Source organism: Stenotrophomonas rhizophila (genome assembly GCF_001704155.1).
Classification (GTDB): Bacteria; Pseudomonadota; Gammaproteobacteria; order Xanthomonadales; family Xanthomonadaceae; genus Stenotrophomonas; species Stenotrophomonas rhizophila_A.
The window spans coordinates 2,143,957-2,201,627 of sequence record NZ_CP016294.1 but is presented as its reverse complement, the minus strand read 5'-3'; the positions used below and the strand labels follow the sequence as shown (position 1 = coordinate 2,201,627).

Annotated in this window: 50 protein-coding genes (2 of these 50 only partly in view); 18 read left to right on the top strand and 32 right to left on the bottom strand. The window is 67.2% G+C overall.

The annotated features are described in order from the left end of the window. From BAY15_RS09925 to arcA, 4 genes are all read right to left on the bottom strand, one after another. On the bottom strand, positions 1-700 hold the beginning of the coding sequence (locus tag BAY15_RS09925; RefSeq protein ID WP_068851886.1) for an efflux transporter outer membrane subunit. The gene continues 719 nt to the left of window position 1, outside the view; the window shows 700 of its 1,419 coding nt (coding positions 1-700); it begins with the start codon at positions 698-700; the stop codon falls past the left edge of the window. Next, on the bottom strand, positions 693-3,842 hold the full coding sequence (locus tag BAY15_RS09920) for a multidrug efflux RND transporter permease subunit (RefSeq protein WP_068851883.1): 3,150 nt from the start codon (positions 3,840-3,842) through the stop codon (positions 693-695). The genes BAY15_RS09925 and BAY15_RS09920 overlap by 8 nt, the downstream gene beginning before the upstream one ends. Then, positions 3,839-4,999, bottom strand: a complete 1,161-nt coding sequence (locus tag BAY15_RS09915) for an efflux RND transporter periplasmic adaptor subunit (protein ID WP_083214121.1) — start codon at positions 4,997-4,999, stop codon at positions 3,839-3,841. Before BAY15_RS09915 ends, BAY15_RS09920 begins: the two co-directional genes overlap by 4 nt. Before the next feature lie 73 nt (positions 5,000-5,072). Continuing rightward, on the bottom strand, positions 5,073-6,323 hold the full coding sequence (gene arcA, locus BAY15_RS09910; RefSeq protein ID WP_068851877.1) for an arginine deiminase: 1,251 nt from the start codon (positions 6,321-6,323) through the stop codon (positions 5,073-5,075). A gap of 312 nt (positions 6,324-6,635) precedes the next feature. Between arcA and BAY15_RS09905 the strand changes: the two genes are divergently transcribed. From BAY15_RS09905 to BAY15_RS09895, 3 genes are read left to right on the top strand one after another with little or no spacing between them, the layout of a single operon-like run. After that, positions 6,636-7,097, top strand: coding sequence for a glycine zipper 2TM domain-containing protein (locus BAY15_RS09905; RefSeq protein WP_068851874.1), 462 nt, complete (start codon positions 6,636-6,638; stop codon positions 7,095-7,097). A 15-nt stretch (positions 7,098-7,112) separates the two neighbouring features. After that, positions 7,113-7,607, top strand: a complete 495-nt coding sequence (locus tag BAY15_RS09900) for a DUF6491 family protein (RefSeq protein WP_068851872.1) — start codon at positions 7,113-7,115, stop codon at positions 7,605-7,607. Between the two features lie 12 nt (positions 7,608-7,619). Next, on the top strand, positions 7,620-8,171 hold the full coding sequence (locus tag BAY15_RS09895) for a YqhA family protein (RefSeq protein ID WP_208856091.1): 552 nt from the start codon (positions 7,620-7,622) through the stop codon (positions 8,169-8,171). A gap of 7 nt (positions 8,172-8,178) precedes the next feature. Here BAY15_RS09895 and BAY15_RS09890 read toward each other — a convergent pair whose 3' ends face one another. The 8 genes from BAY15_RS09890 to fusA all read right to left on the bottom strand — a co-directional run bounded on the left by BAY15_RS09890 (position 8,179) and on the right by fusA (position 18,160). After that, the gene (locus BAY15_RS09890; protein ID WP_208856090.1) at positions 8,179-9,900 is read right to left on the bottom strand and encodes an alpha/beta hydrolase; all 1,722 of its coding nucleotides are present in this window, start codon (positions 9,898-9,900) and stop codon (positions 8,179-8,181) included. After that, positions 9,897-11,315 carry a basic amino acid/polyamine antiporter gene (locus tag BAY15_RS09885; RefSeq protein WP_068851866.1) on the bottom strand — a complete coding sequence of 473 codons (1,419 nt, stop codon included), beginning with the start codon at positions 11,313-11,315 and terminating at the stop codon, positions 9,897-9,899. Before BAY15_RS09885 ends, BAY15_RS09890 begins: the two co-directional genes overlap by 4 nt. Positions 11,316-11,328: 13 nt before the next feature. Then, positions 11,329-12,753, bottom strand: a complete 1,425-nt coding sequence (locus BAY15_RS09880) for a basic amino acid/polyamine antiporter (RefSeq protein ID WP_068851863.1) — start codon at positions 12,751-12,753, stop codon at positions 11,329-11,331. A 114-nt stretch (positions 12,754-12,867) separates the two neighbouring features. Continuing rightward, positions 12,868-13,536: an ATP-binding cassette domain-containing protein gene (locus tag BAY15_RS09875; protein ID WP_068851860.1), complete on the bottom strand. Its 669-nt coding sequence runs from the start codon at positions 13,534-13,536 to the stop codon at positions 12,868-12,870. Beyond that, the gene (modB, locus tag BAY15_RS09870) at positions 13,526-14,209 is read right to left on the bottom strand and encodes a molybdate ABC transporter permease subunit (RefSeq protein WP_068851857.1); all 684 of its coding nucleotides are present in this window, start codon (positions 14,207-14,209) and stop codon (positions 13,526-13,528) included. Before modB ends, BAY15_RS09875 begins: the two co-directional genes overlap by 11 nt. A gap of 3 nt (positions 14,210-14,212) precedes the next feature. Beyond that, entirely contained in the window at positions 14,213-14,953 is a 741-nt protein-coding gene (modA, locus tag BAY15_RS09865; RefSeq protein ID WP_068851854.1) for a molybdate ABC transporter substrate-binding protein, read from the bottom strand. A gap of 64 nt (positions 14,954-15,017) precedes the next feature. Next, positions 15,018-15,938 carry a M14 family metallopeptidase gene (locus BAY15_RS09860; protein WP_068851851.1) on the bottom strand — a complete coding sequence of 307 codons (921 nt, stop codon included), beginning with the start codon at positions 15,936-15,938 and terminating at the stop codon, positions 15,018-15,020. 185 nt (positions 15,939-16,123) lie between these two features. Next, positions 16,124-18,160 (bottom strand): elongation factor G, encoded by a 2,037-nt coding sequence (gene fusA / locus BAY15_RS09855; RefSeq protein WP_068851848.1) that lies wholly within the window; start codon positions 18,158-18,160, stop codon positions 16,124-16,126. A gap of 518 nt (positions 18,161-18,678) precedes the next feature. Between fusA and BAY15_RS09850 the strand changes: the two genes are divergently transcribed. Continuing rightward, positions 18,679-20,877, top strand: a complete 2,199-nt coding sequence (locus BAY15_RS09850) for a TonB-dependent siderophore receptor (protein WP_083214120.1) — start codon at positions 18,679-18,681, stop codon at positions 20,875-20,877. Between the two features lie 23 nt (positions 20,878-20,900). Here BAY15_RS09850 and BAY15_RS09845 read toward each other — a convergent pair whose 3' ends face one another. From BAY15_RS09845 to BAY15_RS09825, 5 genes are all read right to left on the bottom strand, one after another. Then, a complete protein-coding gene (locus BAY15_RS09845) occupies positions 20,901-21,677 on the bottom strand; it encodes a heme ABC transporter ATP-binding protein (protein ID WP_068851845.1) in 777 nt (258 codons plus the stop codon). Beyond that, positions 21,674-22,714: a FecCD family ABC transporter permease gene (locus BAY15_RS09840; RefSeq protein ID WP_068851842.1), complete on the bottom strand. Its 1,041-nt coding sequence runs from the start codon at positions 22,712-22,714 to the stop codon at positions 21,674-21,676. Before BAY15_RS09840 ends, BAY15_RS09845 begins: the two co-directional genes overlap by 4 nt. Before the next feature lie 13 nt (positions 22,715-22,727). Beyond that, on the bottom strand, positions 22,728-23,783 hold the full coding sequence (locus tag BAY15_RS09835) for a heme/hemin ABC transporter substrate-binding protein (RefSeq protein ID WP_068851840.1): 1,056 nt from the start codon (positions 23,781-23,783) through the stop codon (positions 22,728-22,730). Between the two features lie 52 nt (positions 23,784-23,835). Continuing rightward, positions 23,836-25,218 (bottom strand): YncE family protein, encoded by a 1,383-nt coding sequence (locus tag BAY15_RS09830; protein ID WP_068851837.1) that lies wholly within the window; start codon positions 25,216-25,218, stop codon positions 23,836-23,838. Positions 25,219-25,310: 92 nt separating this feature from the next. Next, positions 25,311-26,255: an alpha/beta hydrolase gene (locus BAY15_RS09825; protein ID WP_428999297.1), complete on the bottom strand. Its 945-nt coding sequence runs from the start codon at positions 26,253-26,255 to the stop codon at positions 25,311-25,313. Between the two features lie 195 nt (positions 26,256-26,450). Here BAY15_RS09825 and BAY15_RS19145 point away from each other — a divergent pair, with 195 nt between their 5' ends. Then, a complete protein-coding gene (locus BAY15_RS19145) occupies positions 26,451-26,771 on the top strand; it encodes a hypothetical protein (RefSeq protein WP_157771714.1) in 321 nt (106 codons plus the stop codon). 31 nt (positions 26,772-26,802) lie between these two features. Here the strand turns inward: BAY15_RS19145 and BAY15_RS09820 are convergent, their stop codons facing one another. From BAY15_RS09820 to BAY15_RS09795, 6 genes are all read right to left on the bottom strand, one after another. After that, on the bottom strand, positions 26,803-28,038 hold the full coding sequence (locus BAY15_RS09820) for a hypothetical protein (protein ID WP_068851834.1): 1,236 nt from the start codon (positions 28,036-28,038) through the stop codon (positions 26,803-26,805). Then, entirely contained in the window at positions 28,038-30,584 is a 2,547-nt protein-coding gene (locus BAY15_RS09815) for a TcfC E-set like domain-containing protein (RefSeq protein ID WP_068854651.1), read from the bottom strand. Before BAY15_RS09815 ends, BAY15_RS09820 begins: the two co-directional genes overlap by 1 nt. Before the next feature lie 88 nt (positions 30,585-30,672). Continuing rightward, positions 30,673-31,173, bottom strand: a complete 501-nt coding sequence (locus BAY15_RS09810; protein ID WP_068851830.1) for a CS1 type fimbrial major subunit — start codon at positions 31,171-31,173, stop codon at positions 30,673-30,675. Positions 31,174-31,242: 69 nt separating this feature from the next. Continuing rightward, complete coding sequence (locus BAY15_RS09805) at positions 31,243-32,004, bottom strand: CS1 fimbrial subunit B flags: Precursor (protein ID WP_208856089.1); 762 nt, start codon at positions 32,002-32,004, stop codon at positions 31,243-31,245. Positions 32,005-32,202: 198 nt separating this feature from the next. Further along, positions 32,203-33,651, bottom strand: coding sequence for an amidohydrolase family protein (locus BAY15_RS09800; protein ID WP_068851827.1), 1,449 nt, complete (start codon positions 33,649-33,651; stop codon positions 32,203-32,205). 100 nt (positions 33,652-33,751) lie between these two features. Further along, positions 33,752-34,357, bottom strand: a complete 606-nt coding sequence (locus BAY15_RS09795) for a glutathione S-transferase family protein (RefSeq protein WP_068851825.1) — start codon at positions 34,355-34,357, stop codon at positions 33,752-33,754. Between the two features lie 122 nt (positions 34,358-34,479). Here BAY15_RS09795 and BAY15_RS09790 point away from each other — a divergent pair, with 122 nt between their 5' ends. The 4 genes from BAY15_RS09790 to BAY15_RS09775 all read left to right on the top strand — a co-directional run bounded on the left by BAY15_RS09790 (position 34,480) and on the right by BAY15_RS09775 (position 39,521). Beyond that, positions 34,480-35,457, top strand: coding sequence for a helix-turn-helix transcriptional regulator (locus tag BAY15_RS09790; RefSeq protein WP_068854649.1), 978 nt, complete (start codon positions 34,480-34,482; stop codon positions 35,455-35,457). A 50-nt stretch (positions 35,458-35,507) separates the two neighbouring features. After that, complete coding sequence (locus BAY15_RS09785; protein WP_068851822.1) at positions 35,508-36,389, top strand: LysR substrate-binding domain-containing protein; 882 nt, start codon at positions 35,508-35,510, stop codon at positions 36,387-36,389. A gap of 130 nt (positions 36,390-36,519) precedes the next feature. Beyond that, positions 36,520-37,170, top strand: coding sequence for a response regulator transcription factor (locus BAY15_RS09780; RefSeq protein ID WP_167693294.1), 651 nt, complete (start codon positions 36,520-36,522; stop codon positions 37,168-37,170). Continuing rightward, complete coding sequence (locus BAY15_RS09775) at positions 37,167-39,521, top strand: ATP-binding protein (RefSeq protein ID WP_167693293.1); 2,355 nt, start codon at positions 37,167-37,169, stop codon at positions 39,519-39,521. The genes BAY15_RS09780 and BAY15_RS09775 overlap by 4 nt, the downstream gene beginning before the upstream one ends. Here the strand turns inward: BAY15_RS09775 and BAY15_RS09770 are convergent. The 6 genes from BAY15_RS09770 to BAY15_RS09745 form a co-directional block, all read right to left on the bottom strand. Further along, entirely contained in the window at positions 39,466-39,738 is a 273-nt protein-coding gene (locus tag BAY15_RS09770; RefSeq protein WP_068851817.1) for a hypothetical protein, read from the bottom strand. The two genes, BAY15_RS09775 and BAY15_RS09770, sit on opposite strands and share 56 nt — an antisense overlap. Positions 39,739-39,816: 78 nt before the next feature. Further along, complete coding sequence (gene crcB / locus BAY15_RS09765; RefSeq protein ID WP_068851814.1) at positions 39,817-40,221, bottom strand: fluoride efflux transporter CrcB; 405 nt, start codon at positions 40,219-40,221, stop codon at positions 39,817-39,819. Then, the gene (locus tag BAY15_RS09760) at positions 40,221-41,522 is read right to left on the bottom strand and encodes a replication-associated recombination protein A (RefSeq protein ID WP_237334239.1); all 1,302 of its coding nucleotides are present in this window, start codon (positions 41,520-41,522) and stop codon (positions 40,221-40,223) included. The genes crcB and BAY15_RS09760 overlap by 1 nt, the downstream gene beginning before the upstream one ends. Before the next feature lie 111 nt (positions 41,523-41,633). Next, the gene (gene lolA, locus BAY15_RS09755; RefSeq protein WP_068851808.1) at positions 41,634-42,272 is read right to left on the bottom strand and encodes an outer membrane lipoprotein chaperone LolA; all 639 of its coding nucleotides are present in this window, start codon (positions 42,270-42,272) and stop codon (positions 41,634-41,636) included. A 64-nt stretch (positions 42,273-42,336) separates the two neighbouring features. After that, the gene (locus tag BAY15_RS09750; RefSeq protein WP_068851805.1) at positions 42,337-44,301 is read right to left on the bottom strand and encodes a DUF3857 domain-containing protein; all 1,965 of its coding nucleotides are present in this window, start codon (positions 44,299-44,301) and stop codon (positions 42,337-42,339) included. 13 nt (positions 44,302-44,314) lie between these two features. Continuing rightward, complete coding sequence (locus BAY15_RS09745; RefSeq protein ID WP_068851802.1) at positions 44,315-46,681, bottom strand: DNA translocase FtsK; 2,367 nt, start codon at positions 46,679-46,681, stop codon at positions 44,315-44,317. A 197-nt stretch (positions 46,682-46,878) separates the two neighbouring features. On the opposite strand from BAY15_RS09745, the gene trxB reads away from it, so the two are divergent. Next, positions 46,879-47,850, top strand: coding sequence for a thioredoxin-disulfide reductase (gene trxB, locus BAY15_RS09740; RefSeq protein WP_068851800.1), 972 nt, complete (start codon positions 46,879-46,881; stop codon positions 47,848-47,850). Between the two features lie 161 nt (positions 47,851-48,011). Beyond that, positions 48,012-48,170: a DNA-binding protein gene (locus tag BAY15_RS09735; RefSeq protein WP_237334238.1), complete on the top strand. Its 159-nt coding sequence runs from the start codon at positions 48,012-48,014 to the stop codon at positions 48,168-48,170. 66 nt (positions 48,171-48,236) lie between these two features. Here the strand turns inward: BAY15_RS09735 and BAY15_RS18850 are convergent, their stop codons facing one another. Continuing rightward, positions 48,237-49,778 carry an N-acetylmuramoyl-L-alanine amidase gene (locus BAY15_RS18850; RefSeq protein ID WP_157771712.1) on the bottom strand — a complete coding sequence of 514 codons (1,542 nt, stop codon included), beginning with the start codon at positions 49,776-49,778 and terminating at the stop codon, positions 48,237-48,239. Between the two features lie 197 nt (positions 49,779-49,975). Here BAY15_RS18850 and BAY15_RS09725 point away from each other — a divergent pair, with 197 nt between their 5' ends. The 4 genes from BAY15_RS09725 (at position 49,976) to BAY15_RS09710 (ending at position 52,747) form a co-directional block, all read left to right on the top strand. After that, on the top strand, positions 49,976-51,106 hold the full coding sequence (locus tag BAY15_RS09725) for a GNAT family N-acetyltransferase (RefSeq protein ID WP_068851797.1): 1,131 nt from the start codon (positions 49,976-49,978) through the stop codon (positions 51,104-51,106). Continuing rightward, positions 51,103-51,837 carry a leucyl/phenylalanyl-tRNA--protein transferase gene (gene aat / locus BAY15_RS09720; RefSeq protein ID WP_068851794.1) on the top strand — a complete coding sequence of 245 codons (735 nt, stop codon included), beginning with the start codon at positions 51,103-51,105 and terminating at the stop codon, positions 51,835-51,837. Before BAY15_RS09725 ends, aat begins: the two co-directional genes overlap by 4 nt. A gap of 99 nt (positions 51,838-51,936) precedes the next feature. After that, positions 51,937-52,155 (top strand): translation initiation factor IF-1, encoded by a 219-nt coding sequence (infA, locus tag BAY15_RS09715; RefSeq protein WP_005409596.1) that lies wholly within the window; start codon positions 51,937-51,939, stop codon positions 52,153-52,155. A 217-nt stretch (positions 52,156-52,372) separates the two neighbouring features. After that, positions 52,373-52,747: a hypothetical protein gene (locus BAY15_RS09710; RefSeq protein WP_068851791.1), complete on the top strand. Its 375-nt coding sequence runs from the start codon at positions 52,373-52,375 to the stop codon at positions 52,745-52,747. A 77-nt stretch (positions 52,748-52,824) separates the two neighbouring features. Here the strand turns inward: BAY15_RS09710 and clpA are convergent, their stop codons facing one another. After that, positions 52,825-55,107: an ATP-dependent Clp protease ATP-binding subunit ClpA gene (clpA, locus tag BAY15_RS09705; protein WP_068851788.1), complete on the bottom strand. Its 2,283-nt coding sequence runs from the start codon at positions 55,105-55,107 to the stop codon at positions 52,825-52,827. A 433-nt stretch (positions 55,108-55,540) separates the two neighbouring features. After that, entirely contained in the window at positions 55,541-55,870 is a 330-nt protein-coding gene (clpS, locus tag BAY15_RS09700; RefSeq protein WP_068851786.1) for an ATP-dependent Clp protease adapter ClpS, read from the bottom strand. Positions 55,871-55,964: 94 nt separating this feature from the next. On the opposite strand from clpS, the gene BAY15_RS09695 reads away from it, so the two are divergent. The 3 genes in view from BAY15_RS09695 to mnmA are tightly spaced (at most 1 nt apart) and all read left to right on the top strand, a layout consistent with a single transcriptional unit that may run on beyond the window. Further along, entirely contained in the window at positions 55,965-56,429 is a 465-nt protein-coding gene (locus BAY15_RS09695) for a hypothetical protein (protein WP_068851783.1), read from the top strand. A gap of 1 nt (position 56,430) precedes the next feature. Further along, positions 56,431-56,892, top strand: a complete 462-nt coding sequence (locus tag BAY15_RS09690) for an NUDIX hydrolase (RefSeq protein ID WP_068851780.1) — start codon at positions 56,431-56,433, stop codon at positions 56,890-56,892. Then, positions 56,889-57,671, top strand: partial view of a tRNA 2-thiouridine(34) synthase MnmA gene (gene mnmA / locus BAY15_RS09685; RefSeq protein WP_068851779.1) — the 5' portion only. It continues 357 nt past the right edge of the window; 783 of the gene's 1,140 nt are visible here — the first part of the coding sequence; the start codon lies at positions 56,889-56,891; its stop codon lies off the right edge, out of view. The genes BAY15_RS09690 and mnmA overlap by 4 nt, the downstream gene beginning before the upstream one ends.

Below are 57,671 nucleotides of genomic sequence, written 5' to 3'. Positions count from 1 at the left end.
CCAGCTGCAGTTCGGTCTGGGTCACCAGCGCATAGGACTGGTTGAAATCGATGGAGGACGTGAGCCCGGCGTCCATGCGCAGCTGGGCCAGTTCCAGGGTTTCGTTACGGCTGGCCAGCGACCGCTCCGCCAGCACGATGCCTTCGTCGCTGGCGCGGACGGCGTAGTAGCTGGCCGCGACGTTGGCGACCAGCGACAGTTCCGCCGTGTTCCGGGCTTCCTCGGTGGCCAGGTACTGGCGGCGCGCCACTTCGTTGAGGTTGGCGACGCGGCCCCAGAAATCCAGCTCGAACGACGGGATGCCCACCTGCAGCCCATAGCTGTCCACGGTGACCCGGGGCGCGCCGTCGGCGGCGCTGAGCGGTGTGCGCAGGCGCTGGCCGGAGGCGCTGGCGTCCAACCCGGGCAGGCGCTGGCCGCGCTGGATGCGGAACTGGGCGCGCGCCTGTTCGATCCGCGCAGCCGCGCCGGCGAGGTCGCGGTTGTACACCAGCGCCTTGCCGATCAGGTCGCGCAGTACCGGGTCGTGGAAGAAGTCCTGCCAGGGAATGGCCGGTGCCGCGATACCGCCCATCGTTGACGCCGGGAACCGCGAAGGAACCGGCGCCTCCGGGCGCACGTAGTCCGGCGCGAAGTTGCAGCCGGCCAGCTGGCAGAGTGCCAGCGCCGCCCCCGCACGCCAGAACAGACCGCTACGCATCGGCGTCCTCTTTCGGTACGGGCGCGGCGGGATCGACCGTGCGCGGACGCGCACGCCGGCGCAGCAGGAAGTAGAACAGCGGGGTGAAGAAAATCCCGAACAGGGTGGCGCTGAGCATGCTGCCCAGCACACCGGTACCCACCGCCTGGCGGCTGGCCGCGCCGGCGCCGGTGGCGATCACCAGCGGCACCATGCCCACGATGAAGGTCAGGCTGGTCATCAGGATCGGGCGCAGGCGCTGCTGCGCGGCCTGCAGGATCGCATCGCGCACCGGCACGCCGCGCGCTTCCTCATCCAGCCCGAACTGCACGATCAGGATCGCGTTCTTGGCGGCCAGGCCGATGATGGTGACCAGGCCCACGGTGAAGTACACGTCGGCCGACATGCCGCGTGCGGCGGTGAACACCACCGCGCCGAGGATGCCCAGCGGCACCACCAGCAGCACGATCACCGGGGTCACCCAGCTTTCGTACAACGCGGCCAGCAGCAGGAACGCCACGATGAAGGCCAGGCCGAGCAGCATGCCCACCTGCCCCGACGCTTCGCGCTCCTCACGCGCCGTACCGGTCCATTCGTGGCGCATGCCGGGCGGCAGCACCTCGTCGGCGATGCGCTCCATCTCCACCAGCGCCGCGCCACTGGAGACGCCGGGCGCGCCCTGCCCCGACACCGTGGCCGAGAGGAACCCGTTGTAGCGCTCCACCTGCTGCTCGCCGACCGTCCAGCGCGTGGTCGCGAAGGCGGAGAACGGCACCGACTGGCCATTGCTGCCGATCACCCGCAGGTCGGACACATCCTCGGCGCGCATGCGCTGTTCGGCATCGCCCTGGATGAAGACCCGCAGCACGTTGCCCTGGCGCACGAAGTCGTTGACGTAGGCCGAGCCGAACATGATGCCCAGCGCCTGGTTGACCTGCGACAACTGCACGCCCAGCGCACGCGCCTGGGTGCGGTCGATGTCCACGAACAGCTGCGGGGCACGCGGCATGCCTTCCGGGCGTACGCCACTGAGCCGGTCGTTGGCCGCTGCCCGCGCCGCGATCCCCATGGCCGCCGCGCTCAGGCCGGTACCGCCGACACCGCTGCGATCCTCGATCTTCATGCTGAAGCCGGACGCATTGCCCAACGACTGGATGGCCGGTGGGTTGAGCGCGAACACCTGCGCCTGCGGGATGCGGGTGAACGCGGCGCTCATGCGCGCGGCCAGCGACATCGCGCTGCGCTCGCTGCCGCTGCGTTCGGCCCACGGGTGCAGGTCCACGAAGGACATGCCCACCGCCTGGCCCTGGCCGAAGAAGCTGAAGCCGATCACCGTGGCCACGTTGCGCACTTCCGGCTGCTGCCGCAGGATCGCCTCGGCCTGCTCGGCCGCGGCGCGGGTGCGCTCCATGGTCGCGCCGGGAGCGGCGTTGTACGCCACGAAAATGTAGCCCTGGTCTTCCGTGGGCAGGAAGCCGCCCGGCAGGCGCGCATACAGCAGGCCGGTGATCAGCGTGACCACCACGAACACGCCGATCCACAGCCACGGGCGCACCAGCATGCTGCCCACCCAGCCAGCGTAGCTGCGGCTGCTCTTGTCCAGCCCGGTGTTGATGGCGCTGAACAACCGCCGGCCGGGTCCGCCCTTCCCCACCTGTTCCTTGGCCGGGCGCAGCATCGCACCGCAGATGGCCGGGGCCAGGGTCAGGGACAGAATCGTGGAGACCACCAGCGATACGCTGAGCGTGACCGCGAACTGCCGGTAGATGCCACCGGCCGAACCGGGGAAGAAGCCCATCGGGATGAACACTGCGAGCAGCACCAGCGTAGTGGCGATGATCGCGCCGGACAGCTGCCCCATCGCCTTGGCGGTGGCCTCGCGCGGTGGCAGGTCCTCCTCGCGCATGATCCGTTCGACGCTTTCCACGATCACGATGGCGTCATCGTTGAGGATGCCGATCGCCACCACCATCGCAAACAGCGACAGCAGGTTGATCGAAACCCCGAACGCCAGCAGGCCAAGGCACGCCCCCAGCAGCGAGACCGGCACCACGATGGTGGGCAGGAACACCGCGCGCCAGCTCTGCAGGAACAACAGCACCACGATGGAGACCAGCACCAGCGACTGCAGCATGGTCACCGCCACGCCGTTGACCGATTCGGTGATGAAGGGCGTGGTGTCGAACGGGGTGGTCCACTGCATGCCGTCCGGGAAGCTGGTTTCCAGGTCCTGCATGCGCTGGCGCACGGCGGTGGCGGTGGACAGCGCGTTGGCGCCGGTGGCCAGCGAGACGGCCAGGCCGGCCGTTTCCTGGCCGTTCAAGCGCAGGTTGAAGGCGTAGTTGTCGTTGCCCAGCTCCACCCGCGCCACATCACCCAGCCGCACGGTGGCAGCGCCCGGGGTGGCGCGGATGATCACCTGGCGGAACTGTTCGGGGGTGCTGAAGCGCCCGCGCATGACGATCTGCGCGGTGGTTTCGGTGGACGGCGTGGTCGGCTGCAGGCCGAGGCCGCCGCCGGCCGTCTGCGCGTTCTGCTCACGCACCGCAGCCATCACCTCACCGGGCGAGATGCCGTAGCTGACCAGCTTCTCGCGGTCCAGCCAGATCCGCATCGCGTAACTGGAGCCGAACAGGGTGACATCGCCCACCCCGTGCACGCGGCGCAGTTCGTCGGCGATGTTGCTGTTGGCGTAGTCGCCCAGCTCCAGCGCCGAATAGCGGCCCTTGTCGGACTGCAGCGAGATCAGCATCAGGAAGCCGTTGCTGGCCTGAGTGACCCGCACGCCCATCTGCCGCACTTCATCGGGCAGCCGCGGCTCGACCCGGGCCAGGCGGTCCTGCACCTGCGACCGGGCGATATCCAGGTCGGTACCGCTGCGGAAGGTCACCCGGATCTGCGCCGTGCCGTTGGCGCGGCTGGTGGAGGTCATGAACAGGAAATCGTCCACGCCGCTGAGTTCGTTCTCGATCACCGAGGTCACGGTACGGTCCAGCGTCTGCGCGTCGGCACCGACGAAGGTGGCCGAGATGCTCAGCGAGGGTGGCGCCACGTCGGGGTACTGCTCTACCGGCAGGCTGACCAGGGCGATGCCACCGAACAGGATGGCGAACAGCGCGATCACCCACGCCAGCACCGGCCGGTAGACGAAATAGCCACTCATGGGGCTTTGGCCTTCGCCCTGGGGTCTGCGTCGGGCTGGATCGCCACGGGCTGGCCGGGCTGGATCTTGTGCCAGCCGTCGACAATCACCTTGTCGCCGGGGGTGAGGCCCGACTGCACCACCCAGCGCCCGCCGGCCTGCCCGGCCAGCGTCACCGCGCGACGCACGGCGACGTTCTCGTCATTGACCAGCATCACCGTGGCTTCGTCCTCGCCCACCTGGATGGCGCGCTCGGGCAGGCTGGTGCCGTTACGGATGCTGCCGATGGCCAGGATGCCGCGCACGAACTGGCCCGGCAGCAGCCGGCCATCGGGGTTGGCGAAGCGTGCGCGCAGCGTGCGGCTGCCGGTGGCCGGGTCGATCGCGGTTTCGCTGAAATCGACGACGCCTGCTTCGGGCAGCCGGACATTGCCGTCAAGCAGGATGGTCACCTGCACCCGGTGGTCGTCGCCCACGTCGATGCGGCCGTCGGCCACGCCGCGCTCGAGCTCGTTCATGGCGATGTTGGACGGATTGAAGATCACGAATGCCGGGTCGACCTGATCGATCCGGGTCAGCAGCGTGGCTGCGGCCGCACTTACCAGCGCGCCTTCGCTGACCTGGGCCCGACCGGTGCGCCCTTTGATCGGCGCGCGTACCGTGGCGTGGTCCAGCTGCAGCGTGGCGCGGTCCACCGCCGCCTGCGCTTCCATCAGCGCGGCATCGGCCTGGCGGAACGAGGCCTGCGCCGATTCGTATTCCTGCACGCTCACTGCCTTGCGCTGTACCAGGGTTGACAGCCGCGCACGCAGCGAAGACGTCTGCGCCTTGGCGGCGCGGGCCGAGGCCAGTGACGCACGCGCCTGCTGCAGGCGTGCCTGCAGGTCGCGCGGATCGATCTGGAACAGCGGCGCGTTGGCCTCGACCTCGGTGCCATCGACATACAGCTGGCGCTCGACGATGCCATCGGCGCGCGCACGCACTTCGGCCGAGCGGCTGGCTTCGACCCGCCCCGGCAGTTCCACCAGGTTCGGCACGGCCTGTGCCTTGACCACTTCCACGGCCACCAGCGTGGGCGGTCGCTCGCCGCCGTCAGGCCCACCACCCCGCCCACAGCCGGCGGCCAGCGCAACCGCCGCCAACAGCCATGCACGCGCCATCCATCCAGGGGATTGCATCCTTCCGGCCTCCGCGGTTCGCACGGCAGCGGCGCAGGGCCGGCCGCCGTGACGGGAAATGTCGGCGCAGCGTCTAGAAACTCACCGCGTCGCGGATCAACGGACAGGTCATGCAGTGGCCACCACCGCGGCCACGCCCCAGCTCGGCCCCGACGATGCTGATCACTTCGATGCCCTGCTTGCGCAGGTCGGTGTTGGTCTGGGTGCTGCGGTCGTAGGCCACCACCACGCCCGGCGCCATCGCCACCAGGTTGTTGCCGCTGTCCCATTGCGAGCGCTCGGCCGCGTAACGGTCGCCGCCGGATTCGACGATGCGCAGCTGCTTGAAGCCCAGCGCTTCGGCCACCACGTCGTTGAAGTGCTTCTTCTCGAACACGATCTCGAAGCCCGGCGCCTTGTCGCTGGGATGCAGCGAGACGGTGTGGATCTGGTCGACGATGCCCGGGAACACGGTCACCACGTCGCGGTCGGCGAAGGTGAACACCGTATCCAGGTGCATGGCCGAGCGCAGCTTGGGCATCACCGCCACGATGACCCGCTTGGCCGCGCCGTTCTTGAACAGCGACTGGGCCAGCTGGGTGATGGCGGTGCGCGAGGTGCGCTCGCTCATGCCGATCAGCACGATGCCGTTGCCCGGAATCAGCACATCGCCGCCCTCCAGCGTGGCATTGCCGTGGTCCACGGTGGGGTCACCGAACCAGATCGGGAACTTGGCCTTGGTGAAATCCGGATGGAACTTGTAGATCGCGGTGGTCAGGATGGTCTCTTCATGCCGCGCAGGCCAGTACAGCGGATTGAGGGTCACGCCCTGGTAGATCCAGCAGGTGGTGTCCCGGGTGTACAACGTGTTGGGCAGCGGCGGCAGCAGGTAGCCGACGATGTCCGGCTGGGCGCGCGCGGCCTGCAGCGTGGGGCCGGCGAAGTCGTCCGGCAGGTCGAACACGCTCAGGCCGCCGATCAGGGTTTCGGCCAGCTGCCGCGCCGGCAGCGATTGCAGGTAGGCGCGCACTTCGGCCATGAATTCCACGCCCACTTCGTTGGCGTTGATCTGGTGGTCCAGGATCCAGTTGCGGGCCTCGTCAAGCTCCAGCGTCTCGGTCAGCAGATCGTGCATCTCCACCACGTCCACGCCACGGGCGCGCATCTTGGACATGAAATCGAAATGATCGCGCTTGGCGTTGTCTACCCAGATCACGTCATCGAACAGCAGGTCGTCCTTGTTGCGGGGCGTGAGCCTGCTGTGCGCCATGCCAGGGGCACAGACCATCACCTTCTTGAGGACGCCAACTTCGGAATGAACGCCATAGACAGTTGCACTGGACATTGCGGGCCTCTCCATTTCGCGAAAACAAACAGGGAAAGCGAAGCCTCCGCCTGTCATCGCGGCGGCCACGGGATGTGCTCTCGTTGCGTGCAGAACTAGTCCCGAAAAGGTAAAACCCACGTGAGCGTCGGAATCTGGATAGTGAGCAGAAAGGCCTGTAAATGCTGGATGTGTTGCACTGGTTGGCGCGGCGATTTCTTTCACATCGCCGTTACCGGTCGCGTAGTTAATCGCTGCTCCATGGAGCACATTCCAGGGCCAGGACGGCTGGCCACTTCGCAGTCCCGCGCATTCATTTGATGGAGACACACGATGAAACTTTCCCAGGCAGGCGCCGCGACGGCGCTGTTGGCATCGGCCCTGTTCATGACCGCCTGCGCCACCCACACCACGCCCAGCACGTTCAACCGCTCCGAGGTCGGGCGTGCCCAGGACGTGCAGATGGGAACGGTCCAGTCCATCCGGGCGGTGCAGATCCAGAATGACTCACGTGGCGTGGCCACCATCGTCGGCGCCGGCATCGGCGGCGTGGCTGGCAGCTCCATCGGTGGTGGCAGCCGTGCCAACACCATCGGCGCCATTGCAGGTGCGGCAGCAGGCGGGGCCGCAGGCAACGCGCTTGCCCGCAGTGCACGCAACGGCGTGGAGATCACCGTTCAGCTGGAGAACGGCCGAACCGTCGCCGTGGTCCAGGATGGCAACCCCAACGACTACCGCGTGGGCGACCGCGTGCGGGTCTCCAGCGACGGCGCCACGACCCGCGTCACCCGCTGACACGAAGGAATCGTCATGCGCCACCTGCTGATGACACTGCTCGCCGTGGCCGCCCTCAGCGGGTGTGCCACTACGCCCACGATGACCACCCAGGAACGCTTCAATCTCTACGTGCAACATGCTGGGCCGCCAGTAGCGTCCTTCCAGCTGGCCCGCTTCGTCCGCCAGACGCAGTGGACGCCGCTGGGTGACCGGGCGCTCGCGGTGTGGACCAGCCCCAGCCGCGGGCACCTGCTGGAGCTGCGGGGCCGCTGTACCGGGTTGTCCATCGCCCACACGGTGCAGATCACCAATTCGTTCGGCACCGTCAACGCCCGCTGGGACAGCGTGATCCCGCGGACCGCGAGCGTGGCGATGCCGCAGTCCTGCCGCATCATCCGGATCCGCCCACTGGATGGCACCGCGATCCGCGATGCGCGCCGCGAGATGCGCAACACGATCTACGGTGACCGCCCGGCCGACCTCGTGGAGGACACCGGTCCGGACGTATCTGATCGGTTCGACGACTGAGGACGGAGTGCCATGCCGATGGAGCGCCTGCGCGGCCTGTTCCGCCGCAACGTATCGCGCAGTCTGTTCGATGCGCGATGGATCATGGCGCCGTTCTATTTCGGGCTGGTGGTGGCGCTGTTGCTGCTGCTGTTCGTGTTCCTGCGCCAGCTGGCCAATTACGTGCTGAACATCGCCAATATTGGTCCAGCTGACGCGGTATTGCTGGCGCTGTCGCTGATCGACATGTCGCTGGTGGCCAACCTGCTGCTGATCGTCACCCTGGCCGGCTACGAGAACTTCGTGACCCGGATCGATTCCGGCCAGGAACGCCGGCCGGCATGGATGGGCACGGTCGACTTCGGCGCAATGAAGACCAAGCTGATGGGATCGATCATCGCGATCTCGGCCATCGCCCTGCTGCGGATCTTCATGAAGCTGGAGGAAGGCCTGGTGGTCGAGCCGGAGGTGCTGCGCTGGATGTCGGTCATCCACGGCATGCTGCTGCTGTCGGCCCTCATCCTCGCGATCATCGAACGCCTGTCCCAACAGACCCGCATGCCGCACCCACCCGGCGAGCCCTGAGCGCTGCTCAGCCGCCGGCGGCACTGCGCCGCTGTTCGATCTGCTGGCGACGGCGCGGGTCCAGCAGGAACTGCAGCCGACGGATGTCGCCCGCGCTCCAGCCCGGCGTGCCCAGTACCGCCTGCCAGCCGGCAATGTAGTGCGAGGGCGCGAAGACGTGCCCGTAGCCCATTGGCGTACGGTCGGCCAGCAGCATGTCCAGCGCCAGCTGCAGCATGCTCACCAGCGGGTACCAGCGCACTGCCGGTGACACGTCCGGTGCGCGTGGCTCGGCCATCCAGTCCGGTTGCCGCCACGCGTCATACGGGGTGAAGAAGGTAATCGGGTCGCTGGCGTACTGCAGGTACACCACCCGCATCCGCCCCCAGGGTGCTTCCGCCGGGACCGGGCTGCCGCCCTGGTTCATGAAGCGCACCGCGCGGCTGTCACGGAACACCGGCAGCCATTCGGGCGAACCAGGGTTGCGCTGGTTGGTGGTCTGCCGCCAGGTGCGGGTGGCGAAGGGCGGGCCGCTCCACAACGCGCCGTCGATCGGCGTGTCGATCATGTCGAACAGGTTCACCGAGCGCTCGGAATTCATCGCGCCCAGGCTCAATCCGTGCACGAACAGCCGCGGCCGGGTTTCCACCGGCAAGGTACGCCAGTACGCGTAGATCTCGGCGAACAGAAGCCGCGACGTCTCCTCGCCGTACTCCGGCTCGACCGTCAGTGACAGCGGGCTGGAAAGATAGGAGTACTGCACCGCCACGCTGGCCACGTTTCCATGCAGCAGGTATTCCAGGCTGTCCGCCGCCGCCGGGTCGACCCAACCGGTGCCGGTGGGGGTGATCACCACCAGGTTGGCGCGCTCGAAACCGCCTTGGCGCTGCAGTTCGCGCAGCGCAAGCCGCGCGCGGGCGCGGGCATCTGCGGCCGCCGGCAACCCGGCATAGACCCGGATCGGCTGCAGCGCGGGTCTTCCGGTGAACGCGGCGATGTCCACCGCATCCGGGCCGGCAGTCACGTAATCGCGCCCTGCCCGGCCCATCTGTTCCCAGGCCACCAGCGAGCCCGGCCCACCGGTCGCACCCGGGCGTGTCGGCGCGATGGCATCGGGCGGAATCAACGCATCGGCCTTGCGGAACGAAGCGTCTGCCGCATGCAACGCACCGCGCAGCAGCACGCCATTGGCAATGTTGAAGAACAGCACCGCCGCCACCACGATGCCCAGCAGGCGCGCCACCGGTGCCGGCATCACCCGCCGCGACAACGCCCCCACCCGGCGCGCCACCCAGGCGAACGCGCGGCCCAGCACCAGCAGCACACCGAACACGGCCAGCGCGATCACCAGCAGCCGCAGCGAGAAACTTTCGTCCATCGGCGGCAGGCCCATCACCGCGCGTACCGAATCCTGCCAGGGGCGCACCCACCACACGGTAAGCGTACAGGCCAGCAGGCTCACCCACGGCAGCCAGCGCAGGACCTGCTGCAACCGTCCACGGCCCAGCTCGGGCAGCATCAGGCGCCGCCACAGGGCCGCCAGCGCCACGCCGATGAGGTAGCCCACGCCGAAGCAGACACCCGACAACAGGCCCTGCGCCACGTAACCGCGGGGCACCAGGCTGGGGGTGAGCGAGGCAATGAACAACAGCGCGCCCAGCACCTGCCCGGTACGGCACAGCGGGCCGCGATACGGCGCGGTCAGGCGCGCCAGCACGCTGCGGGACGGGCTGGCCGGTGGTCCGGTCACAGGCGCAGCCAGCCGCTGGCCAGGCCGACGATCGCCGCCACCGCCATCGCGCACAGCAGCAACAGCACCCCCATTTCCAGAGGCCGGAAAGCGATGCCGCGGTGGCGCTGCCAGGCCCAGAACAGCAGCGACCCGGGCACGTACAACAGGCTGGACAGCAGCAGGTAGCGGCTGCCGCCGGCCAGCAGCATCGACGCGGCGTAGACCGTGGCGATGCCGGCAATCCAGCGCATCCGTGCATGGGCAGGCGCATCCACGCCGCCCAGCGACAGCTTCAGCTGGTACGCGGCGACCAGCAGGTACGGCACCAATGTCATCGCGCTGGTCATCTTCAGCGCCAGGGTAAAGGCGTAGTCGGCGAACCAGCTGACCAGCAGGAAGGTCTGGATCACGCCGTTGGTGAGCCACAGCGCGGCGTCCGGAACCCCTGCACGGTTCTCATGGGCAAGCGCACGCGGCATCGCATCGTTGAGCGCGGCCGAGTGCAGCACTTCGGCGGCCAGCAGCGACCAGGACAGGTAGTTGCCCAGCACCGAGATCAACAACCCGATGCTGATGAACAGCGCGCCCCAGCGCCCGGCGATGGCTTCCATCACCCCCGCCATGGACGGGGTGCGCAGTGCGGCCAGGTCGGGGCGCAGCAGGATGCCATAGGACAGGATGGTCACCATCACCAGCAGGCAGAGCACGCCCAGGAAACCGGCCACGGTGGCAATGCCCACATCCTCGCGGCGGCGCGCATGGCGTGAGTACACGCTGGCGCCTTCGATGCCCACGAAAACGAACACGGTCAGCAGCAGCGTGCCCCGGGTCTGCTCCCACAGCGTGCCGGCGCCCGGCGGCTCGCCACCCCACAGGTTCAGCGCGAATACATCGGCACGGAAGCCCAGCACCAGGAACACGATGAACACCGCCAGCGGCACCAGCTTGGCCACGGTGGCGATGGTGTTGATCAGCGCCGCTTCCTTGATGCCGCGCAGGATCAGGAAGTGGAAGCCCCATAGCAGCAACGAGGCGGACAGGATCGCCACCACCGTGGTGCCGTCGCCGAACACCGGGAAGAACTGGCCCAGGGTGGCCTTGATCAGGATCAGGCAGGCCACGTCCGCCAGGCAGCAGCCCAGCCAGTAGCCCACCGCCGAAAGCAGGCCGGCGTAGTCGCCGAACCCTGCTTTTGCATACGCATAGATGCCGGTGTCCAGCTCCGGCTTCAGCCGCGACAGCGACTGGAACACGAAGGCCAGCATCAGCATGCCGGTGCCGGCGATCGCCCAGGCCAGCAGCGCGCCGTTCACCCCGGTGTTGGCGGCGAACGCAGCGGGCAATGCGAAGATGCCCGAACCGATCATCGAGCCAACCACCAACGCGGTCAGCTCCAGCAGCGACAGCTTGCGGCTACCCACGGCGGGGCTCATCGCGGCGTGGTCCTTAGATTTGGATGTAGCCCGTTGCGATCCAGTACACGCCGACGATGGCAGCGATCACCGCCACGGCCAGGATGATGAAATCCGATGCCTTGGTGAAGATCTTTTCGCCCTGCTCGCGCCGCGCCCAGAAGTACAGCAGGCTGCCCGGTGCATACAGTACCGCCGAGAGCACGATGAACTTGATGCCGCCGGCGTACAGCAGGAACGCGGTGTAGATCGTGGCCAGGATCGCCAGGGTCAGGTCACGCCCGCGTTCGTTGGGGCGCTCGTTGTAGGTCTCTCCGCGCCGGGTGATCTTCAACCCGTACGCGGCCACCAGCAGGAACGGAATCAGCGACATCGCGCTGGTCAGGTTGAGCATCAGCGAGAACGCATCGCGCGACCAGTAGGTGGTGATCACGATCAGCTGGATGATGATATTGGTCGCCCACAGTGCCGCCGACGGCACCCCGTTGGCGTTCTCACGGGCGAAGATGGCCGGCATGTCCTTGGTGCGCGCCGCCGCCGACAGCACTTCGGCGCAGATCAGCGACCACGCCAGGTAGGCCCCCAGCACCGATACCATCAGCCCGACGCTGACGAACACTGCACCCCAATGGCCCACCACCGCTTCCAGCACGGTGGCCATCGACGGCTGGCGCATGCCGGCGATGTCGGCCCGCTCCAGCACCGCAAACGGCAGCAGGGTCACCAGCACCATCAGCGTGGTGACCACCAGGAAACCGGTGATGGTGGCCGCACCCACGTCCTTGCGCTCCTTGGCGTAGCGCGAGTACACGCTGGCGCCTTCGATGCCGAGGAACACGAACACCGTGACCAGCATGGTCGCGCGCACCTGTTCGAAGATGCCGCCTTCCAGCCCGCCGCCGTAGAAATTGAACTGGAACACGTCCATCTTCATGGCAAAGGCCATGATCACCAGGAACACCACGATCGGGATGACCTTGGCAATGGTGACGATCTTGTTGATCGCCGCGGCCTGCTGCACACCGCGCAGGATCATGAAGTGGAACAACCAGATGCCGGCTGAGGCCACCAGGATCGCAACTACGGTATTGCCATCGCCGAAGATCGGGAAGAACGCGCCCAGGGTGGATTTGATCAGCACCCAATACGACACGTTGCCGATGCAGCTGCCGATCCAGTAGCCGAACGCGGAAAGGAACCCGGGGTAGTCGCCGAAGCCCTCCTTCGCATAAGCGAACACACCGGCATCCAGATCCGGCTTGCGCTCGGCCAGCAGCTGGAACACGCGGGCCAGGGTGTACATGCCCAGGCCGGCGATCAGCCACGCCACCACCGCACCCAGTGGGCCGGTGGCACCGGCGAAGGTTCGCGGGAGGGAGAAAATACCTGCGCCGATCATGCCGCCGACCACCATGGCGGTAAGTTGCGTGCGCGTCATCTTCACGACGTTCGAGGACATGGCTGGCGTCCACTGGCAGGCTGGAGCATTCAGGATGGAGAGCAAATCGTCAATTCGACGTGAGTGCTTTGCGACTATCCGGAAACCGTCATCCGAGCGTGTTTTGTGCGGTATTCAGCGGTGTTTTGCCTGTCCGTCGACCAGCTCCACCACCTGCTGCCCGAACATCGCCACGTCCACTGGATCGTGGCTGATCAGCAGCAGCGGAATGTCGGTGGCCTCCAGAACGCCCTGCAGTTCCCGGCGCAGGTGATCGCGCAACGCGTGGTCCAGTGCGGCAAACGGCTCGTCCAGCAGCAGCGCCTGCGGGCGTGTCACCAGCGCCCGTGCCAACGCCGTGCGCTGGCGCTGTCCGCCCGACAGCTGGGCCGGCATCATCTGCGCCAGGTGCTCGATGCGCAGTGCCGCCATCCAGCGTTCCACCTCGGGGTCGGCCTCGCGGCGCCGGGGATTGAACCAGCCGCGACGCAGGCCGAACGCGATGTTCTGGCGCACGGTCAGGTGCGGGAACAGGGCGTAGTCCTGGAACACGTAACCCAACCGGCGCTGCTGGGGTGGCAGGTGAATGCCCTGCGCGGCGTCGAACAGCGTCGCACCGCCCAGCCGCACATGGCCATCGTGCGGCCGCAGCAGGCCGGCGATGGCCTTCAGGGTCAGGCTCTTGCCCGCGCCGGAGGGGCCGAACAGCACCACCTGCCGCTGGCTGCACTGCAGCTGCACGTCCAGCGTGAACTGCTGGCCGGGAGCTTCCAGCGTGCGGCGGATATCCAGTTCAAGCCACATCGCGCATCTCCCGGCGGCGCCCGCCGACCAGCCGCGCCGCCGCCAGCAGGATGAGGATGCACACCACCGAGGTGAGGATCACCAGCCCGTTGGCGGTGTCGTCATGCCCGGCCTGCACGGCTTCGTAGATCGCGATGGACAGGGTCTGGGTGCGCCCGGGAATGCTGCCGGCCACCATCAAGGTGGCACCGAACTCACCCATCGACCGCGCGAATGCGAGCAGCAGCCCGGCCAGGATGCCGCGCCAGGCCAGCGGCAGGCTGACCCGCAGGAACAGTGCGAACTCGGAGACACCGAGCGTGCGCGCAGCCTGCTCCAGCTGCCCGTCCACGTCCTCGAACGCCGCGCGTGCCGGCTTGAACACCAGCGGCAGCGAGGCAACGGCAGCGGCGATGACCGCCGCCTGCCAGGTAAACACCAGGTTGATGCCGAAGCTGGACTGCAACCACGCGCCAAGGGGCCCGTTGCGCCCGATCACCACCAGCAGGTAATACCCCAGCACGGTCGGGGGCAGCACCATCGGCAGGGTCAGCAGCGTGTCCAGCAGCTCACGCCCGGGGAAACGGCGCCGCGCCAGCAGCGCGCCCAGCGCCACGCCCAGTACCAGGTTGATCGCGGTAGCCCAGCCGGCCACCTTCAGCGACAACCAGAGCGCGGACCAGTCCAGCGCCATCGATCAGGGCGCGCCGAAACCGTGGCGGCGCAGGATCGCCTGGCCCTGCGGTGAGACCACGAAGGCCACGAAACGGCGCGCTTCCGCCGCGCGGGCGCTGTCCTTGATCACCGCCACCGGGTAGTTGATGGGGGTCTTCAGCGGCACGTCGAAGGCACGCACCACCCGGCCGGGCATGGCCTGGTAATCGCTGGCGTAGACAAAGCCGGCATCCACCTCGCCGCGTGCCACGTAATCCAGGGACTGGCGCACGTTCTGGGTCGTGATGGTCTTGCCTGTCATCGCTTCCCACAACCCCGCGTCCTGCAGCGCGGCGCGGGCATAGCGGCCCACCGGCACGCTGTCCGGATTACCGATCGCCACCCGCTGCACGCCCTTCCCTGCCAGCGCGGCCAAGGACGCGGGGGCATCCCTGCGGCCCGGCGGCACCACCACCACCAGCTGGTTGGTGGCGAAGAACTGGCGGGAACCGGTTTCCAGAAGTCCGCCCTTCGCCGCCTGGGCCATCGTTTCGGTATCGGCAGTGGCCAGTACATCCACCGGCGCGCCGCGCGAAACCTGCTGCAGCAGCACACCCGACGCGGCGAAGTTCAGATCGACCTTCGTTCCGGGATGTGCCGCCTCGTACGCGCTGGCGATGTCACGGAAGCTTTCGGTCAGGCTGGACGCGGCCGACACGGTCAGTTCGGCGGCGGTGGCCGGCAACGCGGCCACCATCAGCAACAGGCACAGCAATCGTTTCATCGGTCAGGTCCCGGAGGGTTGCGCCGATGATAGCCACGGCGGGATGCCCGCCGCGCGAAGACCGTTACCCTGCCTGCAGGGCGAAGTCCAACCCCGCGCGCACGGCAGCCACCTGTGCGGCGTTGCACTCCGTCGGCGTGGTCCGCGGGCTGTCCGGGTACACCTCGGTGGTGGTGGCGAAGCGGGCACTGGTGAACCCCGCGCAGGCGCCGATCGAGCGCGATTCGCCCCACACCACGCCCGGCGACTGCAGCGGCAGCCCGACCAGGTTGCCCTGCGCGTCGGCGGGGGCGATGTGGGTAATGGGGGCCACGGCGGCGATCAGGGCACGCTGGAACGCCGGTTCCGGATTTTCGCTGTTGCCGATCACATAGAAGCCGTCGGGAATCGTTTCCGGGTGCCACGGCTTGCCATCGCGCGAGGCCAGCGCCGGGTCGAACTCATGCGCGTCGCTGTCGGTGGTCTCGTGCAGGTCCAGGTGCACCAGCAGGTCGTCGTTGCGGGCGGCGACCCAGTGCATGAGCGAGGCCGTTTCAACGATGCGGCCACCGTCACGGAAGCTGCGGTTGGGATCGATCGCATCGCGGTTCCAGCGCTGGATGCGTTCGTAGCCCCAGGGGCACACGCAGGGGGCGACGATCAGGTTGATGCGGCCGGCGTACTCCTGCGCGTGGTCGCGCAGGAACTGCAGTGCACCGTGCACGCCGCTGGTTTCGTAACCGTGCACACCGCCGGTGACCAGTGCGGTGGGGAGCGCCGGGTCCCAGTTGCGGGTCTTGGCCAGCAGCAGCGGGTAGGTGTCGGTGATGGCTTCAAGCTGGCCGTACTGGACGATCTCCAGTGCATCGGGCAGCGCATTCAAGGGGGCGACCACGTCGTCGGCGTAGTGGCGCTGCACGACCTGGCGCGCGCGCCATTCCGCGCGCTCGGTATCGCCCCAGGGTTGGCCGGGGGTACCGACGGGGTAGAAATGGGGGGTGGTCATTGGGCGCTCCTGAAACGGTTGCGCCTATTATCACGCATGGCTGTTTTACGTGCGCAGGGTCATGGCTTTGACACGCATGGCTCGTTTACGTGCGCAGGGTCATGGCTTTGACACGCATGGCGTGTCACTACGATCCTTGGTCGCCTGGTTGGGGCCGGCATTGCCGGCCCCTTTCCGTTTGACACTCAGGCGGCTTGTACTTCTTCGTAGCCGTTGAAGCGCAGGTCGCTGGATGCGCGGCCCTGGGTCAGCGAGCGCAGCGAGGTGGTGTAGCCGGACAACTGCGCCAGCGGCGCGTAGCCCACCACTTCCGCACGCCCACCCTGGTCCTCGATGGACGCGATGCGACCACTGCGGCGGTTGAGGTCGCCGACCACGTCACCTACATTCACCGACGGCACGTGGATGGCTACTTCCATCACCGGCTCCAGCAGGCGTGTTCCGGCCTGCAGCAGCGCGGCCTTCACCGCTTCGGCACCGGCTCGATGGAACGCCATGTCGGACGAATCCTTGGCATGGGTCTGCCCATCGACCAGCGCCACCTCGATGCCCACCACCGGATGGCCACGCGGACCTTCCGACAGCGCGCTCCGCACGCCCTTCTCCACCGCCGCTACGAAGCCGCGCGGGATCACGCCGCCTACGGTGCGGCCGACGAAATGCACCTCGCCGTCCTCGCTTGGGCTGACATCCAGCACCACCCGGGCGTACTGGCCCTGGCCGCCGGTCTGCTTGACCACCTTGCCTTCGATGCCACGCACCGCCTGCTTCAGCGTTTCCTGGTAGGCCACGCGTGGCGCGCCGGTGCGGACGTTGACGTTCCACTCGGTGCGCAGCCGTTCCACCATCACCTCCAGGTGCAGCTCGCCCATGCCCCAGACCAGGGTTTCGCCGCTGTCCGCTTCGGTTTCGACGCGGAACGACGGGTCTTCCTGGGCCAGGCTGGACAGGCCCTGCGCGATGCGGATCAGGTCGGCCGACTTTTCCGCAGTCAACCGCCACGCCAGCACCGCGTGCTGCGCCTGGATGGTGTCCAGCAGCAGCGGGCGCGAAGGTGCACTGAGCGTTTCACCGCTCACCGCATCCTTCCAGCCCAGCACCGCGACGATGTCACCGGCCACCGCCTGCTTGATGTCGTGGGTCTGGTCGGCCTGCACCCGCACCAGCCGGCTGACCCGGCGTCCCTGCGCATGCTGCGAACTGGCCAACGCATCGCCCACCTTCAGCGTGCCCGAATACACCCGTACGAAGCTCAATGCCCCATGGTGCTGGTGCGTGATCTTGAACAGCAGCGCCGCCAGCGGCCCATTCGGATCCGGCGGCAGGCTGACCTCGCCCGCCTCCTCCGTGGCCACCACGGCCGGCCGGTCTTCCGGCGCGGGCAGGTAGTCCACGATGGCATCGAGCAGGGTTTCAATGCCCTTGCTCTTGAACGCCGCACCCGCCAGCACCGGCACGCCGGCACCTGCCAGCGTGGCCCGGCGCAGCGCAGCGCGCAGCGCGGCGGGTTCCACCGCACTTCCGTCCAGCCAGGCTTCGGCCAGCAGTTCGTCGTGGTCGGCCACCGCTTCCACCAGTTCCGCACGCCGCGGCTCCCACTCGCTGTGCTCAGCGGTGGTCCACGCGGTGCGGGTCGGCGTGCCGGCGTCGTCCCACTGCACGGTGCTGCGGTCGACCAGGTCAACCCATCCGTGGAAGGCATTCTCGGCGCCCAACGGCCAGCCGAGCGCCCACGGCCGCGCCTGCAGCTTGTCCTCCAGCTGTGCCAGCACGCGCTCGAACGAGGCGCCGATGCGGTCCATCTTGTTGACGAACGCGATCAGCGGCACGCCATGGCGACGGGCCTGGTGCCACACGGTTTCCGATTGCGGTTGCACGCCATCCACGGCGGAGAACACCGCCACCGCACCGTCGAGCACGCGCAGCGAACGTTCGACTTCAATGGCGAAGTCGATATGCCCGGGCGTGTCGATCAGGGTCAGGTGGTGGGTCGGTTCGCCGCGCGGCGCCCAATGCGCCTGCACGGCGGCCGCGCCGATGGTGATGCCGCGCTCGCGCTCGATCGCCGAGAAGTCGGTGGTGGCCGCGCCATCGTGGACTTCACCGACGCGATGGATCTCGCCGGTTTTCCACAGCAGGCGTTCGGTGAGCGTGGTCTTGCCGGCGTCGATGTGGGCAATGATGCCGAGGTTGCGCCGGAGGTTCTGGGTCTGGGTGTTCATAAAAGGGGTCTCGCTGCTGCCAACATCAGGGAGCCGCACGCCGCCGTTGGCTAACGGGCGTGCGGCCAGGTTTGGGGCTCGGCGATCTGGTGCATGGCACGTTCTCCTTGATGCGTGGTGTTACGGAACACTGAAACGAAAAAAGCGCCCAATGGGCGCTCTGTCTGGGGTCCTGCGGTGATCGAATCCGATCAGCCGCCAGAGGAGCCGCGAGGCAGACGCGCCCGTCCCGCGAAAGCGCGGGTGCGAGTAAGAAACGTCAGGAGCGGCATCGAGTTCATGGCGGTGGTTGAGAGGATCTGCGGCGAATTCTAGACCTCTGCGTACGGGTTGCAAGCGGTTTTTGCTGCCACGGGTAGAACACTGACGGCTATGTCGAGCGGATTATCACGCGGGCGCGGAGTCAACTCCCTCCGCCCCCGCCAGTATATGCGAATAGGTCGCAATTGCATTGCGTGTCGGAATCCTTAAAATGGCGGGTCAACGTCGCTCTGCGACGACCTTGACGCTGGCAGTACATGACCCCCTCCCCCGCTTCGTTCCGTCGGTTGCGCCCCAACCTGCTTGCCCTCGCCTGCTGCATCGCCAGCGCCGCCGCTCCTGTCGCCCTTGCACAGAACGCCACCGATCTGGATGCCGTCCAGGTCAACGCCTACCGCGCGGCCAACAGCACCAGTGGCGCCACGAAAACCACCACCAGCATTGCCGAAACGCCACAGTCCGTCGCCGTGATCGAACGCGCCGAACTCGATGCGCGTGGCGTGCAGTCGCTCAACGACGCCATGCGCTATGTAGCGGGCGTGAGCCTGGAAAGCAGCGGTATCGACAACCGCGTGGACGACTTCCGCATCCGTGGGTTCGATGCCGGCAGCTGGGCCAACAACGTAACCCTGGATGGCATGCGCGCGCCGCAGGGCAGCCAGTGGAACCGCAGCATGTTCGACAGCTGGAACCTGGATCGCGTGGAAGTGCTCAAGGGCCCGTCTGCCGTGATGTACGGCCAGGTCGCACCCGGCGGCATGGTCAACCAGGTCAGCAAGACCCCCACCCCGGACCAGCAGCGGCTGCTGCGCCTGGGCGTGGATGCCAACGGCCAGTACAGCGCGGCCTTCGACGTCGGCACCGGCAGCGACGACAACACGCACCTGCTGCGTCTGGTCGGCCTGTACCGGGATGGCGACACCCAGATCAAGCACACGGCGCAGGAGCACTGGTTCCTCGCGCCCAGCTACACCTGGCAGATCGCCGAACGCACCCGCCTCACCCTGCTCGGCATGTATCAGAAGGACGACGGCGGCTCCACCTACCAGTTCCTGCCAATGGCCGGCACGCTCAACGCCACGCCCCATGGCCACATGAAGAACAGCACCTTCATCGGCCAGCCCGACTGGAATACCTTCGACCGCACGCTGTGGACGGCCGGCTGGATGTTCGAACACCAGTTCAACGACCACCTTACCCTGACCCAGAACGCACGCCGCACCCATGTGGATTCGCTGTACCGCGGCGTGGTCACCTTCGGCGCGCTGAATGCCGATGGCCGCACCCAGAACCGGCGCGGCGTACAGGGCACCGGCGATTCCGACGGCGACACCTTCGATACCCGCCTGCAGGCCCGTTTCAGCACGGGCGCGGTGGACCACACCGTACTGCTCGGCTGGGATTGGCAACGGGCAGACTGGGAAGGCGTGCGCAGCGCGATGACCAACCCGCGCGCGATCGACATCTTCGATCCCGTCTACTACCCGTACCAGCCCACCGTCACCACCGAAACACCCACCGCCGGCATCAACCGGCAGAGCGGCGTGTACCTGCAGGACCAGCTGGCCGCCGGCCACTGGCGCCTGACCCTGGGCGGCCGGTACGACTGGACCAAGGACGACACGCTGAGCGCCACCCGCAACATCGCCACCGGCATCTCGCAACCGGGTGCGCACAATGTGATCAAGAACGAAGCGTTCACCGGTCGTGCCGGCGTGCTGTACGTCTTCGACAGCGGTCTGACCCCGTATGTCAGCTATGCCGAATCGTTCCAGCCCTCCAGCAAGTCGCCATTGGACAGCTTCACCCAGACCGCGTTCGACCCGGTGACCGGCTCGCAATGGGAAGCCGGTCTGAAGTACCAGCCGGCCAGCGTCGATGGGCTGGTCACCCTGGCCGTGTACGACCTGCGCCAGCAGGACATGATTGTCGATGACCCCGTGGCCAGCCACCGCAACTGCGGCGCTACCGGCACGGCGGTCTGCTCGATCCAGGGCGACGAAGGCCGCGTGCGCGGCATCGAGCTGGAAGGGCGCATCACGCCGATCGAGGGCCTGAGCCTGATCGGTGCGGCCTCGCGGATGGACTCGGAAATGCTGACGTCAGCGGCCTACAAGGGCAAGCAGCTGGCCATGGTGCCCGACTACAGCGCTTCATTCTGGGCCGACTACACCTTCCAGGCCGGTGCGCTGCAAGGCGTGAGCCTGGCTGCCGGCGCGCGCTACAACGGCGTGAGCTACGGCGACAGCGCCAACCTGTACCGAATTCCGTCCTACACCCTGTTTGACGCTGCGCTGCGCTATGACCTGGGCCAGCATGGCAACACGCACGTGCAGCTCGCGCTCAACGCCAGCAACCTGGCGGACAAACGGTATGTGTCTACCTGCACCGGCGTGTCGTCCTGCTATTACGGCAGCGGGCGCACGGTGATGGCTACGGCGACGTTTGGCTGGTAGCCCCAGCCACGCAGGGCGTGGCGCTATGCGGGGGGATCGGCGACTACCACAAGCGGCACATCGCGTTGCGGGTGCCGCAGCACCAGCACCGGCTGCTGATACACGCGCTCGATGTGCTCGCGCGTCAGCACCTGGTCCGGCGTTCCATCAGCCGCCACCCTGCCCTGCTCCAGCAGCACGATCCGGTCGGCATACCCCGCCGCCAGGTTGAGGTCGTGCAGGACGACGATCACGCACGCGCCGTTGTCGGCCAGCTGCCGCACCGCACGCAGCGTCCGCTCCTGGTGCCGGAGGTCCAGCGCCGCGGTCGGCTCATCGAGCAGCAGCAACGGCGTGTCCTGGGTGAGCACCCGCGCGAACGTGGCCCGCGCCGCCTCACCGCCGGACAACGTCTGCACCTCGCGCCGCCGCAACCCCACCATCTCGGCCTGGCCCAGCGACTGTTCCACCCGCGCCGCATCGCGCAACGCATCGGCCGGGTGCGGCAACCGCCCCATCGCCACCACCTCGTCCACCGTGAACGCAAAGCGCACTGCATGGTCCTGCGGCATCACCGCCCGCTCGCGCGCCAGCGCCATCGCCTTCCAGTGCGAGATCGGCTTGTCGTGCAGGATCACCTGCCCGGCATCGGCCTCGACGTCGCCACTGGCCACCGCCAGCAACGTCGACTTGCCCGCCCCGTTCGGCCCGACCAGCGCCGTCACCGTGCCCGGCACGAACCCCAGGTGGATGTCGTGCAGGATGGACCGCTCACCGAAACGAACGCCCACGCCGTCCAGTTGCAGGAACGGCGCACTCATACCGTGCCGCTCCGGCGCTGGTGCAGCACCAGCCACAGGAAGAACGGTGCACCCAATGCTGCCGAGAACAAACCCAGCGGAATCTCCGCGGGCGGGTCCAGCGTACGTGCGGCGGTATCGGCGACCACGATCAACACCGCACCGGTCACTGCCGACACCGGCAGCAACCAGCGGTGCCCGGGGCCCACCAGCATGCGCACCACGTGCGGCACCACCAGCCCCACGAAGCCGATGGAACCGGCGAATGCCACGGCCGCACCCACCAGCAGCGCGCTGAACGCAATCAGCTTCAGCCGTGTGCGCTTCACGTCCAGACCCAGGTGCTGCGCCTGGCGCTCCCCCAGCGCCAGCATGTCCAGCGGCGTGGACAGCCGCAGCAGCGCGAACGTTCCCAGCACGAACACCGGCAGCGCCGCCGCCAGGTCGGCCCAGTCGGCCTGCGCCAGCGAGCCCATCTGCCAGAACACCAGCGACTGCAGCTCGCTTTCGCTGGCGATGTAAGTCAGGAACCCGATCGCCGCCGAACAGAACGCCGCCATCGCAATGCCTACCAGCAGCAAGGTCGCCGTGCCCGTGTTGCGCCCGGGCCGCGCCAGCGCATAGGTGAGGCTGATCGCTGCCGCACCCCCGGCAAACGCCGCCAGCGGCAGCGTCCAGCCGCCCACGCTGCCGGCGCCCAGCACGATGGCCGCCACCGCCCCCAGCGCCGCGCCCTGGGTCACCCCCACGATGCCCGGATCGGCCAGTGGATTGCCGAACAGCCCCTGCAGGCTGGCCCCGGCCATCGCCAGTGATGCACCCACCAGCGCGCCCAGCAGCGCACGCGGAATGCGCAGGTTCCAGACCACCGCCATGTCGCGCTGGCTGACCTGCGAGGGGTCGAGCATGCCCAGCTTGACCGCCACCGCCTGCACCACCTCCAGCGGTGGCAGGCGCAACGGCCCGACCGCGAACGAAGCCAGGATCGCGCCCAGCAGGGCCAGCGCCATCATCGCCAGCACCCATCCGCCTTCACGTCTGCGCGTAGCGCGTTCCATCACAGCGTCCTGCTCACGGCGACGGCAGTGCCGCCAGCGCCTTGGCCAAGGCCACCGCACCGCTGCCGGAGCCCACGCTGGCCGCCTTCAACTGCACGTCCGGCATCACCCACACCCGGTTGGCCGCGCCGGCCGGCGTCTGTTTCAACGTCGGGTAGGCCTTCCACAGGCCCGCTTCACCCCCGAACAGCTGCAGATCGTTTTCGGTCACCAGGATGACCTCGGGCGCTGCGGCCACAACGCCTTCATTGCTCAGCGCGGAATAGTTGGCCACCCCCGCTTCGGTGCCGATGTTCACGCCACCGGCCAACCCGATCAGCTTGCCCGAGGCACTGTCGGCGCCCGCCACGGTCGGCGCGCCGCCAGCCCCGGTCGCGGAAAGATGGATCACCCGCGGGTGCACCTTGCTGGCCGCAGCGATGCGGGCCGCCTCATCCAGCTGCGCCTGCACCTGCGTGGCCAGTGCCTCGCCCGCCGTTGCCACGCCCAGCGCAGCGGCCACCTTGCGTACTTTGTCCGGCGCCGGCTGCAGGTCATCGATCACCACCGCCGCCTCACCGGCACCGCGCAGTTTCTTCGCCAGCTCGGTATGCCGGCGCAGGCTGTTGCCCAGGAACAGCGTCCCCTCCAGACTCAGCACGCCTTCCACGCCGGTGGTGCGGTTGAACAGGAACTGCTTGGGCGCCTTGCGCCCTGCTTCGGTGGCCGAACGCAGCGGCGCCGCGTACACGTGGCCGCCCAGGCCCAGCGCTTCGATCACCGCGATGACATCGTCACCGCCAGCCACGATGCGCGAGGCATCTTTCACCGTGACCTGTTCGCCGTCGTCGGAGGTCACCGTCACCGGAAGCACCGGGATCAGGTTGGTGCTGGAAGGCACATTGGCGCCGGCCAGGTGCAGCCAGCCCTGCGGCAGCGCGGCAGGCGATGATGCGGTTGCGGCGTCGGCCGCCTTCGGCGCGGCTCCGGCAGGCGCTGCCGTTTCCGCGGGCGTGCCACCGCAGGCAGTCAGTGCGGCCGCCAAGGCCAGCACCAGCAGATGCCGGCGCGCGGTCAGGGAACTGGACATGTCATTACTCCGTCAGGTGCGCGCAGGGCCGCAGCCCCGCGCGCGGAATGCATCAGCGGCGGGTCGGGGTGATGCGGGTGATGCGGTCGCCCTTCGGGTCTTCCGCACCGCGCGACTTGTTGACCGCGAACACGTTGCCCTTGCCGTCTTCGCGGACGTGGTTCGGGAACGTGCCGCCGTCCAGGTTGCCCACCACCTTGCCGTCGCCATCCACCACGGTCACCGTGCCGGCACCACGATTGGTGACGTAGGCCAGGCCGGACACCGGTTCGAACGCCACGTTCAGCGCGCCCGCGCCCACCGGCACATCGTGCAGGACCTTGCCACTGGCCACGTCGACGATGAGCAGGTTGTCGGTGCCCTGCGAGGCCACGTACAAGCGGTTGCGCTTCGCATCGAAGGCTACGCCGGAGGCGCTGATCGAATTGCCCAGGTCGATCACCTTGTCCACTTTGCCGCTGGCCACGTCGACCACCGCCGCCTCGGGTGTCCCGATGCTCACCGTGAACAGCTTGCCGCTGGCTTCATCCAGCACCAGGCTCATCGGCACGAACTTCTCGTCGTCCACGCCGGATGCCAGCGTGATCGGCTCCAGCGCCTTGAAGGTCCTGGCATCGAACACCGACAGATGGTCTTCGCCAGCCGCCGACGCGAACACCTTGCCACGCTTGGCATCCACCACCACGTCACGCGCATGCGGCACCGCGCCCACCGGGAACTGGTGCACCAGTGACAGATCCGACTGGCGGTACACCGCCACCGTGTCCTGGCGGGTGTTGCTGACCCACACGTTGCCGTTGGCATCGTCCACGCCCACGCCATACACCGCAAACACGCTGCCGCCCTTGGCATCGGGCACCTGCGCCGGGGTGATCGCCTTGAGCACCTTCAGCGTCTTCGGGTCCACCTTGAGCAGCTGCGACTGGGTCACCGGCGGGCGGCCCACCGCCGAGGTCACGAACAGCGCGTTGCTGCCCGCGCTGTAGGCGCTCTGGTACAGCCCCTGCACCAGCTTGCCCGAACTCTGCTGGAACGCCTGCTGGCCGCTCAGCGGCAGGTTCGGCGACACCCGCAGTGCCACCACGGTCGCAGCAGCCGGCTGGCTGGCGCGCACCACCACCGGGTGCTGGCCGGGCACGGCGTCGGCCGGGATCTGCACGCTGGCCTTGAAGTTGCCCTGTTCGTCCACCACCACCGGCGTGGCGTTGAGCACGGTCTCGCCGCGCAGCAGCGTCACCTGCTGGCCGGGTACGAACGCGCGCCCGGTCACTTCAGCGGTGCTGCCGGGAATCACGTTCTCGTTGCGGGCGCTGACCTTGCCACGGAAGCCGTTGGCAGGCGCATCGAACACCGGCTGTGCGGACACCGCGCCGGTGGCCAGCGACAAGGCCAGGGCCAACGCGGCAACGCGCGGGAGGGAAACCAATCGGGACATAGCAGACTCCTTCTGTAGGGGCGCGCCAGCGGCGCGTGTCACAAGGGTTGCCTTGGCAGGGCCGGATCGGCGCAGCCTGGGTAAGGAAAAAATCAATCGGCGCTCTTGTCGGCCACGCCGTACAGCGCCGCCAGCGTGGCTTTCAGCGAAGCCGGCAGCATCGGGCCGTGGCCGAGGCCGGGAAATTCGCGGTAGGTCACCTGCAGCCCGGGCACCTCGGCCAGGCGCCCGCTCAGTGCATGCGCGGCATCGGGGGTGGCCCCGGCGATGCGGCGCAGGTGCGCCACCACGCGCGGGTTGTTCATGTCACGCACGCCGCGGTTGCCGCTGCGCTCGTCACCGCCGAGCATCAGCCACAGCTTCGCCGGCGCGGGGTGGGCGATGAACTCCTGCTCCATCGCGCCCTGCGGCGCGCCCTGGCTCCACCACAAGGAGGGGCTGGCGCTCACGTACTGCTGGAATGCGGTCGGCTGGGTGTACAGCGTGCTGAGCACGAACAGCCCGCCCAACGAGTGGCCCCAGAGCGACTGCTGCTGCGTGTCCACCCGGGCGCGGCGCTCCACCTCGGGCTTGATCCGCTGCTGGATGACCTCCAGGAACGCCTTGGCGCCGCCGCCGCTGGGCTGGGACGTGCCGTTCTCATCATCGGCCGTATCCACCCACGCGGTGTAGTCGAGCGTGCGGGCGGGTGAATCGATGCGCAGGTCGTTGTCGTACCCGATGAACACCAGCACCGGCGCGGCATGTGCGGCCAGGTCGCTCAGCATCGCCTGGTCGAACACCATGGCCGCTGCGTTGCCATCCAGCATGTACAGCACCGGCGCAGGCGCGTCCGCCTTGCGCACAGGCACGCCGACGTTGACGCGCCAGCGCCGTGCAGGCTCGCCGCTTTCAATCACGAAACGCTCGAACCGATAGCTCTGCGGCGGTTGGTCCAGTACGGTTTCGCCGACCTTCTGCAACGGGTTGCGTTGCTGGGCGGCAGCCGGCGCCATCGCGACCACGCCCAGTACTGCGGCAACGCCAGCGTTGCGCAACCACGGAGAGAAATCGGAAATCAGACGGGAAAACACAGCGGGCACGACCCAGGGCAAGACGATCGCCCCAGTGTACCCGAAATGCGAATGGGTATCACTTGCTTCGTGAACACCCTTTAGCGGTAGGTCACGACCGTTGGTCGTGACCCAACAAACGGAAAGTCCGGCCAAAAGGCCGGACTCCAGTTATTCCGTTTGAGCAGCAGCTTATTCTTCTTCTTCCTGCTGGCCGCCCTGCTGGTTGCGCTCGCCCTTCTGGTTCTGGTCCTGCTGTTGCTGCTGGCCCTGGCGCTGCTGGTCTTTCTGGTTCTGCTGGTTCTGCTGGCCCTGCTGCGGATTCTGCTGGCCCTGCTGCGGATTCTGTTGGTTGCCCATCATGCTTCTCCGGTAGACGGCGTCGAAAGCGATGCCGGTAAGCCAACACTAGGGACCGCCGCGTTACCGCCGCGTGCGCTGGAGATGCTGCGCGTCAACGAAAAACGCATGTACGTAAACAGTTCAGAACTGAACCCGTAAGTCGTCACGCTGTTGTCGCACACACCATGTCTCAAGGATCCGCATCGAAGATCACAGTCACGTCACCACGATAGCGGCTGCCGGGATGGTCCAGCATCGTTCCCACTGCCTCGCCATTGACGGCAAAATGCAGCCTGGAGGGGCGGCGGATGATGAAACTCTCGGCGGTCATCACAGGCGGCGCCATCGTGGTGGTCAACGCAACGCCAACCGCCTCTGCCCCCGACGATGCATCGCGGAAACCTGGCAGGGTCAGCTGGATATCGAGGGGCGCGTCTGGTGCATCCACGGTTTCGTTGCGGATCGCACAGCGACCATCCGGGCGCGCGTGCTGGCACTGCAGCGAGACGCTGAACTGCCCGGAGCTGCTGATGCTGAAGGGAAGCTCGCGCTCCAGCGCCTTCGGCACGATCCCATGGTCCGTCCACTGCGTCCACCCGCCGCGAGGGGCAAGCACGGCGCGGTCGCTCCCTGCCGGAACCTCCAGCTGGAACGCATGCTGGACCTCCAGCTGGAAGTGCACGTTGACGATGTTGTCATCCAGCTCAACACCGTTGCCCAGGTCGAAGTCGGCACCCTCGCCCGTACCACCCACGCGGAACGAGGTCATTCCGGTGTAAATCCCGCTGCGCATGGCCAGCGGCGCAGGCGTGGTCAATTGATAGGTGAAGTCGAACTCGGCGATGGCGTAGTTGTTCGTGTGCAGCCAGTGCAGCGCGCAGGCCAGCACGCCATTGCCCCGATCCTGGCGCAGCCACAGCCGCATGACGCTCCGGTTGTTTGCATTGGTGTTGCTCAACGCCCGGTTGCAGTTGATGGCGCCGCCCGTGGAGGCAGGCTCGGTGGGCCCATCCCCATCCTGGTCGACCAGGCGCAGCGCAGCGCCAATGATCTTCACGCCCAGATCGAACGTATGCGCGCCATCGTCGGAGGTGACCGTTACGGTACGCGGCCCCGGCATGCCGATGTAGAAACTGTCACGCCCATAATCGTTCGTGCGCACGCCCTGCTTGGTGCCCCGCACCTTGGTGTCGATGCTCCACCATTCGTTGTTGATGCATGCCTGCAGGTGCACGCTGTTGCACACCCCCGACCACGGCGTCGTGTTGACGAACTCCCGCTTGTCGGGGTCATTGATATCCGGCTTGAACTCCGCGGTGATGTAGATGTCGGCGGCATGGGCGCCAGCAGCAGCGGCAGCCAACGCAATGGCTGCCGCCGCGCGACGCACGCCACGCAGCAAGGTGGAGGGGGAACGTTCAAACATCACGGCATTGCTCCTGCAGCGGATGCAGCCGACGACGACTGCGCATGACCAGGGGACGTCGATGGGCACGTGAGGATGCCGGCCATCCACGTGTCGCCCTGCGGGCGGGTGGTCGTGCCGTCCAGCGCAAAGCTGCAGCCGGTCACCCTGGGGTGGCGGACTTCAAGGCTTGGCGCCCTGGCGCTCATCTCCAGCGCGAAGAAACCATCGGCCTCCGCTACGCTGCGCCCGGCATGGTTGATGACGTGGGCGCCGGCCAGCGGCTGCCCGGCGGCATCCTTGAGATGGCCCATCACGGTGAAGGTGCTGAGCACGTCCACCTTGCCGTAGGCCACGCCTCCCTTGTTGAGGTGATAGTCCAGCGTGGCCGGCTGGATGCTCGCAGCCGGCGCAGCGCGCCCATGGAAGTCGACCTGCAGGGCGCCGGTGCGATACGCAGTGACCGGCAGGAAGTTGCGGCCAGGGTGGAGCGCGTAGGAGCCACCACGGCTGTCGTATGCGCGCAGCTCCACATCGGGCAGCTCGGAGCTCACGTCCACGATCATGCCGGTATCGACACTGCCGACCTGCCCCGCACCGGCGATGGCAAGCTTGCCGCCGCCCATGGCCATGGTGCTTTCCAGGTTCAGGCCGCCACTGACGGTGCCGCCCAGCGACGAGCGCTGCGCATGCGCGTCGCCGCGCAGTGCAGGATGCTCGAACTGCGCGTTGCTGCTCAGGCCCAGCCCATCGCTGTCCAGCGTGGCCTGGCCGGCGACACTGCGCAGCAGACCCTCTTCATAGGTCTGCTGTACCCCCGCGCTGGCGTACAGACTGCGCCCGCCATCGGTGGCGGTGCGGCTGCCGAGGCTGCCGCTGTAGCGACGCCCCTCCTGGCCCAGCGCGATGTTCAGGGTGAAGTCGACACCACGGTTGCGGCGCGTGCCGCTGCTGGCACTGGCCGGGCGGTCGAACACCGCAGCGCGCCAGGTCGCGTCGCTGCCGAACAGGGTCTGGCGACGGCTGAAGGACAGGTCGAGCCCAACGCCGTTGCTGGTGCCCCCGTGGTGCGACACGCGCGCGGCAACGTAGCTGCTGTCACCGAGGCGATGGTTCATGCTCAGCGCACTGGTCTGCAGCCAGCCCGAGCGGGTCTGGGGCAGCTGGGCGCCGGGCCGCAGCGGCGGGTAGGCATCGTCACCGGGGCGGCGACGCTCCTGCCAGCTGCGGTTGTGCGAGGCGATCACGGTGCCTTTGCCATGGCGCCACATGCCCTGCAGGTCCACGCCACTGCCGTGGTCGCCGCTGTAGGCGTTGGTGTAGAGGTTGGCGCGGTCGTTGACCTGCCAGTCCAGCGATCCAGCGACGGCATTCTCGCCATCCAGGTGCTGGGCAGACAGGCCGAGGATCGCACGCGGATGTGCCAGGTAATTGACGATGCCGCCTGCGGCAAAGGCGCCTGAATCGGGGTCCTCCAGGGTGTCCAGCAGGCTGTGCTGGACACCGGCGAACGCACTGTAGCGCCAGCGGCGGCTCGGGTCGCGCCAGTTGCCCGGCTTGTGGATCACCGTGGTTTCACGCGAGCTTTCGCGTCCATCCTCGATGACCCGCAGTTCGACCTCGTAGATGCCGCCCGGCAGGCGACGGGTATCCAGCTCCTGCAGGCCCGGCTGCAATGGCTGGGTCTGGATCAGGCTACCGTCGCGGAACACCTCCACGGTGCCCTCGCGGTTGGCGGTCACGTACACCGGATACACGCTCGGTGCGCGCGAATCAATGGCCAGGCTGTCCGATGAGCCGGCCATCATGCCCACGGTGGTGTGGCTGAACGAGCCGGGCGCACGCGGCTGGCGGGTCACGCCCTGGAAGTTGGGCAGGAAGTAACCCACGCGCAGGAAGTTGTCGCGGAATTCGCGTTGTGCGTAGAGGCTCTGTACCGACTGGCGCAGCTGCCCGGCTTCATCGCTGCTGCGGTCGACCTGATAGTTGCCGACCAGCGTCCAGTGTCCCAGGCTGCCCTGTGCATCGAGCGCGTAGCGGCCGGCCGTAGCCACGCCCTGCCCTGCATAGCCGTTGAGCTGGTGGCGCAGGATCAGGCCACGACTGCCGTGTTCAGGCAGCGCGAGGTGGCGCTGCTGCGTGGCGGCGCGCCCACCGTTCTCGGTGGCGATGGAAAGCAGCGAGCTCTCCAGGCTGTAGTGAAGCCGCACCAGGCTGTCATTGCAGGCCTGTTCGCAGGCGCCCAACGGACGCGGTGCAGCCAACACCTTCAACCAGCGCTCGCGTTCGGCGGCCGGTTCGGTGCTGTCGTGGCTGTCGGTAAACTCCAACAGCGACAAGGTATTGTCACGGGTCAGCACGGCACGGGCATCGCCCAGGTACTGACCATCGCGTTCGACCCGTACCACCAGGGGTACGTCGAAGAAATGGTCACGGAAGTCATCGGGCAGCCCCCCAGCCTGGTCAAGCAGGGTGAGGCTTTCCAGTGCCGCAGGCGCAGCCTGCACTGCTGCAACGCTGCAATGGAGCATGACGGCGGTGGCGAGGGGAAGCAGACGCGGTGACATGGTCATTCCTGTGCATGAAGAAGGGGCGCGAGCGCGCCCCTCCTGTGGCAGCCGGAGCTGCCGGGGTGAAACATGCGCAGCTGCGCGATTACGGGGTGCCGCTCTCGAACATCATGAAAACGTTGCCCTGGTAGGTGCCCTGCACGTAGCTCTCGCCGGTCGGCGCAGCGGCGGTGATGGCAACCGCAGCGCGCTTGCTCGCAGCGGCTTCGGTCGGGGTGGCCACTTCAACCGCGTTGGCGGCACCGACCTGCAGGTCCTGGCCGGCGACGGCCACGGTCAGGTCGATGGCGTTGCCGGCGCTGGTCAGCATGGCTTCGGTGGTCAGGTAGGCGTTGATGGCGCCCAGGCCGCTCTTCATGTCGACCTGCTGCAGGATCGGATCCAGGCGCTGCGTCGCGATGTTCCAGCGCATGTTCTGGGTCTGGCCAGCCCAGTCGCCGACCGGCGAGATCTGCAGGCCGGTGGCGGACGGCACCGTGGCTTCAACCGTCACCTGGATGGGGAACTGCTCGGTGGCGGCCATGGCGGCAGCCGGGGTCAGGATCAGGGCAGCCGCAGCGGCCAGGACGGTGGTCTTGAGGTTCATTTTTCCTGCATCTCCAACGGAAAGTTGTCGCCTGGAGTCCGGCGACGGGACGGCGGTTCCGGGCGGAACCTAGCGGGTGAGCAGGACGTCCTTGCGGCTGTCCCCCTCAACGATCTGGAAGCGGTGCAGGTGCCCGGCACTTCGAGCGAAGCGTTCGGTGCGCCCGGGCAGCAGGTGCACCTTGCGCGACGGGGAGCACTTGCCCGCCTTGTCCTGCGCACTGCACTGGCGGATGTCATCGAGCACCACCGTGGTATTGCCGGCATTGCGCAGCTGCACGTGGCTGTCGTGCGTTTCGGTCTGCACGTCGTAGCGGGACGGGTCGGGATGCACGATCACGAATACGCCGTAGCCGGTCAGCACGTTGACCCCGGCCGAGAGCTCGTTGCGGTAGTCATCACGCTGCGCGTCGGTCAGCGCGAATTCGTCTTCGGACTGTGGCAGCACCGGCACGAAGCGCACGCGGTAGTAGCGTTCGGTGCTGCGATCCCCCTGCACCAGCAGGCGCGTGGCCTGTTGGCCCTGTGCCGGTACGATCAACCGCGACGGGCTGGCAATCAGTCCGGCGGCGGCAGCGGTGCCGGAGGTATCCACCGGGATCTCCTGATGGGTGCCATCCCCGGCGTAGCGCACTTCGCTGATCTGCACACGGACGAACGCCGTGGCATCGCCGGTATTGCGCACGCGCTTCAGCAGCGCCCCCTTGCCCGGCTCGGCATATTCGTACATCGCCCCCACATGGATGCTGGGAGCGGCCGCCTGAGCCGGATGAGGTGATGCCGTCATCGCCATGGCCATTGCTACCGCCAGCGCGGTGATCAGACGCTTCATCGAAGGGACTCCTGTTGTTCACGGGGCGATTGCATCGCCGCGTTGAATGGGGTGGCAGCATAAAGTTCTGCTACGCCGCGCCACATTCAATATTCCTCAATGCGTCACTGCAATTTGTTGTAGCGGCGCCCAAACGAAAACGCCCCGCTGATGAGCGGGGCGCCTGCTGCTTCTCTTGACTCTGCTGCGAGCAGATCGCTACTGGGCAGCGTCCTGCTGCCACGTGGCGACCTTGGCACGTGTCTGCGCCAGCAACGCATCCAGCGCCTTGCGGTCATACACGTGGCCACGCAGCACCACGGTGTTGATCGCGCGCGTGGCCTGGATATCCTGCAGCGGGTTGGCATCGAGCAGCACCAGGTCGGCGGCCTTGCCTTCGGCGATGCCGCCATAGCGGTCCAGCGTACCGAACCACGACGGACCCGCACGGGTTGCCGACGACAGGGCCTGGGCCGGAGTCAGGCCTTCCTTGACGAACAGGCTCAGCTCGTCATGCAAACCGATGCCGGGATAGTTGAAGGAATTGAGGAACCCCGCGTCGGTGCCGGCCATGACCGTCACGCCCGCCTGCTGCAGCATTGGCAGCACGGCCGCCACCTGGTGGTACTGCTGGTGGCGCTCGGCGATCTGCTCTGGACTCGCTTTGGCAGCACGTTCCACGCGCCACTGGTAGGTCGCCTGCAGCTTCGGGCCAATGTAGGCCAGGTACGGATCGTTCGCGTGGTCATCCTGGTCCAGGAAGTCGAGGATGCGGCCGCCGTTGAGCGTGGGCGTGACATATACGCCCTTCGCCGCAAAGTCACGGTAGGCGGCCATGGCGGTCTCACGATCAAAGCCGGCATCAAGCCGGCGATTGGCCTCGGCGCGATCAATCCGCTTGGCGGCGAAATCAGCGGCAATGGCGGCCTCGTCCTTGACCCCGGCCTTGTAGGCGTAGTCCAGGTGCTCGATCGAGCTGATGCCGGCGTCCACTGCCTGCTGCACGGTCAGCGCCATCGGGATGTGCCCGGACGCGCGCAGGCCATTGGCGCGGGCGCCACTCACTGCAGCCAGGAACAGGGGCGGGGTCAGGGTGCTGTCGGTGATCTTGACGAAGTCGACGCGGTCGCGCTTGAGCTGGGCCAGCGCGGCATCGAGGTCGGCCTGGCTGCCCACCTCCAGCGTTCCCTTCCAGACCGGCTTGATGCCTTCGATCTTGGCGCCCGAACTGAACAGCTGCGGCCCTTCCAGGCTGCCGTCGGCAATCTGGCCACGCCACTGCAGCACCTGCGTGGGCAGGTCGCCGGAACAATCGCGGATGGTGGTGATGCCATGGGCGATGTACAGCGGCAGCAGCGCCTTGTTCTCCTCGATCAGCTCCGGTCCGCCGCCGAAATGCACGTGCATGTCCCACAGGCCGGGAATCAGGAAGCGGCCGTTGCCATCGATGCGCTGCGGCGCCTTCCAGGCCTTGGAAATTCTGCGGTCGTCACCCACGGCGACGATGTCATTGCCGCGTACCACCACCGCCTGGTCGGCATGGGTGGTGGCATGTTCGACATCCACCACGGTGGCATGCCGGATGATCAGGTCGGCCTGTTCGGCGGCGAGGACGCAGGGCGCCAGTGCAAGCAGCACCGGGAAGGCAGACAGCGCAATGGGTTTCATGGCAACGTGGCAAAAAGGAGTACCTCCGCACCATACGGCGCGAAGGCATCCATTCACCAGTTAAATTTCGTCATGACGCGCATTACGGAATCGAATGCGCTCAGACCTCGCCCTGCATGGCCGGACGCGCCTGCACCTGCGCCAACCAGGCCGCCACGGCGGGATACGCGTCTACGCCGGCACCGACGTAGGTGCCATAGCCGACCACCTGCGCCACCACCAGGTCCACCAGCGAGTAATCGCCGCCCAGCATCCAGGGCTGCGATCCCAGCCGATCTTCCAGCAATCCCAGCAGCTCGGCGGCGCCCTGCCCTGCGGCGGCGGCCTGCGTACTGTCGCGCAACGGGCCTTCGCGGGTGGCCAGCATCAGCCGGTTGATCATCGCCGCGTAGGTCACATAGGCCCAGGCGCACCACGACAACGCCTGCAGCCGCTCCGGGGTGTCGGCCGCCGGCCACAGCCCGCGCGCCACGCCGAAGCGGTCACCCAGCCACAGATGGATGGCCAGGCCTTCGAAGATCGGCGTGCCATCCACCACCAGGCACGGCACCTTGCCGTTGGGGTTGATCGCCAGGTACTCCGGGGTGCGCTGCTCGCCGTTCCGGATGTCGATCCGCACCCGGTCATGGGCGACCCCCAGTTCGGCGAGCGCGCAGGCGACGGGGGTGGCACTGGACATGGGATGCCAATAGAAGACAACGGACATGTGGAACTCCTTGTGGATTGTCGGTGTGGAAAGGTGCGCCGCCAGGGGGCCTTGCACCGTGGCCACAGGCTAGCCACCATTGCGGACAGATCCTGTCCTCGACAGGCGCGATGCTGCCGCCCATGCTGACCACCTCCGCTCGACTGCTGCGCCTGCTCTCGCTGCTGCAATCCCGGCCGCATTGGCCGGGCAACACACTGGCCGCGGATATCGGCGTACATCCGCGCACGCTGCGCCGCGACATCGACCGCCTGCGCGAACTGGGCTACCCGATCCAGGCCAGCAGTGGCGTGGCCGGCGGCTACGCGTTCCGCGCCGGGCGCGCATTGCCACCGCTGCTGCTCGACGATGAAGAAGCGTTGGCCGCTGCGCTGGCCCTGCGCACTGCAGTGACCGGCACCATCAGCGGCATCGAGCAGACCGCGATCACCGCACTGGTCAAACTGGAACAGGTGATGCCGGCGCGACTGCGACGCCGGCTGGATGCATTGCGTACCGCGATCCTGCCGATCGACCAGGCCGGGCCCATGGTCGATGCCGGGCTGCTGGCCACCCTGGCCGGCGCCTGCCGCGACCAGCTGCAGCTCCGCTTCGACTATGCCGACCGCCAGGGACAGCCCAGCCAGCGGCTGGTGGAACCGCAGGGCGTGGTGCATGCCGAACGGCGCTGGTACCTGGTGGCCTGGGACACGCTGCGCGTGGATTGGCGCACCTTCCGCATCGACCGCATGACCAGCGCGGCAGAGGTGGGCGCGCACTTCCGCCCGCGCCCCTCGCCCGCCAATGGCGACCTGCGCGCGTTCGTGAGCCAGTCGCTGTCGCTGGGGCCATACGGGGACGAAGCGCGGGTGATCCTGCACGCGCCCATCGACATCGTGCGCGAACGCATACCGGCCTCGGCGGGCATGCTCGAAGCGGTGGATGCCCGGCGCTGCCTGCTGCGGTGTGGCGCGCACCCGCAGGGCGCGGTGGTGTACTGGCTGCTCGCGCTGGAGCTCGACTTCGAGGTACTGGGCCCGCCTGCGCTGCACGCGATGATGCAGGCCGCGGGCGATCGCGTGGCGCGCAGCCTTGCACGCAGCGGGGCCGCAGCTGGCTAGGCACCCGCGTGCATGCTAGAACGGGCATCATTCGTTTTCTGGATACCGCCATGCCGCCCAGTGCACAATCGCATCGCACCCTGTTCGAACTGGACCTGCTGCGGGCCATGGTGATGGTGGCCGACTGCGGCAGCTTCACCACCGCCGCCACGCGCCTGCATTCCACCCAGTCCACCATCAGCCAGAAGATCCGGCGGCTGGAGCAGTTGGCCGGGCACCCGCTGCTGGTGCGCGGCAACCGCGATGTGCACCCCACCGATGCCGGGCAGACGCTGCTGGGCATCGCGCGCCAGATGCTGGCCCTCAACGACCAGATGGGCGAAGCACTGGCCGGCGCCACGGTGGCGGTGACGGTCCGGCTGGGTGTGCCCGAAGACTTTGTCAGCCCCCGCACCACCGCCCTGCTGGGCCGCTTCACCCGCCGCCACCGGCAGGTGAAGCTGGAAGTCACCAGCGGCCTCAGCCGCGACCTGGCCAACGCCTACGACCACGGCGAGCTGGACCTGGTGCTGATCAAACAGCGCCGCAACAGCCGCCAGGGCGTGGCCTGCTGGTATGAGCCGATGCGCTGGGTGGACAGTGCACGCAGCCCCTGCATCGGCATGGACCCGATTCCGCTGGTGACGTTTCCGCCGCGCGGGCTGTATCGCGATGAGTTGATCGCTGCCGTGGAAAGCATGGGCCGGCGCTGGCGGATCGGCTTCACCAGCTCCAGCCTCAGTGGCATCCAGGGCGCGGTGGCCGACGGCATGGGCATCAGCCTGCTGCCAGCGCGTGCCGTGACCCGCGAACACCGCGCGCTCACCGCGCGCCAAGGTTTGCCGCCCATGGACGGCATCGAAATCGCGATGCTGCACCGTGACAATGCCGATCCGCTGGTTGTGGATCTGGCGTCGCAGTTCGCGCGACTGCTCGATCGCGAAAAACGGTGACGCGGATGCGCGCAGAGAGTGACGCACCTCTCGTACCGAGCATAGGAATAGTCCTAATCTGACATCAGACTATCTCCGCTGCGCGTTGAAGCGGTAAGAATGGCGCAAATCCCACGATTGCGTGCCTCCTTTGTCTCGACGCCATCCAGGCCCCGCATATGGACCGCTGCTGCCGTCCGTACTCAACATTGCCCTGCTGGATGACCACGATGTGGTCCGGCATGGCAGTTATGTACACCTGTCCACCGACCCGCGGTTCCATGTGGTCGGCAACCACGCCCACACCAGCTCCCTGATCAGCACATTGCAACACCACCTGGTGGACGTGGCGGTGGTGGACTACACGCTGGGCGAAGGCGACCTGCAGGGCATGGAGCTGCTGCGCATGCTGCGACGCCGGTTCCCGCGCGTGCGGGTATTGATGTTCTCGGCCAACGTCCATCACGTGATGATCTCCAACACCATGGCCGCCGGCGCTGCGGGCGTGGTCTCCAAGGGCGAGTCACTGGAAGCGCTGGCGCGCGCGGTCACCCGCGTGGCGGCCGGGCACACCCATGTGCCGGTCAACTACCGCGACGAACACGCCGAACACCGGTTGTCGCAGAGCGAGCGCGAAGTGCTGCAGCTGTGCCTGAGCGGCATGACCGTGACCGACATTGCCCTGCAGCGCAACCGCAGCATCAAGACCATCAGCACCCAGAAGCACGCGGCGTTCCGCAAACTCGGCCTGCGCACCGACCGCGACCTGTTCACCCTTCGCCACCAGCTGGCGGTGTGGTGAGCGGCAACTGGACCTGGGCCGGCGCCTTGACCGGGGTGCTGGTCGGCCTGCTGCTGCCTGTCACCGCGGGCAGCAGTGCCGAACCGCGGCTGGTCCGGGTGGCTGCCGACCCCTCCCAGCATGGCCTGCTCGCCAACGACAACCGCGCGGCGCGCGACACCAACCTGATCACCGGCTATGCGCAGCTGGTCGCCGAACAGGCCGGACTGGAATTCCGCGAGCAGCCGGTGGAATCGGCCACCGCCGCGCTGCAGGCGATCTGCGACGGGCGCGCCGATCTGATGCTGCTGCTGGGGCCGCTGGACAACGCGCCGTGCACGGCGTTGGCCGCATCACCGGCGTATTACCGCGGCCAGACCCTGATGGCCAGCCGCCACGCCCAGGCGCACCCGCCGGAATTCGCACACCTGCGCCGGGTGGCGGTGGTGCGCGGCACCCGCCTGGCCGAATGGCTGGGTGCCTACCACCCCCACCTGCAGGTGGTGGACCTGCCCAGCCTGCGTGAAGCGCTGTCCGCCGTGGAAGCCGGCGTGGTGGACGCGGCGCTGGACCTGGATGTGGCAATGCGGCCCGTAGTGCGCCGCGACTTCGGCAACAGCCTGCTGCTGCATGGCGGGCCATCCACCTTGCCAGGCAGCCTGCACCTGGTGGTGCGCCACCGCGATCGCGCCCTGCTCGACCAGATCCACCAGGCGATGCGCTCCATCAGCCCGCAGGAGCACGCGATGCTGATGCAGCGCTGGACCAAAGCCACGTACCTGAGCGGGCCGTCGCTGCAGGTGATGTCGCAGCACTTCCGCTGGGAACTGCTGGCCGGCGCGCTGATCCTGCTGGCCCTGCTCACCGCCGGGGTGTGGATGCGTGTGGCGCAGCAGTCGGCGCGGCGCAGCGAGCGCCAGCAGGCGCGCTTCATCGCCGTGATGAGCCATGAAGTGCGCAACGCCGCGCAGGCACTGGTCACCTCGGTGGCTCTGCTGCACCAGTCGGGCCTGGACCAGGGCCAGCGGCAACTGGTGAACGCCGCACGCAATGCGGGGGCCGGCCTGCGCCATCTGCTCGGCCACGCGCTGGACTATTCACGCCTGGCCACCGGCGAGTACCACCCCACCCCCGGCTGGCAGGACGTGCGCCAGCTGGCGCGTGACTGCCTGGCGGTGGCCCGTCCTGCGGCCGAGGCCAAGGGCCTGGCCATCACCCTGCTGCAGTACACCGACCCGCTGCCCCGGATGTGGCTGGACGGTGACGCGCTGCGGCAGGTGCTCAGCAACCTGCTGGGCAACGCGGTGAAGTTCACCGACCTGGGGCACGTGGACGTGACCCTGTCGCTGCACCTGGACCAGGACAGCGCACACCTTGGGCTGGCGGTCCGCGATACCGGCATCGGCATCCCGGCCGCGCTGCACGACACCGTATTCAAGCCTTTCGCGCAGGCGCACGACAGTCACTCGCGGCAGATGGGCGGTGCCGGGCTCGGCCTCTCCATCTGCCAGGATCTGGTACGGGGCATGGGGGGCACGGTGCAGCTGCGCAGCGCTCCCGGCGAGGGCAGCTGCTTCGAGGTGCGCTTGCCGGTGGTGATCGAAGCCACCGGCCCCTGCGCGGGGGAGCAGCCGCTGGCCGGGCGCACCCTGTTGCTGGTTGAAGACCACGCATTGAATCGCACGGTGGTGTGTCGGCAGTTGGAGACGCTGGGCGCCTCGGTGAGCAGCTGCGCCGACGGCGCCAGCGCACTGCACAGCCAGGCCGCCGAGCCCTGCGGCATCGTGCTGCTCGATTGCGTGCTCGACGACATGAGCGGTTACGAGCTGGCCGTCCAACTGCGGCAACTGGAGCGCCGCCACGGGCGTACGCCGGCCATACTGGTGGCAGTGTCTGCCAATGATTCGGCCGCGCACGTGGAACGCTGCCTCGCCTGCGGCATGGACGCGGTGCTGTGCAAGCCGCTGGATATCGGCCAGCTGCTCCGGGCATTGCAGGTGGAGACACAGGGGAACGCAGAGCGGCTGGCAAGCGCGAGCAGCGGCCCAACCGACCCTGTCTGGATTGAGATCCTGCAATCGCTGCAGGAAGAGCAGATGGCGCTGCATGACGCCCTGCGCGACCGGGCCGCCACCGCGCTGCGGCACCACGCGCATCGGCTGGCCGGCGTGCTGCAGATGCTGGGACAACCGGATCTGGCCGCGATTGCCGGCGACCTGCACGAACTGGACCTGGCCGACCCCGGCGACTGGCTGGATGCCGGGCGGCTGCTGGGTTACCTGCGCCCGGCCCTCGCCGGCCTGGCAGGCGGGACGATCATTTCAGCTGCAGGGGATAGCGCTGCCACAGCACGTGCACCAGGAACCCGGTGAGCTCGGCATCCTTTGCGCTGATCGCCGCACGGATCTTGTCCAGCAGCACCATGTCGCTGCAGGTGCGCACATCGGCGTGGTCGGCCTGCCCGGCACGGCGGGCCCGGTAGCGGGCCGCACGCTGCGCATCGGTCATGGCGTAGCCGAACGTGGGCGGACGGCCGCGCTTGCGCGGCAGCATCAGCTCCAGGGTGCCGGGGTCTTCTTCATCACGCATGACGGACGGGGAACGCAAACGGGGCGCGAACAATATCGTGAGATGTAACGGAAATCCAGCAGAAATACGCGGAATCGATCACCGCGCGAGCGTGGACTCCGCCAACCGCGCGCCCAACCACACCAGCGCAAATCCCGCCACCAGACTGATGCCCAGATACGTCGGCATCACCCACCCGCGTCCGTTGCGGACCAGCAGCACCGCCTCGAGCATCATCGACGAGAATGTGGTCAGCCCGCCGATGATGCCGACGATGGCGAACGCGCGCCAATACAATGCCGCGCTGCCGCGGGTCTGCAGCCAGACCACCACGTAGCCGACCGCGAAGGCCCCCACCAGGTTCACCGTCAGCGTGCCCCAGGGGAAGCCGTTGCCGAACTGGCGCAGCATGGCATCGCCGATGATGAAACGCAGCGCCGCGCCCAGCGCGCCGCCGGCCATCACCAGCCCCAGCTGCTGCCACCACGTCCCGAAGCCACCCATCAGTCGCTCCCTTTGCGCGCCCGCGCCTGCTCGCGCTCGGCACGCAGGCGGTCGAGCTTTTCCTTCAGCTTGATTTCCAGTCCGCGCGCCACCGGCTGGTAATACACCCGCTCGCCCATCGCATCCGGGAAGCCGGTCTGGTCCAGCGCGATGCCACCTTCGGCATCATGGTCGTACTGGTAGGTCTTGCCGTAACCCAGTTCCTTCATCAGTTTGGTCGGCGCGTTGCGCAGGTGCAGCGGCACCTCCTGGGTGCCGGTCTCGCGCACTTCCTGCTTGGCCAGGTTGAAGGCGGCATAGCCGGCGTTGGATTTGGCGGTGCTGGCCAGGTACAGCACCAGCTGGGCGAAGGCCAGCTCGCCCTCGGGGCTGCCCAGCCGTTCGTAGATGTCCCAGGCTTCCAACGCCATCGACTGCGCGCGTGGATCGGCCAGGCCGATGTCCTCGATCGCCATGCGGGTCAGGCGCCGGGCCAGGTAGGAGGGATCGCAGCCGCCATCGAGCATGCGCGTCAGCCAGTACAGCGCCGCATCCGGATTGGAGCTGCGCACCGACTTGTGCAGGGCCGAGATCTGGTCGTAGAACTGCTCGCCCCCCTTGTCGAAGCGGCGGGTGCGGTCGGCCAGCACCTGCACCAGCATCTCCGGACTGATCCGCCCGCCTTCACCGCCCGCCAGTTCCGCGGCGATCTCCAGCAGGGTCAGACCGCGCCGCACATCGCCGTCGGCGGCGGTCGCGATCTCCAGCAGCGCTTCGGGCGTGACCTGCAGCGCCTCGGCGCCGAGCCCGCGTTCCTTGTCCTGCAGCGCCCGCTCCAGCGCCTCGACGATGTCGGCCGACGACACCGCTTCCAGCACGTGCACGCGGCAGCGCGACAGCAGCGCTGAATTGAGCTCGAACGAAGGATTTTCCGTGGTGGCCCCGACGAACACGATGGTGCCGCGCTCGATATGCGGCAGGAACGCATCCTGCTGGGCCTTGTTGAAGCGGTGCACTTCGTCCACGAACAGCACCGTGCGGCGGCCTTCGGCGAAGCGCTGGGCCGCTTCGGCCAGCACCACCCGGACCTCGGGCAGGCCCGAAAGCACGGCGGAGATGGCACGGAATTCGGCGTCGGCGTAGTGCGCCAGCAGCAGGGACAACGTGGTCTTGCCGCAGCCTGGCGGCCCCCACAGGATCATCGAGTGCACATGCCCGGACTCGACTGCCCGGCGCAGCGCGCTACCCGGGGCGAGCAGGCGTTTCTGCCCCACCATCTCATCGAGGGTCTGCGGGCGCATGCGCTCGGCAAGCGGGCGCATGCTGTCCCGATCCACCGTCAGCAGATCGGGTTCATTGAATGTCGTTCGGTTTCTGGCCACGCCACTATTGTATGACCGAATGACGCAGCGCCGGGCCCTGCCCGGCTACGCTCAGTTGCCGATGACGTCGGTGCCCTTAGGCGGCGTGAACGTGAAGGTGGTTTTCGGGAACGTCGGGTTCCGCTTCCAGTCCTTGAACGAGATCACCGTGCGCTGGTTCACCGCATCGGTCACTTCCATGCGGGCCAGGCCCTGTGCGTTGAAGCCCAGCGCGGCGTACTGGAACGACGTTTCGGTTTCACGCTTCGGGGTCAGCGACAGCCACTGCAGGCCATCGCGCGGCGCGGCCTCTTCGCTGACGTCGTACTGCTTTTCCAGCAGCGCCGGGGTGATCAGCGCGATCAACGGGCTGTTCTGTTCCTCGGCGCCCTGCACCCGCTTGGTCGCCTGCTGCAGGTCCGGCTCGTACACCCACACATTCCTGCCGTCGGCAATGATCAGCTGCTCGTGCGGCACCTTGTACTCCCAGCGGAACTGGTTCGGCACCGACAACGCCACGCTGCCACTGGTGGTTTCCTTCACCTTGCCCTTGCTGTCGAACACCTTCTGCTCGAACTTGCCGTCCAGGCCCTTCAGGCCCTTGGTGAACGTGGTCAGCTCATCGCGGGCGCCGGCCCAGGCAGACACCGACCCGACACTGGCGCAGACCAGCGTGGCGGCGACAAGACAGCGGCGGAAAGTGCTCTGCATACGGGTATCCAATGAAGGTGGTAAGGATGGCCGGCAGTGTGCCGAGGTCATCCTGAATGGGGGGTCAGGGGACGGATTGCACCGTGCGCAGGTCGCCGTAGACCACCTGCCCGCGGAAGCCGCGCCGCACCTGCTGGTACAGCTCGCGGAACGCAGCATAGTCGCCCGGCTGGCACAGCGCATCCGCGCCGCGTACCGCGTTCTGGTGCAGGCGGTGGCGGGCGACGATGGCCTGCCCTTCGCGGCTCCACTCAAGCGCGTACTCCCCGGCGGCATTACGGAACTGCTGGTTGCGCGGCATCGCCACGATCGGCACCCGGGCCGGGAACTCCAGCCGGTAGGTTTCCTGGCGCAGGGTGTCGTTGCAGTAGAACGGGGTGGCGTTGTCCGGCGCCGACGTGGTGGTGTAGATGTCACGGAACGACTCGCCACCGGGCGGGTCCGGCAGCACCATGCCCCCGACCACGCCGAAATCGACGTAATCACGGGCGTGGAAATCGTAGCGGTAGTTGAACGGCCGGGTCAGGTCCTGCGGGTCGCCCAGCAGGGTCAGCGTGCCGCTGCCGTCGAAGCCGGACGAGGCCATGATCGATTCCTCCACCCGCGCCCGGTTCTGCGCGTTGAGGCGGGCGAACGCGCCGCGCATGCCGATCTCGCCCACTTCGCGGGTCTGGGGCACGGTCTGGCCCTGCAGGTTGCCGTCAGGGTCGAAGCGGAAGGTGACCTCGAAACCGCTGCCGTTGCGCGCGGCATCGTTGGCCGGGGTGCGCGCCACCCTGGCCTGGCGCGTGTGCAGCACCGGCGCACCGAGGTCGCCGTCGGGCAGCTGGCCAAAGCGCGCATACGCGCTGGTGGAATCCAGGTACAGGTCGAACTCGGGAATATAGGTGATGGCGTGGTTGAAGCGGCCCAGCAGGGGAATGTCCGGCAGGGTCGGGCCGCCGCCAGCACCAATCAGCACCGGGGTGCTGTCGATGCCGCGCGCGGCCAGCAACGCCTCCAGGATCACCACGTGGTCCTTGCAGTCGCCGTAGTGGTTGTCGAGGATGCTCTGCGCCGGGTTCGGCTCCAGCCCGCCGTTGCCCAGGTACACCGCCACGTAGCGGATGTTCTGCGACACCCAGCGGTACAGCGCGGCAGCCTGTTCACGGCGGTCCACGATGCCGCGGGTGACCTCGTCGGCCAGCGCCTGGATCCCCGGGGTCACCCGTGCCGCCTCGCCGCCCTTGAGCTGGTAGGCCTGAGCCACCTGCGCCCAGTCGCGGTACGTGCTGGCCATGATGGTCGGGCTGAACTCCCACGGCGCTGCGGTCCAGATCTGCACCGGCATCGGGTCCGGGCGGCGGTAGCGCCAGGACCAGGTCGCCTGCCCGTTCCGGATGACGGGTTTCTGGCTGCCCTGCACGCCCCGCTGCTGCACGTACATCGGCAGGGAGGCCGGCGCGCTCAGGGTGACCTGCGCATCGTCGTACTGGGAGAACCCGCTGAAGGTTTCCCACAGGCTGAAGTAGCCCGGGAAGTACGGCTGGGTCTGGCTGCGGCGGGTCTGGTAGACCACCCGGGTGCCCGGTGCCAGGTTGGGGAACACCACCACCCGCACCTTGCGGTCGGCGTACATGGCCGCCGCGGCGCTGGAGTAGCTCTCCTGGGTGTAGATGCGGTCGGCCGGCACGTCACGGCGCTGGCCGTCGGCGGTCAGGGTGTAGGCCGACAGCACCTCCAGCGTTTCCATCTTCTCGCTGTAGCTCAGCCGCACCTGGCTGAACTGCTCCACCGCCGCCTTGGTCTTGAGCAGGATGTCGTAGGACTCGGTCTGCACGTTCCCGGCGTCAGGGCGCACCACGTAATCGGCGCGGTAGCTGACGAAGCTGAAGTTGTTGCTGGCCTGGGTGTCGCTGGTGGCGGCCGGCGGGGCCGGCGCCGGCGCCATCGCAGGCGCCGGAACCTGGGCCGGGGCGACCGCCTGGGCCGACACCAGCAGCGGCGCCAACGCCAGCGCGCACGCGGTCATCCATGTCATGCGGATCATTGCGGTTCCGGCGTTATTTCGGCGGGGGCGGCGCGAGCACGCTGCGGTCGCCGTTGTGTTCGGGTGGGCTGACCACGCCGGCCATCTCCATGGCTTCGATCAGGCGCGCGGCGCGGTTGTAGCCGATCTTCAGCCGGCGCTGCACGCCGGAAATCGAGGCGCGTCGGGTTTCGGTCACGATCCGCACTGCTTCGTCGTACAGCGGATCCGATTCATCCCCTGCCGCCCCGCTGGACTCGGGCAGGCCACCGGCACCCACCACCACGCCATCGCCCATCATCTGCACTTCGTCCAGCACGCCGCTGATGTAGTCGGCCGGGCCGCTGGCCTTGAGGTGTTCGACCACGCGGTGAACTTCCTCGTCGGAAACGAAGGCTCCGTGCACACGGTCAGGCAATGCGGTGCCGGGCGGCAGGTACAGCATGTCGCCGTGGCCCAGCAGCGTTTCGGCGCCGGACTGGTCCAGGATGGTGCGCGAATCGATCTTGGAGCTGACCTGGAAGCCGATGCGGGTCGGGATGTTGGCCTTGATCAGGCCAGTGATCACATCCACCGACGGACGCTGGGTGGCCAGGATCAGGTGGATGCCGGCCGCACGCGCCTTCTGTGCCAGGCGTGCGATCAGCTCTTCGACCTTCTTGCCGACAATCATCATCATGTCGGCGAATTCGTCGATGAAGATGACGATGAACGGCAGCGTTTCCAGCGGGCGCGGGGCTTCGCCCAGCTCCGGGTTCGGCTTGAACAGCGGGTCCATCAACGGCTGGCCGGCGTCTTCGGCGTCCTTGACCTTCTTGTTGAAGCCGGCCAGGTTGCGCACGCCCACCGCGCTCATCAGCTTGTAGCGCCGTTCCATTTCGGCCACGCACCAGCGCAGGCCGTTGGCGGCTTCCTTCATGTCGGTGACCACCGGCGCCAGCAGGTGCGGAATGCCCTGGTAGACACTCAGTTCGAGCATCTTCGGGTCGATCATCAACATCCGCAGGTCTTTGGGCGAGGCCTTGTACAGCAGGCTCAGCACCATGGCGTTGACCGCCACCGACTTGCCCGAGCCGGTGGTACCGGCCACCAGCAGGTGCGGCATGCGCGCCAGGTCGGCCACGGTCGGACGGCCGGCAATGTCCTTGCCCAAGGCCAGGGTCAGCGGGCTGGCCGACTTGTCGTACTCCTTGGAGCGCAGCAGTTCGGACAGGTAGATCATTTCGCGGGTGACATTGGGGATCTCAAGACCCACCACCGACTTGCCCGGAATCACATCCACCACGCGCACCGACTTGACCGACAGGCCGCGGGCGATGTCCTTGTCCAGCGAGCTGATCTGGCTGACCTTGATGCCCGGTGCCGGCTCGATCTCGAAGCGGGTAATCACCGGACCCGGATACGCGCCGACCACCTGCGCGTCGATGCGGAAGTCCTTGAGCTTGAACTCGATCTGGCGCGACAGCGTTTCCAGCGTCTCCTCGTCGTAACCCTTGGGCTGCGGCTTGGGATCATCCAGCAGTGCCAGCGGCGGCAGGTCCGAGCCATCGCCATTGACGCCGCGGAACATCGGAATCTGGGTTTCGCGCTTGGCGCGGTCGCTCTTTTCCAGCACCGGTTCCGGACGCGGCTCGATCTTGACCGGCTCGCGCTTGGCGCGCACCTCGGCGTCCACCTTGCGCACTTCCTGGCGTTCTTCGCGCATGGCGCGGGTCTGCTGCCACTCGGTGGCCTGTTCCTTCTTCTTGCTGAGCAGCGGCGGCAGCGCCAGCACCGCGCGGCCGATCTTCTCCATCACCACGAACCACGAAATGCCGGTGGCCAGGGTGATCGAGGCCAGCAGCAGCACCAGCACGAACAGGTTCGCCCCTAGCGCGCCGAAGCCGGCACTGAGCGAATTGCCGACCAGCCGGCCGAGGATGCCGCCGGCATGGCCCACATCGCCACTGAACAGCCGCAGGTGCAGGAAGCCGGTGCCGGCAATCAGGAAGCCGACCAGGCCGACCAGCCGCAGCGCCGGGTCCAGGTCGTGTTCGCCCTTGCTCTCACGCTTGAGCCCGAACATGGCGAACCACGCCAGCGCGCCCAGCACGATCGGCAGCAGGAACGCCATGTAACCGAACAGCTGCAGCAGCACATCGGCCACCCAGGCGCCGACCCGGCCGCCCATGTTGTGGATGGGCGCCACCACGCTGCCGGTATGCGACCAGCCCGGGTCGCTCGCCGAATAGGTGAACAGGCTGGCGACCAGATACAGCAACGCCGGGGCGATCGCGATCAGGCCGAGGTCGCGCCACAGGCGCTGCCGACGGGGATTTTCGACCGGCGCCGCAGCCGCAGCACGGCGCGACGCCGCTTTGCCGTCGGGAGACTTGGATCGTTCCGGGACCTGTTTCGCCACCTTAGACCAGACCTTGGGAATGCACTGTTAGTGCTTGATAATAAACGACTGACGGCACGCCAACCACCACCGGCTGGGTTGCGCCGTTCCACCGCTCGCCTTGAATCGGGCGACCCCTGCCGCCACTCTATGACCTGTCTTGGACGCCGGGCAATCTTTCCCCAGCGCCCCGCCCCATCATCTCTTTGCGAGTCTACATGAGCAATTCCAAGCCTTCCCGCCACCAGAAGCTCGTCATCCTCGGTTCCGGCCCGGCCGGCTGGACGGCAGCGGTCTACGCCGCCCGCGCCAACCTGAACCCGGTGGTGATCACCGGCCTGCAGCAGGGCGGCCAGCTCATGACCACCACCGAAGTGGACAACTGGCCCGGCGACGCCCACGGCCTGATGGGCCCGGACCTGATGGCGCGCATGCAGGCCCACGCCGAGCGCTTCGAGACCGAAGTGATCTTCGACCACATCCACACCGCCGATGTGACCCAGCGCCCGTTCAAGCTGATCGGCGACAGCGCCGAGTACACCTGCGACGCCCTGATCATCGCCACCGGCGCCACCGCCAAGTACCTGGGCATTCCCACCGAAGAGGCCTTCAAGGGCCGCGGCGTGTCGGCCTGCGCCACCTGCGACGGCTTCTTCTACCGTGACCAGGACGTGGTCGTGGTCGGCGGCGGCAACACCGCCGTGGAAGAGGCGCTGTACCTGTCCAACATCGCCCGCAAGGTCTACCTGGTCCACCGCCGCGACACCCTCAAGGCGGAAAAGATCATGCAGGACAAGCTGTTCGCCAAGGTCGCCTCGGGCAAGATCGAGACCGTGTGGCATCACCAGGTGGACGAAGTGCTGGGTAACGAAGCAGGCGTCACCGGCGTGCGCGTGAAGTCCACCCTGGACGGCAGCACCCGCGACATTGATGCCCACGGCTTCTTCGTGGCCATCGGCCACCACCCCAACACCAGCCTGTTCGAAGGCCAGCTGACCATGAACAACGGTTACCTGGACATCCGCTCCGGCCTGGGCGGCAACGCCACCCAGACCTCGGTGGAAGGCGTGTTCGCCGCCGGCGACGTGGCCGACCAGCACTACCGCCAGGCCATCACCTCGGCCGGCTTCGGCTGCATGGCCGCGCTGGACGCTGAGCGCTACCTGGATGCCAAGGGCGAGCTGAGCTGATCAGCGGCACCTGAAGCACCCGAAGAAGGCCGGCGCCCAGCGCCGGCCTTCTTCGTTTCTGGTCATACACAACTGTTTGCAATGCTCGCCAGACGACCTTAAGACTACGCTGTACAGGTGAAGCATCGGCGCATCGACAAGCACCTCGGAGCCAGACAACTGTGACAGAGAAGATCGATACACAAGCGTTCGACGTAGCAGATCATCTACGCACCCCCGAAGAAATGGCGGCCTATCTAGATGCCTGCATCCTTGAGAGTGACGGCGACCCTGCGTTCATCACCAAGGCGCTAGCGGACATTGCCCGCGCCCAAGACTGAGTCACACTTGTTCTGCGAAAGCCGGCGCACCTCGCCGACCTTCTGCATGTCAATGGAGCTGCCAGATCAACTGCTGCTCTCGCATGTCATCCAGTGCTCGACGGGGCCGGAACTGACGCCGTCGGCATCGCGCATGACCGTGCTCCAGTTGACCATGCCGTAGCCGCTCCCTTCGCAGGACATCTGCACCTTGATGGGTGAGGCAGACGCCTCCGTAACCGTCTTCACTTCCGCCCTGCAGGCGCCCGGCTGGGTGCAGTAGACAGGCGTGAAGCTGAGGGTTACCGGGAACTGTGGATGGCCGTCGAAACGAACGCTGGTCTCTGCCGCCCCATTCGCAGGAACAGTAACGCGATCAATCTTTGACAGGGCCAGCGGCGTACAGTCCTTGCCATCACGGAACAGACGGTGGCCCTTCTCAACCCCCTTCATCGAAGCCGCACGGAACACCGGGTCCAATAGTGCCGCCGCATCTTCCGGATGCGTATGGAACGCCGTCTCGACGATGATGGAGGGCATGGTGGCCAGACGGTTTTCGCCCTTATCCTCGGAATGAGGCGCAGGCGCTACGACGAACGACTCGTAGCCGGGCGTACTTTGAATCAGTTCTTTCATTGCACATAGAACGCTCGCTCCCAGCGCTGCATCTGAGGGGCGCCCGGGCTGGACGATGACACGGGCACCCCTTGCCGTACCGTGATCATCTGCATTGCTGTGCAGGTGGATGGCGAATTCTGCACCCAGATGATTGGCAAGCAGTGGTCGAGTGTTGATGTCCTCTTTGTACTCGCGATCACTTGCAGCACTCCCTTCATGGGTATTCCATATCTCAGGATTGCCCGGGTACTGCGCCGCGACCGAATAGCGCGCAGCCATCCGCCACCACTCCTGCCCACTCTCCGGGTGAGTCCCCGTCCCATCTTGGACGCGAGGCCGGATCACAGGCATCTGAGAGCGAAGTTCGATGAAGCTTTTCAGCTCAGCGGCATAGGTGGGCGTCAGCATGCCCTCCATCACGCCGTTATGGGGGTCTCGTTGCGTCTTCCATGCTCGGTCCTTGTGGTCGAAGTAGTATCCATGCCCTGCCGCCACGAATGCCACGCCAGACCCCGCGACCTGCCCCGATCGCTCTCGTTCCTGCTTTTCACGGCGGATGCGCTCCCCGGCCTTTCGAGCCGCATCATCCTCCTCCTTGACCTCTGGAAAATAGTGGTAGACGTCGAATCCACCGTAAAGGTAATTGACCTGCGAAACATGCAGGAATCGATCTGTGACTGACAACAGCGCGTTGTTGATGATGCTGCGTTGATCTTCAAATGCAGGGCCGTAGTCCTGCGGGATGAAACCGCGATCCAGGTTCACGGTGATGACCTTTTGCGAAAGATCCACCGACGCACTGACATGCCTGCTTCTCGCCTGCCCCTCAAGCAGCTCTATACGCCCCACCAGATCGCTGGCTGCACGCGTGAGGAGCATATCCAGCTCCATATTGCTTTCTGGCGCCAAGACCTCAATTGCATGAAGCGGGGTCGGGGCGAAGCCGCAACACGCGCCGACGGCAAGCATTGAAGCGGAGAAGAGACGGTTGAGGCCACTGCACTTGATCACGACGAAGCTCCTGAGTCGACTGAGATTCGCGCCAACAGTTCGGCGCGACTTGAAATCTCCTCCCTTCATGGCCGCACGAACGCGCGCCAACGCACGCTTCCCGGCGTTTACTGAACGACTTTCTTATCGGTTACCGCAAGCCGATCAACGCTACCTAAAACACCCCGTTTTCCATCGGCCTGCCCTATCCTTCAGCCATGCCCGATATACGCTTCCTTCATCGCCTCACCGACCTGCCCGCCGCCGACTGGGATGCGCTGCACGACGGCCGCAACCCGTTCGTCAGTCATGCGTTCCTGCAGGGGCTGGAGGAACACGGCTGCCTGCGTGCGGAATGGGGCTGGCGGCCACGCCACTTCACCCTGTGGGAGAGCGGCCAGCTGATCGGGGCGGTACCGGGCTACCTGAAGGACAACTCGCATGGCGAGTTCGTGTTCGATCACGCCTGGGCCAATGCCTATGCCCGCCACGGGCTGGCGTACTTCCCGAAGTGGCTGGGCGCAGTACCGTATTCGCCGGTGAGCGGGCCGCGCCTGCTGGCGAAGGATGCGGAAACCGCTCGCACGCTGGTGGAGACCCTGCGCGCCGAAGTCGCCCGCATGGGCTGGTCGTCGGCGCACGTGAACTTCCACCTGGCTGAAGACGACGCCGCGTTCGGGCCGGACTGGCTGCTGCGCGAGGACATCCAGTTCCAGTGGCACAACCCGGGCAACTGGACCGACTTCAGCAGCTTCCTGGCGGCGATGGATCACAAGCACCGCAAGAACATCCGCCAGGAGCGCGCCAAGCTGGCCCGCACCGGGGTGAGCTACCGGATCGTGCACGGCGATGAAGCCACCGACGCCGACCTGCAGGCCATGCACGACTTCTACCTGCAGACCTTCAGTGAGTACGGCAATTCGCCGGCACTGACCCTGCCTTTCCTGCAGCACCTGGCCACGGCGATGCCGCGTCAGCTGGTGATCTTCCTGGCCATGCTGGAGGGCCAGCCGATCGCCGGCGCGCTGTGCCTGCGCGGTGGCGACACCCTGTACGGGCGCTACTGGGGCGGCGCCACCCTGCCCGGCCTGCACTTTGAAACCTGCTACTACCAGGGTATCGAGTACTGCCTGCGCGAAGGGCTCACCCGTTTCGAGCCCGGCGCGCAGGGTGAGCACAAGCTGGCGCGCGGCTTCCTGCCACACCCGGTGCGCAGCCGGCACTGGCTGGCCGAGCCCGCGTTCGCCGCCGCCCTTGCAGGCTGGTGCGCGCAGGAGCGCGAGGAAGTGCAGCGCTATGCGCAGCTGCTGGCCGAGCACACCCCCTTCAAAGCCATCGAGTCCCCATGACCCGGCACCTGCCCTGGCGACTGGACGACCGGCCGGACGCCCCCTTCCCGCCGGCCGAAACCGCGCTGCGCGATCCCGATGGCCTGCTGGCACTCGGCGGCGACCTCTCACCGGTGCGCCTGCTCAATGCCTACGCCGGCGGCATCTTCCCGTGGTTCTCGCAGGGCCAGCCGCTGCTGTGGTGGTCGCCGGACCCGCGCATGGTGTTCCGCACCGAGGGCGTCCACCTGTCCTCGCGCTTCCGCCGCAGCCTGCGCGCCAGCAGCTGGGTGCTGCGTGCCGATACACGCTTCCGCGAGGTGATCGAGGCCTGCGCGGCCAGCCCGCGCCCGGGGCAGGACGGGACCTGGATTACCCGGGACATGATCGAGGCCTATGTGGCGCTGCATGCCCTCGGCTTCGCCCATTCGATCGAGGTGCTGGACGGCGACCGGCTGGTGGGCGGGATCTACGGGGTGGCCATCGGCCGGATGTTCTTCGGCGAAAGCATGTTCAGCGCGGCCAGCGGCGGCTCCAAGGTGGCGCTGGCCGGGTTGGCCCACCGGCTGTCGTCGTGGGGGTGGCCATTGATCGATGCACAGGTGGAAAACGACCACCTGCTGCGGATGGGCGCCGTGCATTGGCCGCGGGAGCGGTTCCTGGGGGTGGTGCGGGAGCAGGTGCAGGCCGCAGCGCCGCCCGGGGGGTGGACGGAGCGGTTTGGCGACGTTTCCGCCGCATCATTGGCCTGAGGCGGACGGTTAACGCAATCTTTGCATCCCGGGGGAGATGCGCGTAAAATGCCCGCTCTTAAGGCCAGCTCGGCCGTTTATAGAACTGCACAGGACTACATGTCGAAAGACGACTCCATCGAGTTCGAAGGCACCGTCAGCGAGACGCTGCCGAACACCACTTTCCGCGTTCGACTGGAAAACGGGCATGAAATCATCGCCCACATCTCCGGCCGCATGCGCAAGAACTACATCCGCATCCTGACGGGCGACCGTGTCAAGGTTGAAATGACGCCCTACGACCTGACCAAGGGTCGCATCACCTACCGCATGAAGTAAGCGGCAGGGCGGCTTCTCCGGAAGACGCGATCAAAGGCCGGCCCTGCGCTGGCCTTTTTGCGTGGGCGCCATTCAGCTGTGCCCACCGTGCCGGCAGTCACCCTGCCCCACGGCACCCTGACATCAGTCAGCCTGCCTTGATGCAGATTCGCCACCGGCCGAACGCAGGCACTGTGGTCTACGGTCCACTCCGGATCGTGACCCACTGGCCCCCGCCATGAAGACCCTGATCGCGCTTTGCCTGTTGGTTGTTTCCAGCGCAGCCGCTACGGCATCGGCGCAGACTGCGCCAGCTGCCGCCACCCCGGCGGCCTCCGATTGCATCACCCTGTCCAGCGACCAGCAGCTGGTCCGCAAGGGCGCCGATCGCAGCATCCTGCTGCGCAACGGCACCGATCACTACATCGTCCATTTCCAGAACAGCTGCAGCCAGGCCAGCTTCTCGCGAAAGCTGGAGTTTGCCACCCCCAGCAACGAGGGCCAGCTGTGCGGGGCACGCGCCAGCAAGCTGCGCACCGACACCGGCAGCTGCGATGTCGCCCGGCTTGAGCCGATCAGCGCAGAGGCGTTCGCATCCCGCGCCAAGCGCTGAGCGGGACCCAACAAAAACGCCCCATCCGGGGCGTTTTTGCGTTCAAGGAGCCACGGCCAACGGTCGTGGCCTGCCGGTCATTCGACCGTTGCCGGCAGCAGCCGCTCCGGCTCGGCCTGCGCTTCGACGAACAGCTCGTCGTCGCGCACGTCGATGCTGACCCGGCCGCCATTGACCAGCTTGCCGAACAGCAGCTCGTCGGCGAGCGGCCGCTTGACCTTGTCCTGGATCACCCGCGCCATCGGGCGGGCACCCATCAGCGGGTCGAAGCCGTGGCGGGCCAGCCAGTCGCGCGCGGTCGGGGTGGCCGACAGGCTGACGTGCTTTTCCTGCAGCAGCATTTCCAGCTCGATCAGGAACTTGTCCACCACGCGCAGGATGTGCTCGAAGCCCAGCGGCTGGAACTGCACCACCGCATCGAGGCGGTTGCGGAATTCCGGCGTGAAGCTCTTGCGGATGATCTCCATCGCGTCGGTGGCATGGTCCTGCCGGGTGAAGCCGATCGACCGCCGCGAGGCCTGCGCCGCACCGGCATTGGTCGTCATCACCAGCACCACGTTCTTGAAGTTCGCTTCGCGCCCGTTGGTGTCGGTGAGCACGCCACGATCCATGACCTGCAGCAGGATGTTGAAGATATCCGGGTGGGCCTTTTCCACCTCGTCCAGCAACAGCACGCAGTGCGGGGTCTTGACGATCTTTTCGGTGAGCAGGCCACCCTGGTCGAAGCCGACATACCCCGGAGGCGCACCGATCAGGCGGCTGATCGAATGCGGCTCCATGTACTCGCTCATGTCAAAGCGCACCAGCTCGATGCCCAGCTGCAGCGCCAGCTGCTTGGTCACCTCGGTCTTGCCCACGCCGGTGGGGCCGGCGAACAGGAAGTTGCCGATCGGCTTTTCCGGATTGGCCAGGCCCGAACGGGCCAGCTTGATCGCCGAGGACAGGGTCTCGATGGCCGGGTCCTGGCCGAAGATCACCATCTTCAGGTTGCGCTCCAGGTGCTGCAGCACGTCCTTGTCGGTGGCGCTGACCTGCTTGGCCGGAATGCGCGCCATCTTGGCCACGATCGTTTCGATTTCCTCGATGTCGATCAGTTCCTTGCGCTCGCCCTCGGGCAGCAGGCGCTGGCGGGCACCGGCTTCATCGATCACGTCGATGGCCTTGTCCGGCAGCAGGCGGTCGCCGATGTGCTTCACCGACAGGTCCACCGCCGCCTGCAGCGCGTCATCGGCATAGGTCACGCCGTGGTGCGCCTCGTACTTGGGCTTGAGGCCCTGCAGGATCTCGTAGGTTTCGCCCACGGTCGGCTCGACGATGTCGATCTTCTGGAAGCGCCGGGCAAGCGCACGGTCCTTCTCGAAGATGCCGCGGTATTCCTGGAAGGTGGTGGAGCCGATGCAGCGCAGCTCACCGGAGGCCAGCGCCGGCTTGATCAGGTTGGAGGCGTCCATGGTGCCGCCCGACGCCGACCCGGCACCGATGATGGTGTGGATCTCGTCGATGAACAGCACCGCGTTCGGCATCTTCTTCAGCGCGGTCAGCACGCCCTTCAGGCGCTTCTCGAAATCGCCGCGGTACTTGGTGCCGGCCACCAGCGCGCCCAGGTCAAGCGAGTAGATGACCGCATCGGCCAGCACGTCGGGCACCGTACCTTCCACGATGCGCTTGGCCAGGCCTTCGGCGATGGCGGTTTTGCCCACGCCGGCCTCGCCCACGTAGAGCGGGTTGTTCTTGCGGCGGCGGCACAGCACCTGGATGGTGCGCTCGATTTCGTCGCGGCGGCCGACCAGCGGGTCGATCCGGCCGTTGCGCGCCGCTTCGTTGAGGTTGCTGGCGAACTCGGCCAGGGCATCGCCCTTGCCTTCGCCATCGGCACCCTCGGCGCGCCCTTCGGCGTCCGACGACGGCGGCACTTCGCCCTCCTCGCCCAGCTTGGCGATGCCATGGGAGAGGTAATTGACGATATCCAGCCGGGTCACGTCCTGCTGGTTGAGGTAATAGACCGCATGGGAGTCCTTTTCGCCGAAGATCGCCACCAGCACGTTGGCGCCGGTGACCTCCTTCTTGCCCGAGGACTGCACGTGGTACACGGCCCGCTGCAGCACGCGCTGGAAGCCCAGGGTGGGCTGGGTGTCGCGGCCGTCATCTTCGGCCAGGCGCGAGACGGAGGCCTCGATGGCCTGCTCCAGCTCCTGGCGCAGGCGGTCGGCGTCGGCCCCGCATGCCTTGAGCACGGCCTGGGCGGACGGGTTGTCGAGCAGTGCCAGCAGCAGGTGTTCCACCGTCATGAACTCATGGCGGGCCTCACGGGCGCGCTTGTAGCACTGACCGATGGTGTGTTCGAGGTCTTTACTGAACATGTTCTACTCCGGCGGCAGTTGAGAACAATATGCGGCCTACCTGCACAATTTCCATCACCCTACTGGATCGGTGCGTTCAGATGGCGTTATCACTTGCGCGATCATGCCCCAGACACCGCCAGCATTGGCTGCCCACCCGTGATGGCGACGTCATTTCGCCGTGGCAAGTACCCCGCCTGCCCGACGGCTCCCTGCGTTGCTTCAGACAGGGACGGGCAAGCGGACTGTAAACGGCCACACCCGGGCCATGCGCGGGCCGGCATTTGATTGATCCAGATCCTGATGGGCCCGTACAAATTCGTAGCCCCGGCCGTTGGCCGGACACCGCGCGCAGCGCGGCCCAAGTGTCCGAAGCCGGTTACCTGCCGGGTGGAACACACCATCCGGCGTTTCAACCCACCGAAGCCGCCCCTCAGGCGCCGGTATTGCCGCTCTACCCGGCTTTTTCCATCGTGCACAGCAGCGGATGCTGGTTCATGCGCGAGAACTCATTGACCTGGGCCACCTTCGATTCGGCGACCTCGCGGGTGAACACACCGCACACGCCACGGCCACGGGTGTGCACGTTGAGCATCACCTGGGTGGCTTTTTCCAGATCCATCGAGAAGAAGTGCTGCAGCACGGTCACCACGAAGTCCATCGGGGTGTAGTCGTCGTTCAGCAGCATCACCTGGTAGAACGGCGGCGGCGCGACCTCCGGGCGGGCTGGTTCCAGCGCTACGCCGTGGTCGTGGTGGGGTTCTTGGGAAGGCTCGCGGGGCATCCGGACATTATAGACGCCGCACCGGCCGGATTGGACGTTGGCCCCCTGCCCCCGTCACAATCCACTCATGGATACATACTTTCACAGGGATTTCATGAAAAGGATCGCCACCGCGCTGCTGCTGACCGCCACCGTGTTCGGGGCCCAGGCCGCAACGCCCGACAAGGCCGTCGGCCGTGTACTGGATACGCTGAAGTACCCCTACGAGGTCGACGAGGACGGCGACTACAAGCTGGTGTTCGACGTCGAAGGCGACCGCACCCAGCTGGTGTTCGTGCGCTCGGCCGTGGAAGAGTACGGCAAGCACCGCATCCGCGAGATCTGGTCGCCGGGCTACAACGCGCCGGGCAAGCAGTTCTCCGCCGCGGTGGCCAACCGCCTGCTGGAAGACTCCCAGGACGCCAAGCTGGGCGGCTGGGTGAAGCAGGAGCAGCTGGCCATGTTCGTGGTGAAGGTGGATGCCAACGCCAGCGCGGATGCCCTGAGCGAGGCCATCGAGGCGGCGATGAACACCGCCGACGCGATGGAACTTGAACTGACTGGAACGGACGAATACTGACGTGAACGAAGTGCAGGACCTGCGCTGGGCGCCGCACGTGACCGTGGCCACCGTGGTGGCGCGGGACGGGCGCCTGTTGCTGGTGGAAGAAGCCATCGACGGCCGTGCGGTGCTCAACCAGCCGGCCGGGCACCTGGAGCCGGGCGAAAGCCTGGCCGCCGCCGCCGTGCGCGAGACCCTGGAAGAATCGGGCTGGACGGTGCGGCTGACCGCCTTCATCGGCACCTACCAGTGGACCGCGCCCGACGGCACGCCGTTCCTGCGCTTCGCCTACGCGGCCGAGCCGATCTCGCATGACCCTGCCCGACCGCTGGACACCGGCATCCTGCGCGCGCTGTGGCTGGACCCGGCCGAGCTGCAGGCCGAGCCCTCGCGGCTGCGCAGTCCGCTGGTCTGGGAGGTCGTTGCCGACTTCCTGGCCGGCCAGCGCCACCCGCTGTCGATTGTGAAGGAGGTTGCATGAGCACCCCGCGCATCATGGTCGGCGTTTCCGGCGGCGTGGATTCGTCCGTGGCCGCCTGGCGGCTGGTCCAGCAGGGCGAGCCGGTGGCCGGGCTGTTCATGCAGAACTGGGCCGACGACGGCAGCGGCGATTGCCGCGCCGAAGACGACCGCCGCGATGCGGTCGCCGTGTGCGGCCTGCTCGACATTCCGTTCCACTTCCGCGACTTCTCCGGCGAATACTGGCAGGGCGTGTTCGAACACTTCCTGGCCGAATACGCGGCCGGGCGCACCCCCAACCCGGACGTGCTGTGCAACCGCGAAGTGAAGTTCAAGCACTTCCTGGACGCGGCCCGCGAGCTGGGCGCCGAACGCATCGCCACCGGCCACTACGCCCGCGTAGCCCAGGTGGGTGGGCGCTGGGCACTGCTGCGCGGTGCCGACCGCAGCAAGGACCAGAGCTACTTCCTGCACCAACTGGGCCAGGCCCAGCTGGCCGCCACCCTGTTCCCGATCGGCGACCTGCAGAAGAACGACCTGCGCCGCATTGCCCGCGATGCGCGCCTGCCGACCCACGCCAAGAAGGACTCCACCGGCATCTGCTTCATCGGCGAGCGGGACTTCCGCGAGTTCCTGGGCCGTTACCTGCCGGCGCGTACCGGTGAGATCCAGGACCCGGACGGCAACCGCATCGCCGAGCACCCCGGGGTGTTCTATTTCACCCTGGGCCAGCGCGAAGGCCTGAACATCGGCGGCGTGCGGGGCCGACCGGCGGCCCCGTGGTACGTGGTGGGCAAAGAC

Excerpts from the sequence above, each read along its gene's own strand:
- BAY15_RS09920 (WP_068851883.1), bottom strand. The coding sequence starts at position 3,842 with ATGAGTGGCTATTTCGTCTACCGGCCGGTGCTGGCGTGGGTGATCGCG.
- BAY15_RS09915 (WP_083214121.1), bottom strand. The coding sequence starts at position 4,999 with ATGCAATCCCCTGGATGGATGGCGCGTGCATGGCTGTTGGCGGCGGTT.
- arcA (WP_068851877.1), bottom strand. The coding sequence starts at position 6,323 with ATGTCCAGTGCAACTGTCTATGGCGTTCATTCCGAAGTTGGCGTCCTC.
- BAY15_RS09905 (WP_068851874.1), top strand. The coding sequence starts at position 6,636 with ATGAAACTTTCCCAGGCAGGCGCCGCGACGGCGCTGTTGGCATCGGCC.
- BAY15_RS09900 (WP_068851872.1), top strand. The coding sequence starts at position 7,113 with ATGCGCCACCTGCTGATGACACTGCTCGCCGTGGCCGCCCTCAGCGGG.
- BAY15_RS09895 (WP_208856091.1), top strand. The coding sequence starts at position 7,620 with ATGCCGATGGAGCGCCTGCGCGGCCTGTTCCGCCGCAACGTATCGCGC.
- BAY15_RS09885 (WP_068851866.1), bottom strand. The coding sequence starts at position 11,315 with ATGAGCCCCGCCGTGGGTAGCCGCAAGCTGTCGCTGCTGGAGCTGACC.
- BAY15_RS09880 (WP_068851863.1), bottom strand. The coding sequence starts at position 12,753 with ATGTCCTCGAACGTCGTGAAGATGACGCGCACGCAACTTACCGCCATG.
- BAY15_RS09875 (WP_068851860.1), bottom strand. The coding sequence starts at position 13,536 with ATGTGGCTTGAACTGGATATCCGCCGCACGCTGGAAGCTCCCGGCCAG.
- modB (WP_068851857.1), bottom strand. The coding sequence starts at position 14,209 with ATGGCGCTGGACTGGTCCGCGCTCTGGTTGTCGCTGAAGGTGGCCGGC.
- modA (WP_068851854.1), bottom strand. The coding sequence starts at position 14,953 with ATGAAACGATTGCTGTGCCTGTTGCTGATGGTGGCCGCGTTGCCGGCC.
- BAY15_RS09860 (WP_068851851.1), bottom strand. The coding sequence starts at position 15,938 with ATGACCACCCCCCATTTCTACCCCGTCGGTACCCCCGGCCAACCCTGG.
- fusA (WP_068851848.1), bottom strand. The coding sequence starts at position 18,160 with ATGAACACCCAGACCCAGAACCTCCGGCGCAACCTCGGCATCATTGCC.
- BAY15_RS09850 (WP_083214120.1), top strand. The coding sequence starts at position 18,679 with ATGACCCCCTCCCCCGCTTCGTTCCGTCGGTTGCGCCCCAACCTGCTT.
- BAY15_RS09845 (WP_068851845.1), bottom strand. The coding sequence starts at position 21,677 with ATGAGTGCGCCGTTCCTGCAACTGGACGGCGTGGGCGTTCGTTTCGGT.
- BAY15_RS09840 (WP_068851842.1), bottom strand. The coding sequence starts at position 22,714 with ATGGAACGCGCTACGCGCAGACGTGAAGGCGGATGGGTGCTGGCGATG.
- BAY15_RS09835 (WP_068851840.1), bottom strand. The coding sequence starts at position 23,783 with ATGTCCAGTTCCCTGACCGCGCGCCGGCATCTGCTGGTGCTGGCCTTG.
- BAY15_RS09830 (WP_068851837.1), bottom strand. The coding sequence starts at position 25,218 with ATGTCCCGATTGGTTTCCCTCCCGCGCGTTGCCGCGTTGGCCCTGGCC.
- BAY15_RS09820 (WP_068851834.1), bottom strand. The coding sequence starts at position 28,038 with ATGTTTGAACGTTCCCCCTCCACCTTGCTGCGTGGCGTGCGTCGCGCG.
- BAY15_RS09815 (WP_068854651.1), bottom strand. The coding sequence starts at position 30,584 with ATGTCACCGCGTCTGCTTCCCCTCGCCACCGCCGTCATGCTCCATTGC.
- BAY15_RS09810 (WP_068851830.1), bottom strand. The coding sequence starts at position 31,173 with ATGAACCTCAAGACCACCGTCCTGGCCGCTGCGGCTGCCCTGATCCTG.
- BAY15_RS09805 (WP_208856089.1), bottom strand. The coding sequence starts at position 32,004 with ATGAAGCGTCTGATCACCGCGCTGGCGGTAGCAATGGCCATGGCGATG.
- BAY15_RS09800 (WP_068851827.1), bottom strand. The coding sequence starts at position 33,651 with ATGAAACCCATTGCGCTGTCTGCCTTCCCGGTGCTGCTTGCACTGGCG.
- BAY15_RS09795 (WP_068851825.1), bottom strand. The coding sequence starts at position 34,357 with ATGTCCGTTGTCTTCTATTGGCATCCCATGTCCAGTGCCACCCCCGTC.
- BAY15_RS09790 (WP_068854649.1), top strand. The coding sequence starts at position 34,480 with ATGCTGACCACCTCCGCTCGACTGCTGCGCCTGCTCTCGCTGCTGCAA.
- BAY15_RS09785 (WP_068851822.1), top strand. The coding sequence starts at position 35,508 with ATGCCGCCCAGTGCACAATCGCATCGCACCCTGTTCGAACTGGACCTG.
- BAY15_RS09770 (WP_068851817.1), bottom strand. The coding sequence starts at position 39,738 with ATGCGTGATGAAGAAGACCCCGGCACCCTGGAGCTGATGCTGCCGCGC.
- crcB (WP_068851814.1), bottom strand. The coding sequence starts at position 40,221 with ATGGGTGGCTTCGGGACGTGGTGGCAGCAGCTGGGGCTGGTGATGGCC.
- BAY15_RS09760 (WP_237334239.1), bottom strand. The coding sequence starts at position 41,522 with ATGCGCCCGCTTGCCGAGCGCATGCGCCCGCAGACCCTCGATGAGATG.
- lolA (WP_068851808.1), bottom strand. The coding sequence starts at position 42,272 with ATGCAGAGCACTTTCCGCCGCTGTCTTGTCGCCGCCACGCTGGTCTGC.
- BAY15_RS09750 (WP_068851805.1), bottom strand. The coding sequence starts at position 44,301 with ATGATCCGCATGACATGGATGACCGCGTGCGCGCTGGCGTTGGCGCCG.
- trxB (WP_068851800.1), top strand. The coding sequence starts at position 46,879 with ATGAGCAATTCCAAGCCTTCCCGCCACCAGAAGCTCGTCATCCTCGGT.
- BAY15_RS09725 (WP_068851797.1), top strand. The coding sequence starts at position 49,976 with ATGCCCGATATACGCTTCCTTCATCGCCTCACCGACCTGCCCGCCGCC.
- aat (WP_068851794.1), top strand. The coding sequence starts at position 51,103 with ATGACCCGGCACCTGCCCTGGCGACTGGACGACCGGCCGGACGCCCCC.
- infA (WP_005409596.1), top strand. The coding sequence starts at position 51,937 with ATGTCGAAAGACGACTCCATCGAGTTCGAAGGCACCGTCAGCGAGACG.
- BAY15_RS09710 (WP_068851791.1), top strand. The coding sequence starts at position 52,373 with ATGAAGACCCTGATCGCGCTTTGCCTGTTGGTTGTTTCCAGCGCAGCC.
- clpA (WP_068851788.1), bottom strand. The coding sequence starts at position 55,107 with ATGTTCAGTAAAGACCTCGAACACACCATCGGTCAGTGCTACAAGCGC.
- clpS (WP_068851786.1), bottom strand. The coding sequence starts at position 55,870 with ATGCCCCGCGAGCCTTCCCAAGAACCCCACCACGACCACGGCGTAGCG.
- BAY15_RS09695 (WP_068851783.1), top strand. The coding sequence starts at position 55,965 with ATGAAAAGGATCGCCACCGCGCTGCTGCTGACCGCCACCGTGTTCGGG.